The sequence below is a fragment of the Mycobacterium europaeum genome (genome assembly GCF_002102155.1).
Classification (GTDB): Bacteria; Actinomycetota; Actinomycetes; order Mycobacteriales; family Mycobacteriaceae; genus Mycobacterium; species Mycobacterium europaeum.
On the sequence record NZ_LQOU01000020.1, the window covers coordinates 1 to 57,671 of the forward strand.

The 57,671-nt window shown below is 68.8% G+C and carries 45 protein-coding genes and 2 pseudogenes (1 of these 47 running past the window's edge); 12 read left to right on the forward strand and 35 right to left on the reverse strand.

The features are described from left to right. The 5 genes and pseudogenes from AWC03_RS10075 to pruA all read right to left on the reverse strand — a co-directional run. A pseudogene (locus tag AWC03_RS10075) lies at positions 1–1,143 on the reverse strand (HNH endonuclease signature motif containing protein); the annotation flags it as partial. A gap of 354 nt (positions 1,144–1,497) precedes the next feature. Beyond that, positions 1,498–2,193 (reverse strand): MAE_28990/MAE_18760 family HEPN-like nuclease, encoded by a 696-nt coding sequence (locus AWC03_RS26855; RefSeq protein WP_142278366.1) that lies wholly within the window; start codon positions 2,191–2,193, stop codon positions 1,498–1,500. A 3-nt stretch (positions 2,194–2,196) separates the two neighbouring features. Then, positions 2,197–3,291 carry a DUF262 domain-containing protein gene (locus AWC03_RS10080; protein WP_085240358.1) on the reverse strand — a complete coding sequence of 365 codons (1,095 nt, stop codon included), beginning with the start codon at positions 3,289–3,291 and terminating at the stop codon, positions 2,197–2,199. Between the two features lie 192 nt (positions 3,292–3,483). After that, positions 3,484–4,446, reverse strand: a complete 963-nt coding sequence (locus AWC03_RS10085) for a proline dehydrogenase family protein (protein WP_085240359.1) — start codon at positions 4,444–4,446, stop codon at positions 3,484–3,486. Beyond that, a complete protein-coding gene (gene pruA, locus AWC03_RS10090) occupies positions 4,446–6,077 on the reverse strand; it encodes an L-glutamate gamma-semialdehyde dehydrogenase (protein ID WP_085240360.1) in 1,632 nt (543 codons plus the stop codon). Before pruA ends, AWC03_RS10085 begins: the two co-directional genes overlap by 1 nt. An 81-nt stretch (positions 6,078–6,158) precedes the next feature. On the opposite strand from pruA, the gene AWC03_RS10095 reads away from it, so the two are divergent. Further along, the gene (locus tag AWC03_RS10095; protein ID WP_085240361.1) at positions 6,159–7,763 is read left to right on the forward strand and encodes a PucR family transcriptional regulator; all 1,605 of its coding nucleotides are present in this window, start codon (positions 6,159–6,161) and stop codon (positions 7,761–7,763) included. Between the two features lie 5 nt (positions 7,764–7,768). Then, complete coding sequence (gene fadD21 / locus AWC03_RS10100; protein WP_085240362.1) at positions 7,769–9,505, forward strand: fatty-acid--AMP ligase FAAL21/FadD21; 1,737 nt, start codon at positions 7,769–7,771, stop codon at positions 9,503–9,505. Positions 9,506–9,645: 140 nt separating this feature from the next. On the opposite strand, the gene AWC03_RS10105 is transcribed toward fadD21, so the two are convergent. From AWC03_RS10105 to AWC03_RS10135, 7 genes are all read right to left on the reverse strand, one after another. After that, positions 9,646–11,010 carry a cation:proton antiporter gene (locus AWC03_RS10105; RefSeq protein WP_085240363.1) on the reverse strand — a complete coding sequence of 455 codons (1,365 nt, stop codon included), beginning with the start codon at positions 11,008–11,010 and terminating at the stop codon, positions 9,646–9,648. Then, positions 11,011–11,952 carry a hypothetical protein gene (locus AWC03_RS10110; protein ID WP_244275214.1) on the reverse strand — a complete coding sequence of 314 codons (942 nt, stop codon included), beginning with the start codon at positions 11,950–11,952 and terminating at the stop codon, positions 11,011–11,013. 122 nt (positions 11,953–12,074) lie between these two features. Continuing rightward, on the reverse strand, positions 12,075–13,013 hold the full coding sequence (locus AWC03_RS10115) for a sulfotransferase domain-containing protein (RefSeq protein ID WP_244275216.1): 939 nt from the start codon (positions 13,011–13,013) through the stop codon (positions 12,075–12,077). 624 nt (positions 13,014–13,637) lie between these two features. Then, complete coding sequence (locus AWC03_RS10120; RefSeq protein ID WP_085240366.1) at positions 13,638–13,955, reverse strand: DUF6955 family protein; 318 nt, start codon at positions 13,953–13,955, stop codon at positions 13,638–13,640. After that, a complete protein-coding gene (gene sat / locus AWC03_RS10125; protein ID WP_085240367.1) occupies positions 13,952–15,211 on the reverse strand; it encodes a sulfate adenylyltransferase in 1,260 nt (419 codons plus the stop codon). The genes AWC03_RS10120 and sat overlap by 4 nt, the downstream gene beginning before the upstream one ends. A 145-nt stretch (positions 15,212–15,356) precedes the next feature. Further along, on the reverse strand, positions 15,357–16,049 hold the full coding sequence (cysC, locus tag AWC03_RS10130) for an adenylyl-sulfate kinase (protein ID WP_085240368.1): 693 nt from the start codon (positions 16,047–16,049) through the stop codon (positions 15,357–15,359). Between the two features lie 95 nt (positions 16,050–16,144). Then, a complete protein-coding gene (locus AWC03_RS10135) occupies positions 16,145–17,569 on the reverse strand; it encodes an MFS transporter (protein WP_085240369.1) in 1,425 nt (474 codons plus the stop codon). Between the two features lie 1,115 nt (positions 17,570–18,684). Between AWC03_RS10135 and AWC03_RS10140 the strand changes: the two genes are divergently transcribed. After that, positions 18,685–19,881 (forward strand): PPE family protein, encoded by a 1,197-nt coding sequence (locus AWC03_RS10140; RefSeq protein WP_085240462.1) that lies wholly within the window; start codon positions 18,685–18,687, stop codon positions 19,879–19,881. Between the two features lie 83 nt (positions 19,882–19,964). Then, positions 19,965–21,125 (forward strand): PPE family protein, SVP subgroup, encoded by a 1,161-nt coding sequence (locus tag AWC03_RS10145; RefSeq protein ID WP_085240370.1) that lies wholly within the window; start codon positions 19,965–19,967, stop codon positions 21,123–21,125. Between the two features lie 70 nt (positions 21,126–21,195). Here the strand turns inward: AWC03_RS10145 and pks2 are convergent, their stop codons facing one another. The 4 genes from pks2 to fdxA form a co-directional block, all read right to left on the reverse strand. Continuing rightward, a complete protein-coding gene (gene pks2, locus AWC03_RS10150) occupies positions 21,196–27,531 on the reverse strand; it encodes a sulfolipid-1 biosynthesis phthioceranic/hydroxyphthioceranic acid synthase (protein ID WP_085240371.1) in 6,336 nt (2,111 codons plus the stop codon). A 282-nt stretch (positions 27,532–27,813) separates the two neighbouring features. Further along, complete coding sequence (locus AWC03_RS10155) at positions 27,814–30,177, reverse strand: APC family permease (RefSeq protein WP_085240463.1); 2,364 nt, start codon at positions 30,175–30,177, stop codon at positions 27,814–27,816. Between the two features lie 88 nt (positions 30,178–30,265). Further along, positions 30,266–31,378, reverse strand: coding sequence for a succinyldiaminopimelate transaminase (gene dapC, locus AWC03_RS10160; protein WP_085240372.1), 1,113 nt, complete (start codon positions 31,376–31,378; stop codon positions 30,266–30,268). Positions 31,379–31,404: 26 nt separating this feature from the next. Further along, positions 31,405–31,731: a ferredoxin gene (fdxA, locus tag AWC03_RS10165; protein ID WP_068096492.1), complete on the reverse strand. Its 327-nt coding sequence runs from the start codon at positions 31,729–31,731 to the stop codon at positions 31,405–31,407. Between the two features lie 373 nt (positions 31,732–32,104). On the opposite strand from fdxA, the gene AWC03_RS10170 reads away from it, so the two are divergent. Next, positions 32,105–32,437 (forward strand): hemophore-related protein, encoded by a 333-nt coding sequence (locus AWC03_RS10170; RefSeq protein WP_085240373.1) that lies wholly within the window; start codon positions 32,105–32,107, stop codon positions 32,435–32,437. Between the two features lie 14 nt (positions 32,438–32,451). Here AWC03_RS10170 and AWC03_RS28380 read toward each other — a convergent pair. From AWC03_RS28380 to mshB, 4 genes and pseudogenes are all read right to left on the reverse strand, one after another. Then, positions 32,452–32,565: pseudogene (locus tag AWC03_RS28380) on the reverse strand (maleylpyruvate isomerase N-terminal domain-containing protein); the annotation flags it as partial. Positions 32,566–32,634: 69 nt separating this feature from the next. Further along, the gene (locus AWC03_RS10175; protein ID WP_085240374.1) at positions 32,635–35,262 is read right to left on the reverse strand and encodes a bifunctional FO biosynthesis protein CofGH; all 2,628 of its coding nucleotides are present in this window, start codon (positions 35,260–35,262) and stop codon (positions 32,635–32,637) included. Between the two features lie 108 nt (positions 35,263–35,370). Further along, positions 35,371–35,832, reverse strand: coding sequence for a hypothetical protein (locus tag AWC03_RS10180; protein WP_085240375.1), 462 nt, complete (start codon positions 35,830–35,832; stop codon positions 35,371–35,373). A gap of 93 nt (positions 35,833–35,925) precedes the next feature. Then, complete coding sequence (gene mshB, locus AWC03_RS10185) at positions 35,926–36,828, reverse strand: N-acetyl-1-D-myo-inositol-2-amino-2-deoxy-alpha-D-glucopyranoside deacetylase (protein WP_085240376.1); 903 nt, start codon at positions 36,826–36,828, stop codon at positions 35,926–35,928. A gap of 80 nt (positions 36,829–36,908) precedes the next feature. On the opposite strand from mshB, the gene AWC03_RS10190 reads away from it, so the two are divergent. Continuing rightward, the gene (locus AWC03_RS10190) at positions 36,909–37,523 is read left to right on the forward strand and encodes a TetR/AcrR family transcriptional regulator (protein WP_085240377.1); all 615 of its coding nucleotides are present in this window, start codon (positions 36,909–36,911) and stop codon (positions 37,521–37,523) included. 30 nt (positions 37,524–37,553) lie between these two features. Here the strand turns inward: AWC03_RS10190 and AWC03_RS10195 are convergent, their stop codons facing one another. The 7 genes from AWC03_RS10195 to AWC03_RS10225 form a co-directional block, all read right to left on the reverse strand. Then, positions 37,554–39,440: an ABC transporter family substrate-binding protein gene (locus tag AWC03_RS10195; protein ID WP_420845661.1), complete on the reverse strand. Its 1,887-nt coding sequence runs from the start codon at positions 39,438–39,440 to the stop codon at positions 37,554–37,556. A gap of 51 nt (positions 39,441–39,491) precedes the next feature. Further along, positions 39,492–41,381, reverse strand: coding sequence for a translational GTPase TypA (gene typA / locus AWC03_RS10200; RefSeq protein WP_085240464.1), 1,890 nt, complete (start codon positions 41,379–41,381; stop codon positions 39,492–39,494). Between the two features lie 152 nt (positions 41,382–41,533). Further along, a complete protein-coding gene (gene narI, locus AWC03_RS10205) occupies positions 41,534–42,265 on the reverse strand; it encodes a respiratory nitrate reductase subunit gamma (protein ID WP_085240379.1) in 732 nt (243 codons plus the stop codon). Then, positions 42,258–42,926 (reverse strand): nitrate reductase molybdenum cofactor assembly chaperone, encoded by a 669-nt coding sequence (gene narJ, locus AWC03_RS10210; RefSeq protein WP_085240380.1) that lies wholly within the window; start codon positions 42,924–42,926, stop codon positions 42,258–42,260. The genes narI and narJ overlap by 8 nt, the downstream gene beginning before the upstream one ends. After that, on the reverse strand, positions 42,923–44,545 hold the full coding sequence (narH, locus tag AWC03_RS10215; RefSeq protein WP_085240381.1) for a nitrate reductase subunit beta: 1,623 nt from the start codon (positions 44,543–44,545) through the stop codon (positions 42,923–42,925). Before narH ends, narJ begins: the two co-directional genes overlap by 4 nt. Before the next feature lie 34 nt (positions 44,546–44,579). After that, on the reverse strand, positions 44,580–48,278 hold the full coding sequence (locus AWC03_RS10220) for a nitrate reductase subunit alpha (RefSeq protein WP_085240382.1): 3,699 nt from the start codon (positions 48,276–48,278) through the stop codon (positions 44,580–44,582). A 433-nt stretch (positions 48,279–48,711) separates the two neighbouring features. Further along, positions 48,712–49,116, reverse strand: a complete 405-nt coding sequence (locus AWC03_RS10225; RefSeq protein WP_085240383.1) for a (deoxy)nucleoside triphosphate pyrophosphohydrolase — start codon at positions 49,114–49,116, stop codon at positions 48,712–48,714. A gap of 24 nt (positions 49,117–49,140) precedes the next feature. Here AWC03_RS10225 and AWC03_RS10230 point away from each other — a divergent pair, with 24 nt between their 5' ends. Then, positions 49,141–49,425, forward strand: coding sequence for a 4a-hydroxytetrahydrobiopterin dehydratase (locus tag AWC03_RS10230; protein WP_085240384.1), 285 nt, complete (start codon positions 49,141–49,143; stop codon positions 49,423–49,425). Here AWC03_RS10230 and AWC03_RS10235 read toward each other — a convergent pair. Next, positions 49,422–50,663, reverse strand: a complete 1,242-nt coding sequence (locus tag AWC03_RS10235) for a mannosyltransferase (protein ID WP_085240465.1) — start codon at positions 50,661–50,663, stop codon at positions 49,422–49,424. The two genes, AWC03_RS10230 and AWC03_RS10235, sit on opposite strands and share 4 nt — an antisense overlap. 162 nt (positions 50,664–50,825) lie before the next feature. On the opposite strand from AWC03_RS10235, the gene AWC03_RS10240 reads away from it, so the two are divergent. Continuing rightward, positions 50,826–51,497 carry a hypothetical protein gene (locus AWC03_RS10240; protein ID WP_085240385.1) on the forward strand — a complete coding sequence of 224 codons (672 nt, stop codon included), beginning with the start codon at positions 50,826–50,828 and terminating at the stop codon, positions 51,495–51,497. Positions 51,498–51,546: 49 nt separating this feature from the next. After that, positions 51,547–52,569, forward strand: a complete 1,023-nt coding sequence (locus tag AWC03_RS10245; protein ID WP_085240386.1) for an Rv1157c family protein — start codon at positions 51,547–51,549, stop codon at positions 52,567–52,569. Positions 52,570–52,635: 66 nt separating this feature from the next. On the opposite strand, the gene AWC03_RS10250 is transcribed toward AWC03_RS10245, so the two are convergent. Both AWC03_RS10250 and AWC03_RS10255 read right to left on the reverse strand, forming a co-directional pair. Continuing rightward, complete coding sequence (locus tag AWC03_RS10250) at positions 52,636–52,782, reverse strand: DUF1059 domain-containing protein (protein WP_067325215.1); 147 nt, start codon at positions 52,780–52,782, stop codon at positions 52,636–52,638. A 29-nt stretch (positions 52,783–52,811) separates the two neighbouring features. After that, positions 52,812–53,384 carry an HhH-GPD-type base excision DNA repair protein gene (locus AWC03_RS10255; protein ID WP_085240387.1) on the reverse strand — a complete coding sequence of 191 codons (573 nt, stop codon included), beginning with the start codon at positions 53,382–53,384 and terminating at the stop codon, positions 52,812–52,814. 88 nt (positions 53,385–53,472) lie between these two features. Between AWC03_RS10255 and AWC03_RS10260 the strand changes: the two genes are divergently transcribed. Beyond that, positions 53,473–54,006, forward strand: coding sequence for a nuclear transport factor 2 family protein (locus AWC03_RS10260; protein ID WP_085240388.1), 534 nt, complete (start codon positions 53,473–53,475; stop codon positions 54,004–54,006). 49 nt (positions 54,007–54,055) lie between these two features. On the opposite strand, the gene AWC03_RS10265 is transcribed toward AWC03_RS10260, so the two are convergent. Next, entirely contained in the window at positions 54,056–54,244 is a 189-nt protein-coding gene (locus AWC03_RS10265; protein WP_085240389.1) for a DUF5302 domain-containing protein, read from the reverse strand. A gap of 37 nt (positions 54,245–54,281) precedes the next feature. Further along, complete coding sequence (locus AWC03_RS10270; RefSeq protein WP_085240390.1) at positions 54,282–54,725, reverse strand: PPOX class F420-dependent oxidoreductase; 444 nt, start codon at positions 54,723–54,725, stop codon at positions 54,282–54,284. Between the two features lie 76 nt (positions 54,726–54,801). On the opposite strand from AWC03_RS10270, the gene AWC03_RS10275 reads away from it, so the two are divergent. Then, positions 54,802–55,323 (forward strand): DUF1697 domain-containing protein, encoded by a 522-nt coding sequence (locus tag AWC03_RS10275; protein WP_085240391.1) that lies wholly within the window; start codon positions 54,802–54,804, stop codon positions 55,321–55,323. A gap of 10 nt (positions 55,324–55,333) precedes the next feature. Here AWC03_RS10275 and AWC03_RS10280 read toward each other — a convergent pair whose 3' ends face one another. After that, positions 55,334–55,699: an Rv1152 family transcriptional regulator gene (locus tag AWC03_RS10280; RefSeq protein ID WP_067277218.1), complete on the reverse strand. Its 366-nt coding sequence runs from the start codon at positions 55,697–55,699 to the stop codon at positions 55,334–55,336. Positions 55,700–55,736: 37 nt separating this feature from the next. Here AWC03_RS10280 and AWC03_RS10285 point away from each other — a divergent pair, with 37 nt between their 5' ends. After that, complete coding sequence (locus tag AWC03_RS10285; protein WP_085240392.1) at positions 55,737–56,450, forward strand: NAD-dependent deacylase; 714 nt, start codon at positions 55,737–55,739, stop codon at positions 56,448–56,450. 10 nt (positions 56,451–56,460) lie between these two features. Here AWC03_RS10285 and AWC03_RS10290 read toward each other — a convergent pair whose 3' ends face one another. Together AWC03_RS10290 and AWC03_RS10295 are read right to left on the reverse strand one after the other, a co-directional pair. Continuing rightward, the gene (locus tag AWC03_RS10290; RefSeq protein WP_085240393.1) at positions 56,461–57,090 is read right to left on the reverse strand and encodes a class I SAM-dependent methyltransferase; all 630 of its coding nucleotides are present in this window, start codon (positions 57,088–57,090) and stop codon (positions 56,461–56,463) included. A gap of 52 nt (positions 57,091–57,142) precedes the next feature. After that, positions 57,143–57,671: the end of an MMPL family transporter gene (locus tag AWC03_RS10295; protein ID WP_085240394.1), read on the reverse strand. 1,793 nt of this gene lie beyond the right edge of the window; the window shows 529 of its 2,322 coding nt (coding positions 1,794–2,322); its start codon lies off the right edge, out of view; the stop codon is at positions 57,143–57,145.

Consider the following 57,671-nt stretch of genomic DNA (forward strand, 5'->3'; position numbering starts at 1 on the left):
GGGTGGGCGGGCGAGCGAGTGATGCCGCGCTCAGTGGTCTCCCGCTGCTGTCGGCGACGGTCAGTTGGGTTGGGGGTCCGGTGATGGTGATCAGGCCGCGGTGGTGCAGCCGGTGGTGATATGGGCAGACCAGTACCAGGTTGGCCAGCTCGGTGGGGCCGCCGTCTTCCCAGTGCCGGAGGTGATGGGCGTGCAGGCCGCGGGTGGCGCCGCAGCCGGGTACCGCGCACGTGCGGTGGCGGTGCTCGAGGGCGCGGCGAAGCCGCTGGCTGATCGTCCGTGTCGCCCGGCCGGCGCCGATGACCTCGCCGTTGCGTTCGAACCAGACCTCGCAGGTGGCGTCGCAGGTCAGGTAGCGGCGTTCGGCCTCGGTGAGCAGCGGACCCAGATGCAGCGCCGCGGCGCGCCGCTCGACGTCGAGGTGTACCACCATGGTGGTGTGCTGGCCGTGGGGGCGGCGGGCCGCTTCGGCGTCCCATCCGGTCTCGACCAGGCGCAGAAACGCCTCGAGGGTGCCCGGCACCGGCGGTGCGAGCTCTGCTGGATGTCGCCGTTGCCGCGGTCGTGTTTCCACTCGGCGATCAGCGCATCCCGATGAGACGCCAGCGCGGCGTCGAACTTCGCCGCATCCACGTGCGCGAGTTTGATCCGCCAACAGCTGAACTCGTCGCTGGAGGTCTTGGTGATCGACGGCCGCGCTTCTGGCCGGCTATCCGGTTCGGGTCGTGGCTCCAGCTTGACCGCGGTGCGCAGCTGGTTGACCGTGGCGACCCGGGCCAGCTCCGCATAGTGCTCGTCGGATCCCTCACCCGCGCGCGCCGCGATGACCCCGACCTGATCCAGCGAGAGCCGACCCTCCCGGAGGCCTTGGGCGCAGCGTGGGAACGCCTCCAGCCGGCGCGCGACATCGGTGATCGTGTGGGCGTTGGCCGACGACAAGCCCAGCTTCCAGGCCACCAGCGCCGGAACCGAGCGCGCGCCCGTGGAGCCGCAGAGCTCGTCGCGCTCCAGCTCGGCGACGATCTCCACGATGCGCCCGTCAATCGCATTGCGCTGGCCGGCCAACTCCGCCAACTCCTCGAACAACACGTCAAGACGCTCGGCAGGACTCATCGCCGGGGCGCACGATGCGATCGAGGACATGACTCCATCATTGCAGCGGGGTATGACAAAATCTGGCCGCGCGATCGGCGCACGGCGGTGGCCGTCGTCAGCCACCAAGCCGGACAACCCGATTGGTCCCCGCACGCCCCACCGCGGTTACGCTCAACGCCATTGCCTCGAGTGTGCACCCCAGGGCTCTCACTGTGCGTCCAGGGCGGTGATCGTCGGGGTCGTGTCGCCGCCCTGACGGCACACCCCAAGCCACGAGTGCACCCGGTGACCGGCCTCACGGCCTTCGCAGGTGAACTTCCGGACGGGATCGCGTCAAACCACGAGCTGATCGCGTAGTCTCATATGCGTCGCCCAGTTTGTTTGCTCTATATCTGTGTGCAGTTACGGCGATTGTGCAATCTCCGACCCCGCAGATGCAACGGCGTTTCCGCTTTTGTATGCGCCCGTACGCGCCGCTCCGACAATCACATCACGAAGATACTCCATCATTCCTAGCACTTCAGCGTGGAGTTCAGAAAATTCGCCGACCCCAGGACAGGTTTCTCGGCCGTGAGCAACAGAGTTCCGCGTATCACACAATCTTCTATCGATGAGGTTTTCGCGCAATTCAATATTAATCGAATCTAGTCCGAAATCCTGCATCATTCCGATAAGTACATGAGCGCGCAGATTCCCTTGCGTGTTTACCATTTGCGACTTCGGAAGCGGCAGGCGAAGATCACCTCTTCGCCTAATCATTTCAATGATGCCTGCTTTCGCTGCGTCATCTCCGGAATCTGCACGACGCAGCGTATGCATCAAGCATAGGCGTAAGAAATCGTCGTTAAGCTCTGATAAGCGGAGGCGCCGACGACTAACAAAATCGACATATGATTGCAAGCATTCCTTCCCATAGCCCTCCCAATGCGCGTACAACATGGCTAGCCCGGCTCTGCGTAAGCTTCGACTGACAGGTGGGCTATTCGGTAATGACTCATTCTTCTCGATCAGACCCTTGAGAGCACTCAATTCGACACGACGCCATGCGAGCGCTTCGTCAAGGCGGTCCTGTAACTCGTCGACAGTACGCGCTGCCATGAATCAATCTCCGGCGAAATAGGAACGAGCCCGCACAATGAGCCGAGGCACCCGCCGCCTGGGGCTGATGCCCGTGCCAGAATTGTCACGGAAGTCGGGAGCAACCCAAATAGATCGTATCTTCGCCGCTAGAGTATCCGGGCGTTCTTTCCATGCGTCAAAGTTGGCGGCAACCCCGGACGTAATGAATTCATAGCCTGAGATTGAGAACGGACCGAGATGCCTATTGCCGTCGTAACGCCGGAAAGCATCTTCTCCCAAAGCGCGATCAATTAGATCGAAACATTCACGGAAAGCAATTGGGTCAATTGCTTCTGGCCCATCACTTGAAGCGGTCTTTCGAAGCCAATCCGTCAAGTACTCCCCGTACTCTGAGCGCAATTCGGCTTCCCCTCCGTCGTACGCCCGCTGAGAAAAAAATCTTAACACGAGCTCCTGTCTATATGCTTGGCTTTCCTTTTGATCCGATAGTGGCACGGTGCTCGTAAAGGGGCCGTAGGTTGATAATTGGTCAAGCATAGAATATAAATTGGGGTTTAGCATCACAAGTAAACAGTTGCGCGCTTCCTGCGGCGACAATTGAGAGCCAGAGTTCAGGCGTTGGAACAAGTCGTACTTGGCATTTTTATCTGACTCTTTTCGTATTATGCGAAACTCTATTTTCGATCGTTTGAAATCGCGTTGCATAGCGGAAGTGAATGCCCGATCGCCCTCTTCTTCGCTCTGCCAACGGTAACCCTCGAGATCGGGAAGATATTCCGTTGCTAGCAGAGGCTCTGCAGCCACCAGCTTGTTTTTATGATCACGATAGACACCTACGAACTGCAGTATTGTCGAAAGCCGCTGTACCCCATCAATAACATCCCACACGCCATCATCCCGCTGTGATACGAAAATTGGGGGTATCGGAATGCCTAACAACACCGACTCGATAAGCCTTGATTTCTGACCCATGTCCCATCGAAAGATTCGCTGGAATTCCGGATGAATGTCGAGGTCACCATCTCTATACATGGATATAACTTCGCCGATCGACATGCCGTATCCGTCGGTATGAATCTCTTTTGCGCGGCTGCTGATCTGCTCCTGCAAACCCATTAGGACCCACCCTTAATTAACCTCGTCTTGCGCCGCCGATATCAGAGCAATCGGATGCGCGTCCGGCGCTAAGCGTATGAAGTGTAGCCGGGGCCCGTGGATCGGTGAGCCGATCGCTGTGTACACAGCAAGATCTGTAAATGCGCTAGGCGCAGGGACGGGCTGAACTCACCAGCGGCCGTCGGTGCACATTCAGTGACCGCGCTGGGCCAGCGCCCGCAGGAAGAACGTCAGGTTCGCGGGCCGCTCGGCCAGGCGGCGCATGAAATAGCCGTACCACTGGGTGCCGAACGGCACGTAGACGCGGACCCGGTTGCCGGAGTCGGCCAGCCGTCGCTGCTCGCCGTCGCGGATGCCATACAGCATCTGGTACTCGAAATCGGTTGCGCCCCGGCCTGCTTCGCGGGCCAGCGCGGGCACCGCCTCGATGATCGCCGGGTCGTGCGAAGCCACCATGGGGTAGCCCGAACCGGTCATCAACACCCGCAGGCAACGCAGGTAGGAATCGGTCACCGCGGCCGGGTCGCGATAGGCCACCGCCGCCGGTTCGTCGTAGGCGCCCTTACAGAGCCGGACCCGCGCCCCGGCGGCGGCCAACTCTGCGCAATCGGCCGGCGTGCGCCGCAGGTAGGCCTGCAACGCCACGCCCAGCCATCCGAAGTCGTGCCGCAGATCGCGCACGATCGCCAGCGTGGAGTCCGTCGTCGTGTGGTCTTCGGCGTCCACCGTCACCCACACGCCGGCCCGCTGCGCCGCTGCGCAGATCGCGAAGGCGTTCTCCCGGGCGATCTTCTCCCCGTCGCCACCCAGCGCCTGCCCCAGGGCCGACAGCTTCAGCGACACCTCGAGCGGCCGGCCGGCGGAGCGATCGTCGAACCGCGCCAGGCGGTCGATCAGGTCGAGATACACCGTCACCGCCGCGGTGGCGGCGCCGGCGTCGGTCACGTCTTCGCCGAGGTAGTCGAGGCTGACGCACCGGCCCGAAGCGCGAAGCGCCGCAACGCTGCCCAGCGCGCTGTCGATCGTCTCACCGGGAACGAAGCGGTGCACCACCCGACGGGTGATCGGCAGGCCTTCGGCGGCCCGGCGCAGTCCGGGTCGCCGGCTGGCGGCCATGATGGCCGGGCGCAGCGTGCTGGCGAACACGCCGGTCATCAGTCGGCGCCCATGTGCGGGTACGTGTGGTGGGTCGCCGGGACGAACGTCTCCTTGATGGTGCGGGCCGACGTCCAGCGCAACAGGTTCAGCACCGACCCGGCCTTGTCATTGGTGCCCGAGCCACGCGAGCCCCCGAACGGCTGGCGCCCGACGACCGCGCCGGTGGGTTTGTCGTTGACGTAGAAGTTGCCGGCGGCGAAGCGCAAGCGCTCCTGGGCTGTCAGCACCGCCTCGCGGTCGTCGGCGATCACCGCGCCGGTCAGCGCGTACCGCGAGCCGCCGTCGATCACACCGAGGATTCGCCCGTAATCCTCGTCGGGGTAGACATGTACCGACAGCAGCGGGCCGAAGTACTCGGTGGCGAACGACTCGTCGGCCGGATCGTCGGACAGCAGCACGGTGGGGCGCACGAAATAGCCGACGCTGTCGTCGTATTCGCCGCCCACCGCGATGGTGACGTGGGCGGCGCTCTTCGCCCGCTCGATGGCTTTGACGTTCTTGGCGAACGCCCGCTCGTCGATCAGCGCCCCGCCGTAGTTGGTCAGGTCGGTGACATCGCCGTAGCGCAGCGCGGCGGTCTGGCCCAGGAAGTCGTCGCCGATGCGCCGCCACACCGAGTGCGGGATGAACGCCCGCGACGCCGCCGAGCATTTCTGGCCCTGGTAGTCGAACGCGCCGCGAATCAGCGCGGTGCGCAGCACATCCGGCCGCGCCGACGCGTGCGCCAGCACGAAGTCCTTGCCGCCGGTCTCGCCCACCAGCCGCGGATAGCTGTGGTAGCGGCCGATATTGGCGCCCACCTGCTGCCAGAGGCGCTGGAAGGTGGCCGTGGACCCGGTGAAGTGGATGCCGGCCAGCCGCGGGTCGGCCAGCGCCACGTCGGACACCGCGAACCCGTCGCCGGTGACCAGGTTGATGACGCCGGGCGGCAGTCCCGCGGCCTCCAGCAGCCGCATGGTCAGGTAGGCCGACAGCGTCTGGGTGATCGACGGCTTCCACACCACCGTGTTGCCCATCAGCGCCGGTGCGGTCGGCAGGTTGCCGGCGATGGAGGTGAAGTTGAACGGGGTGATGGCGTAGACGAACCCGTCGAGCGGGCGGTAGTCACTGCGGTTCCACTCCCCGGGCCCGCTGATCGGCTGCTGCGCCAGGATCTGCCGCGCGAACGCCACGTTGAACCGCCAGAAGTCGATCTGCTCGCAGGGCGAGTCGATCTCGGCCTGGTAGGCGGACTTGGACTGGCCCAGCATCGTCGCGGCGGCGATCCTCTCCCGCCACGGCCCGGCCAGCAGGTCGGCGGCCCGCAGGAACACCGCCGCGCGTTCGTCGAAAGGCATTGCCGCCCAAGCGGGTTTCGCGGCCATGGCGGCGTCGATGGCCGCCGACGCGTCGGCGTGCACCGCATTGGTCAGGGTGCCCAGCGTGGCGGTGTGCCGGTGCGGCTGGACGACGTCGATGCGGTCGCCGTCGCCCATCCGGTGTCTACCGCCGATGACGTGCGGGAGGTCGATCGGCTGAGCGGCCAGCGCGGCCAATTCGGCGCGCAGCCGCTCGCGTTCCGGGGATCGCGGCGCATAGTCATGGACCGGCTCGTTGGCCGGCAGCGGCACCTGGGTTATCGCGTCCATCCTGCCAGGATCCTCGCGGCGGCGACCCGCGGAGTTAGCCAATCAGACAGGAGTGAGGCCGCAGGCTAGTACGATCGGACAATGGCCGGTGTGGGGCTGGGCCAGCTGTTGCTTGCGTTGGACGCGACCCTGGTCAGCCTGGTGGAAGCGCCGCGGGGCCTCGACCTCGCGGTGGGTTCGGCGGCGCTGATCGACAGCGACGACGTTCGGCTCGGCCTGGCGGCGGCCGCGGGCTCGGCGGACGTGTTCTTCCTGCTCGGCGTGGGCGACGACGAGGCGTTGCGGTGGATGGGCAAGCAGGCCCGCGAGCGTGTTCCGGTGGCGGTGTTCGCCAAGGAGCCGTCGAGCGCTTTGGTGAGCGCGGCGGTCGAAGCCGGCTCGGCGGTGGTCGCCGTCGAGCCGCGGGCCCGGTGGGAGCGGCTCTACCAATTGGTCAATCACGTGCTCGAGCACCACGGGGACCGCGCCGGCGAGGCCGAGGATTCGGGCACCGACCTGTTCGGCCTGGCGCAGTCGCTGGCCGACCGCATTCACGGCATGGTCAGCATCGAGAACGCCCAGTCGCACGTGCTGGCGTATTCGGCCTCCAACGACGAAGCCGACGAGCTGCGCCGCCTGTCCATCCTGGGCAGGGCGGGGCCGCCCGAACATCTCGAATGGATCGGCCAGTGGGGCATTTTCGACGCGCTGCGGGCCAGCGATCAGGTGGTGCGCGTGGCCGAGCGTCCCGAACTCGGCCTCCGGCCGCGACTGGCCGTCGGCATCTATCAACCCGACTCGCGGCGAGCACCGGCGTTCGCCGGCACCATCTGGGTGCAACAGGGCACGTCACCGCTCGCCGAAGACGCCGAACAGATGTTGCGCGGTGCGGCGGTGCTGGCCGCGCGCATCATGGCGCGATTGGCGGCCCGGCCGTCCACGCACGCCCGGCGGGTGCAGCAGTTGCTGGGCCTGGGCGACGGCGAACCCGACGTCGCCGCCGTCGCCCGCGAACTCGGCCTCACCGCCGACGGCGAGGCGGCGCTGATCGGCTGGGACACCGCGGAGACCGCCGGCAACCCGCCCCGCCAGGCCCGATTGGCCGATGTGATGGCGCTGAGCGCCAGCGCCTTTCGGCGCGACGCCCAGGTGGGGACGCGTGGATCGCGGATCTACGTGCTGCTGCCCCAGACACAGCCCCGCTCGGTCGCGTCGTGGGTGCGCGGCACCGTCGCGGCGATGCGGGCCGAGCTGGGGGTGCAGCTGAGAGCCGCCATCGCGGCTCCCGTCGCCGGCCTCGCCGGGATCGCCGCGGCGCGCACCGAGCTGGACCGCGTGCTGGACAGCGCTGCGCGGCATCCCGTTTCGATTCCACAGGTGACGACGCTGGCCGAGGCACGCACCACGGTCCTGCTCGACGAGATCCTCACCCTGGTCGCCCGCGAAGACCGACTGGTCGATCCGCGCATCGTCGAACTGCGCGCCCGGGAGCCGGTGCTGGCCGAGACCCTGCGGGTGTATCTGGACGGCTTCGGCGACGTCGCGGCCGCCGCTCGGTCGCTGCACGTGCACCCCAACACGGTTCGCTACCGCGTGCGGCGCATCGAACGGTTGTTGTCGACGTCACTGGCCGATCCCGAGGTGCGGCTGCTGTTTTCGCTCGGCCTCCGGCTGCCGGGTGGCCTCCCGCGGGAGGCGGTAACCTAACGCGCATGTCGAACTCGTCCGTGGTCGCCCTGGTGCGCGAACGCGCCGGCCTGCAGCCCGACGACGTGGCGTTCCGCTATACCGACTACGAACAGGATTGGGCCGGCGTCACCGAGGCGTTGACGTGGGCGCAGCTGTACCGGCGGACGCTGAACGTCGCGCACGAGGTCAGGCGGCACGGTGCCGTGGGAGACCGGGCCGTGATCCTCGCTCCGCAGGGGCTGGCCTACATCGTGGCGTTCCTGGGCGCGATGCAGGCCGGCTTGATCGCGGTGCCGCTGTCGGTGCCCGCGCCCGGCTCGCACGACGAACGGGTGAGCGCCGTCCTGGCGGACACCACGCCCACCGTCGTCCTCACAACGTCCGCGGTGGCGGCAACCGTCACCGACTACCTGCGGCAACCGGGCTCCGCCACCGCCGCCGTCATCGAGGTCGACGCGCTGGATTTGGACGCCGCAGGCGCACCGGGTATCCGGGCCGGCGCCGCCCCCGACACGGCGTACCTGCAGTACACCTCCGGCTCAACGCGGCTGCCCGCCGGGGTGATGATCTCGCACCGCAACCTGCAGGTGAACTTCCGGCAACTGATGTCCGACTATTTCGTCGAGGCCAACGGCGTGCCGCCGCGCGACACGGCCGTGGTGTCGTGGCTGCCCTTCTATCACGACATGGGTCTCGTGCTCGGCGTGATCGCGCCCATTCTCGGCGGCTACCGCGGTGACCTGACGAGCCCGGTCGCCTTCCTGCAGCGCCCCGCGCGGTGGATCCACGCGTTGGCCAACGCCGGACCGGTGATGTCGGCGGCACCCAACTTCGCCTTCGAGCTGGCCACCCGCAGGACGTCGGATGCCGACCTGGAAGGCGTCGATCTGGGCAACGTCCTGGGCATCGTCAGCGGGGCCGAGCGCATCCATCCCGCCACCCTGGACCGGTTCTGTAAACGGTTCGCGCCGTACAACTTCCGGGCAGACATGATGCGTCCCTCCTACGGCCTGGCCGAGGCGACCGTCTACGTCGCCAGCCGCACCAAGGGCGGCGTCCCGGAGGTCGCGCACTTCGAACCCGAGCAGCTGTCGGAGGGCACCGCGCAGCGGTGTTCGGCGCAGAACGGCTCGCCGCTGGTGAGCTACGGCATGCCGGCGTCGCCGACCGTGCGGATCGTCAACGCGGACACCGCCAGGCAATGCCCGCCGGGAACGGTCGGCGAGATCTGGGTCCACGGCGAGAACGTGGCCGGCGGCTACTGGCGAAAGCCGGAGGAGACCGAGCGGACCTTCGGCGGGATCGTGGCCGACCCGTCACCGGGCACGCCCGCGGGGCCGTGGCTGCGCACCGGCGATCTCGGCTTCGTCTCCGAGGGCGAGATGTTCATCGTGGGCCGGATGAAGGACCTGCTGATCGTCTACGGGCGCAACCACTATCCCGAGGACATCGAGTCGACGGTGCAAGGGATCACCGGCGGCCGGGTCGCGGCGATCTCCGTCCCGGTGGACGAGTCCGAAAAGCTGGTGACCATCATCGAATTGAAGAAGGGCAACGATTCCGACGAGGAAGCGTTGCGCCGGCTTGACGCCGTCAAAAACGATGTCACCGCGGCGATTTCGAGCTCGCACGGACTCAATGTCGCTGATCTGGTCCTGGTCCCGCCGGGGTCCATCCCCACCACGACGAGCGGCAAGATCCGGCGGGCCGCCTGCGTCGAGCAATACCGCCGCCAGCAGTTCGCCCGGTTGGACGCCTGAGCGCCCGGCGCCCCAACCGGTCTGTGAGCCGAACAGCGCGCTGCCACAAGCCCGTTCACACACACCCGGATCGCGACGCTGCGATCGGCTGTGTGCGGAGATGAAGTCCGATCCAACGACGAGCTGAGGGGCGGCGCCCCCTACGATCCCGGGGCGTGCTGGCCCTCCAACCCGCTGGAGACGACATCCGTTTCGTCATGCACGACGTCCGGCCCGGCCGCCTGATCGCTCGGGGTGGTGACGTCCCCCGCTTCCGCGGCCACATCCGATTTGAGCAGCGGCCAGCCCTTGCGCAGGACGTAGTCCAGCCAGGCGCCGGCGAGCTGCGAGGTGAGCACCGCGGCGACGACCAGCGTGGTGTAGAACTTCGAGCTGATGATGCCGGCGTCGAACGCGACGCTGGCCAGCACGATGCCCGGGCCACCGCGAGCGTTGGTGGTGATCCCGAGGTTGACCAAATCCAGGCCCCGAAAGCCGGCGAGCCGTCCGGCGAGCCCCACCGACAGCATCTTCACCACGCAGGTGCCGACGATGAAGATGGCCATCATGGGCAGCGAGACGCCGCGGATGAGGTCCAGCTTCAGCCCGACGATGGCGAAGTAGACCGGGATGAAGAAGGCGAAGGAGACCTTGCTGATGGCGTCCAGGGAATCATCGAAGATCCGGTGGCTTTGGTCCACCAGGGCGAAACCAGCGAGGAACGCGGCGAACACCAGGTTGACGTCGAGCGCGCCGGCCACCGCGCAGTAGGCCAGCAGGACCGCGATGGCGTAGCCGGTGGGCGAGTGCTGCGCGAGCACGTTCCAGCGGGACTTGTTCATCAGCTTGATGGCGCGCGGGACCACCGTGAGCCCGAGGGCGAAGTAGGCCACCGTCACCAGCAGGTGCAAACCCATCTGCCACGGGTGCAGGTGGGACTTGGCGGCGATCGAGGTCGCGATCGCGAGCGCCAGCCACAACACGATGTCCTCGAGCACGGCAACGCCCAGGATGAGCCGCGCGAACCGCGTGTCCAGGATCTTGAGGTCGGCGAAGATCTTCGACACCACCGGCACCGAGGTGACGGCGACGCCGACCGCGAGAATGATGATGAGCGAAATGCGGTTGCCGTGCGGACCGGCCAGGCTGGGACGAATCAGGTGCGGACCGAAAACGAGCCCCAGCGCGAACGGGATGCCGGTGCCGACGATGACCAGCCAACTCACGGTGCGCCGCTCGCCCTTGCCGAACAGCTGTTGCACCTCGGCGCCGGAGACGAACATCAGCAGCAACAGACCCAGCCAGTAGATGAAGCTCAGGATGTGGTTGTTGTGCCGGGCCGTGCCCATCAGGTGCTCGAAGAACGGTAGCCGGCCGAGTAGCGCCGGGCCCAGCACGATGCCGGCCAAGATTTCGCCGACCACTTTCGGTTGGCCAAGCTTCATGAATATGTAGCCCAGGCATTGAGCCAGCCCCACCAATAAGAGCAGGACGACGATGACGGCAGTCAATTGCGCGTTCGACACTTATGCACTCCTCATCATTTTGGGGACACGCCGGCCAGCGCGGCCTTGGCCGGTGACCCAACGTCGGTAGAGCAGAAAGGTGAGCGTCAGTACGGTGGTCCCGATTGCCACGGAAATCGGGTATTTGATGTTGGGCGCATGAATCACCAACGGCAGCAGTCCGAGTGCCAGCGCGGGCGGCATGTGCAGGTGCAGTAGGCGAAGCGTGATGATGCCGAACACCATCGCGCATCCGGCGGCGAGCGCGGCGCTGCCCAGCAGGTTGGCGGCGACCAGGCCGGCGCCCGACGTCACAACGCAGGCGGCGGGCAGGGCCACGGGCCGACGGGCCCAGGGGCATGTCGCGGGGTGGGCGAACATCTCGTAGGCGATGACTATGAGCGGGGGAAACAGAATGAGCCGCAGGCCCGATGCCGACGCGCAGCAGGCCATGACCGTCACGAACGCAAAGAATGGCAAAACCCACGTGGTCGCGTTCGGCAGCGATTCGAGGACGTCGTCGGTGTCCGCCGGGGCGACGCGGTGGTCGAAATATTTTCTGCGGCAGTACTTTTGCCACGGCAGCAAGATGGCCACCAGGACAAGCAGGCTCACCGCCACCGAGACGGGATAAAGCCAGCTTTTGACGCCCAGAAACAGCGGCAGGACGCCGGCCGCGATCGCGGGAGCGATATTCGATTTCAGCGCCGCGAGAAGAAGCACGCACGGCGTCACGACGAGCAGGATGGCGAGCACCCCGTAAGGCAATGTGCGGGTCACCACCGTTCCGATCGCCGCCCCCGCGACCGGCGTGATGACGAGCCGCCCCGGCTGGGCCGCCCACTTTCCCATCGGTCGAGTGAGCACGTCATGGGAAAGCGCGGCCAGTCCGGGGAAGAACAGGTAGTGCCAGCCGTGCGCCTGCGCGGCGACCACGATATAGAGCACGGCTACGGCCTCCATGACGAGGCGGTCCCGGAGTACGAGCCCTCGATCGGCCATAGCTGCCAAGCCCTCGTATCGCGTCGCGGGACTCCGCGCTGCGGCGAAGTCCCGCGACATGACGACGTTGTTCTCGAACTGACTCAGTTGCTGCCCGCGAGCCCCTCGCCCGTCTCCAACCAGTGGGCGCACTCGGGGCCCAGCTTCTCCAGCGCGAACCGGTCGAAGCGCTCGACCTGCTCCGGCGTCAACTCGCTGCGGTGATCGCGCTTGAGGCCCTTGTGGAAGAAGGCCTTGGCGCTGGACATGTGCGCGCCACCGAACGGCGCCATCTTCTCCGCCCGCTCGCTCATGTAGTCGAAGGAGCAGTGCTCGACGATGACGTCCATTTGCAGCGACGCGGGATCGATCGAGAAGAATTTCGCGAGCCGCGCGATCTGGCCCGGCAGATCCTTCTTCAGCTCCCCGTAGTGGAGCAGCAGCACATTCGGCTCGTCCTTGAGCCGCCACCACGACTTCATGACGTCGAGCAGGTCACAGCACTGGTAGCCGTCGGTGTCCAGCCAGAGGTCGAAGAACTGCTGCATGTCCTCCGGGATCACCAACGGAGCCGGGTCTCCCGACCACTCGGCGTGGATCTGGTTGATCGTCTCCATGGTCGCCGGGGAGAAGTTGTAGAGGTAGTTGTGGAAGCTGATCCCGAGGTCTTTGCCGTTCCGCCCGACGAACACGTAGCGGGCCTCGGGCCCGATCGGCAAGGCATCCGCGGGCAGATGCGATTTCATCACGCGGCGCATCCCGGCCTCGCGCTGCTCCTTCAGCACCTTGAGCATTCCGGCGTGATCGCCCCAGCTGGAATCCAGCCACGGCGACGTGTCGGAAAGGCCACCCTCCGGCTCCTCACCGTTGTGCAGAATCTGCTGGACGATCCTTTGCGTCCACGTGGTTCCCGCCTTGAACGGGTCGGCGACCACGATGTCTCCCTCGACGAAACCGCCTTGGGCCAGAAAGTCCTCCCAGACCCTGGAGTCCGAGAGGTAGTCCCGCAGAATACGGGTGGGCGCGATCAATTGCTTTTCCACAGCAGAAATGCCTTTCATCAAGAATGGTTCGCAGCAACGAGGCTCACACGCTCTGGGCAGCAACACACCTGATGAGTTGGTTCGGTAGGGGCACGGCGCGATCACCGGCCTTCCCGCCCCACAAGTCCGGCAGGGAGCGTTGCTATCCAGTTGGTCAAACGGGCCACGACTCGTCCTCCGCGGTGGAGGGCGCTCTGACCTCGAGTCTCAGGTCACATGCGGCCATGCGGTCACCCCGCAGGCAGTACGCGCCGAGTTAAACTCGTGATGATCAAAAGTATGGGCCGGTCGGCTGTCAATTTCCTGTGTCGTGGTTGGCACATTGCTGTCTATTCGTGAGCAAACGGCACCTGACGGTCGCCGGCGAGCGTCGCCCCGTTGCCGGTCGGGGCCGGCCCGCTGCCACGCCCGGCAACCGCATCCGGCAACAGGATTCCCCGACCCCGCGACACCCCCCGCAGACCAGCGCGGACGAGCACCTCATCCGCCGGCCGCCGCGACCGGGTCCGCCGGCAAATCAGATGCCTCGCACACGAAAGCGCCGACCGGCGAGTGGGGTTGTTCCCATCGCCGATCGGCACCAGCTAACGTCGGATACCTTCAGCCGGTCCCGGGGCTATGCCGTCAGGGCTGCGCTTCCTCGAGGAAGCGACCCATCACATCGGGGCCGGTGGAGTGCATGCTGATTGACAGCTCAAGGAGCCTGTCCTTCGCCTTCTTTGGCAGCAACTCGATGGATTTCGTGGTGGCCGAATCGTACTTGGCCCCTGGAAAGCGCTCGAGCACGACATTCTTCTGCTCTTCGGTCGTATAGATCTCCAGCAGCTTCATGCCGGCGAAAGCTTCCTTCGCCGCATCGGCCATCCCGGCTTGCTGCAGCGCGTCGAGCCGCTCCTCGTTGATCCAGACATTGACCTTGATTTTGTTCTCGCTACCGCTCACGAATCCTCCAATTGCTTCAACGTAAAGACCGGGCGCCTGGTCTTTAAGTATTCCTCGGTCACGAAGGGTGAGCCTGAGCCGTACTTATCGGCGCAATCCATCACCACTTCGAACACCTCGTGCCGCATCACTTTCTGCGTCGGCTTGACCTCGTCGGTCAGGATGCTGCGAATCAGGCTGCCGCTGAAGCTCTGCGATTGGTCGTCGTGACCACACAGCGCCGAGTTGGTGACTTCCAGGCACTCCGGGCAGTACCAGTTCTCCCGCAGGAACACCGGTTTGATGCCCAACTCGCTTCGATGTTGCTTGAGCAGGTTCTGCGCATCGTACGGATCGTAAAAGTCACCGACACCGGCGTGGTCCCGGCCGAACATGTGGTGCGTGCACCCGAGGTTCGTCCGCAGGATGGCGTGGAAGATCGCCTCGCGGGGGCCCGCATAGCGCATGTCCCACAGGGTGAAGGACACCTTGTGCACGTCCTCGCGGAAATAGCCGCTGTTACCCAGCTCGTTCTGGGCCAGCAGGATCGCCTCGTCGATGTAGTCGCCAACCCGCTTCTGGCCGATGATGGCGTTGACCAGCACGCCGGTGTTCAGGTTGTTGACCGGCATGTCCTCGTTCGCCGCGAACCAGGCCTGCTTCATCAGGGCTTCGTGGCCGGTGTGCGGAACGTTCCTGGTCTGATGCGCGACGACGTGCTTCCAGTCCTTGGCCGCCAGCGCTTCCTTGTGCTGCTTGGGGGTGAGCCAGAAGCTCTTGAACGGCTCGTTGAAGACCGGCTCGTTGATGAGCGTGATGTCACCGCCGATGAACCGGTTTTGGTAGGCCAGCGTCTTCTTCACCCCCGGATGGCGCGGGTCGCTGGTGCCGTACGTCTTCTCGGCCATGCGCTCGAGGTCGTACTCGTAGATCTCGGAGATCTCGAAGATGGCCATCGGCGCGTCGAGATATTCCAGAACGACGCTGTCACCCTCTTTGAGCCCCAGCTTGGCGATATCGTCGGCGGACATGTCGAAGACGATCGGGATGCTCCACAACGTCCCGTCCGGGAGCTGCATCTTGTCCAGGGTTCCGTCGACTTCGTGGCGGCCCATGAATCCCGTCAACGGGGTGAAAAAGCCATAGGACAGGCTGATCACCTCGTGCGCGGTGGCCTTCGATATCTGGATGCGCGGCATCCCCTTTATCTGAGCGGCCGCGTTCTCGGTGGCCACCCGTTCCACAATCGGTTTCCCGTTGTGTCCCGTGTAGTTCATGTCATGACCTCATTTCCGGATATGTAATCAACAACCGCATCCTCAAACGACCGGCCTCCTCAGCGGTGTCAGCGCGCCGAAACTCGAAGTGCCGCGGCCCTTTTCGTCGTATGCGTCGATGCGTTCAACGGCCTCGGATCTGGTTCTAGACTTCAACCATCCCTTCGCGAGTGTCTTGGCATCGGTCGGCGGCGGGAATCACGCCCGCGTTCTCGAGATGAGAAATCACTTCCTCGGCCAGTGTGTCCGCATCTTTGTTGCCGCCGTCGAGGTGCAATTCCGGCTGCACGGGAGCTTCGTAGGGATCGTCGATTCCGGTGAACCCCTTGATTTCTCCGGCCCTGACCTTCTTGTACAGCCCCTTGGGGTCGCGCTGCTCACAGATCTCGATGGGGGTGTCGACAAAGATCTCCATGAAATCGCCCTCATCGAGGGTGGCGCGGATCGCGTCGCGGTCGCGGCGATACGGGCTGATGAACGCGGTCAACGCGATCATGCCGGCCTCGCAGAACAATTTGGAGACCGCGCCGATACGGCGGATGTTCTCCTCGCGATCCTCCGCGGAGAATCCGAGACCGAACCGGTTGGCGAACTCGGCCCCGTGACGCTCCTTGAGCGTATCGGGGGCGGCGTTGAGCCCGAAGCGGACGTTGTCGCCGTCCAGCAGGTAGCTGCGCACGCCCCGCTGGTACAGCTTCTGCTCAACCAGGTTGGCGACCGTGCTCTTGCCGCTCGCGCTCAGGCCGGTGAACCAGATGACACATCCTTTGTGCCCGTTCAGCTTTTCGCGTTCGGCGCGACTGATCTTGTGTTCGTGCCAGGTGATGTTGTTAGACATTCGAGCTCCTCATACATTTCCCCGTGAATGGAAAGCCGGCGGTTAGAAAACAGTTGAGTAGTCGGCGGATCCGATCGTGGCGGCCGCGCGACGGTTTACGTCGTGGCCGTCCCCTCCGCAGTCGGTTGCCGCGGCGGCGGCGTCGTCGCCTGCCCGCCGCGCGGCCGCACGTAGCGGGCCCAGACCAGCAGTGCGGCGGCGACATAACACGCCAGGAACGTCCAGAAGGCCGGGGTCTCGGTGCCGGCGCTGACATAGGACTGCCGCAGCACCAGGTCGATGCCCACGCCACCCAGCGCACCGCACGCACCGGCGAAGCCGATGAGCGCACCCGATCTCACGCGGGCCCAGTGGTGCCGCTCCTCGCCGGTCAGGCCGAGCGCACGGCCGCGTTCCTCGAAGACCGAGGGAATCATCTTGTAGACCGCCCCTTTGGCCGCACCGCAGAAGATGAACAGCGCGATGAATCCGGCGATGTAGCCCTCCATCGTCATCGCGGTCACGGGCCCGCCGCGCCCGCGGGTGAAATCGTCGTGGGCGCTGACGCCGACCAGGAATCCGCCGGCCACGATCGCGGCGCCGAAGACGGCGAGCACGACGTGGCCGCCGCCGAAGCGGTCGCTCACCTTGCCACCGGCGATCCGCGCGAACGACCCGAGCAGCGGCCCGATGAACGCGACCTCGGCGGCGTGCAGCGCCGCCTGCCCGTGGCTTTGGCCGCCGGCCACGAAATTGTGCTGCAGCACCTGGCCGAAGGCGAACGCGAAGCCGAGGAAGGTGCCCGAGGCGCACATGTAGAAGAACGAGATCATCCAGGTGTCGGGCACGGTGAGAATGGACCGCAGGTTGGCCACCGAAAGACCGGTGCGGTGCGCGGCGATGTTGTCCATGAACAGCGCCGCACCGACTCCGCCGACGGCCAGCAGCACCAGATAGATGGCACACACCCAGTACGGCGCCTGGTGGCCCGCGGTGGCGAGCACCAGGAGCCCGACCACCTGGATGCCCGCCGAGCCCAGGTTGGCCATCCCGCCGATGACGCCCAGGGTCAGGCCCTTGAGCCGATGCGGGAACAGCCCGTCGACCTTGGCCAGCGAGGACGAGTAATTGCCGCCACCCAGACCGGTCAACGCGGCGCAGACCAGGTACGGCCACAGCGGCAGACCGGGATGGGCCAGGAGCACGATCGCCCCGACGGTGGGAACCAGCAGCACCGCCGCCGAAAACATCGTCCAGTTGCGGCCCCCGAACCAGTTGGCGGCAACCGCATACGGGATGCGTACCAATCCGCCGACCAGGGATGCGGTGGCACCTATCAGCAACTTGTCGCCGGTCGAAAAGCCGTAGACCGACTGCGGCATGAACAGCACCATGACCGACCACAGGTACCAAATCGAGAATGCGACATGAACGTTGACGACCTGCCAGAACAAGTTCCGGCGAGCGATGGCGCGATTACCGTTGCGCCAGGCCTCGACGTCTTCGGGGTCCCACACCGTGATGCGATGAGAACGCGCCACGCGATATCTACCTTTCTCAGACGATGTTGGCGTGGCCGTTGCGCCGCCCTGACCGCCTACCGGGCCGGGCTCTGTGGGACCCGTCAACAATGCAGTACCCGCCGATCGAACGAGCCGGCCGTGGGCGGGGCCGCCGTCGACGCATACGGTCGCGGTCGCGCCGGATCGAGCATGTGCAAACCTCCGCCTCACCTACCGCCGCAGCAACGGCCATTCGACTGCCGCATCCATACCGAAACCGCCCACCGTCGGCGGTGACGCGCAGCCACGTCGGGCATCACCACCACGGTGCGTGGACAACTGCGGTGCGCCCCATCGGCGACGCCCCTTGACCACATTGCCTGCCAGTCAAGCCGGATTCTCGCTCATGAGCAAGTTAAGATGGTCAACTTACAGGAGATTTCCAGAAAGCTTTGCCGCCACCTCCAGCCGGCGGCGATCTGAGCGACCTCGCAACCTCGCATCGGCCGGTCGGAACTCGTAGCGCCAGCAAAGACGACGGAGGAGCGATCCGGGGTTCGCCGGCGGGGCCCTTTAGGGCAAAACGCACACCATGGTGCGAGTTTCGCTAGCCGTGAATCAAATGCCGGACCCCACCCCGGGGTCGTGGCGACCATTTGCCATTGCGGCGCCCCAACCTGGCCCTACCCGGTGTTGAGGCCCGGAACCGGGGGCGATGCGCATAACTGAAGATCACTATGCCGTTAGCTGGATATCTTCTGTATATCGGCTATCCAGGTTGATGAAGCCATCTAATTCGGTTTGACTATGAAACAGATCGTGAAGTCGCGTTGCCGAGATGGCGCCGTCCTGGCAACGCGAGATGGCGGCGGGGCTCGCCATCACCGGCCGTCACAGTCGACGGCCCAACGGTCCCCCTCGAACGTGTCAGCACCCGGCTGGCCGACGCGGCATCAGCCGAGGACGCGGAGGACCACATGGGCATTCGGTCTCGGCCATACCGGGGACCCGGCCGCCCGCACGCGGGTGCACCCACGCGTCCATGCCCCGATCGGCAGCTGACAAAGCAGTCGCTGCCCGCTGCCGGCCATGCGCGGCAGCGCGACTGTACCGAGGATTCATCCACGGTGAACCCGGCTGACGAAGGGATGCGGATGCTGGATTACGGGGCGCTACCACCCGAGATCAACTCGGCCAGAATGTATGCCGGTGCCGGCTCCGGACCGATGATAGCGGCCGCCGCGGCGTGGGACGTGCTGGCCGCCGGACTGGAGGCGGCCGCGCGCAACTACTCCTCGGTGATCGCTCGGCTACAAGGCGAGGGCTGGTCCGGCGGTGCGTCCGACGCGATGGCCGGCGCGGTCGCCCCGTATGTCGCCTGGGTGATGGGCGCCGGAGCGCAGGCCGAGGAGGCCGCCGGCCAGGCTCGGGCGGCCGCGGCCGCCTACGAGTCCGCCTTCGCCGCCACGGTGCCGCCACCGGTGGTGGCGGCCAACCGCACCCAGTTGACGCAGCTGGTCGCGACCAACGTCTTCGGGCAGAACACCGCGATGATCGGCGCCACCGAGGCCGACTACCAGGAGATGTGGGCCCAGGACGCCGCCGCGATGTATGGCTACGCCACATCGTCGTCCGCCGCGACCAGGCTGACGCAGTTCAACCAGCCGCCACAGACCACCAACGCCGCCGGCTCCTCCACCCAGGCCGCCGCGGTGGCCCAGGCCACGGGTGCCTCAACCGCCGGGAATTCTCAAACCACCCTGTCCCAGGTGATGTCCGCGGTGCCCCGACAACTGCAGAGCCTCGCCTCAAGCGGATCGTCGGGCTCGTCGACAACGTCGGCGTCATCGGCAATCCTCAACGGATTCAGCAACTTCAACACGGTGACCGGGCCGGTGAGCCTCGGTGGCGGCATCAGCCGGACCATCACCTCGGGCGGAAGCTTCGGCACCGGGCTTTTCCGGTCGAACCTCCAGTCGGCCGCCGACGTCGCCAAGGGGGCCGCGGGCGCGGCGGCCAAGGCGGCGAGCAGCACGACGAGCGTGGGTGTTCCGGGTCCGGTGCTCGCCAGCGCGGGTAACGCGACCGCGGTGGGGAAACTGACGGTCCCGCCGAGCTGGGCGACGGCGAATCCGGCCGTCAGCCTGGCCGCCGAACAGCACTGGCTGTCGGACACCGAGCTCGACGGTCCGTCCTGGCATGAGGGCCCACCGACGAACATGTTCAACGGCGTGCCGGCCGGAGCAGCCGCCGGCACATCGTCGGGGCTGTTGTCGCGCCCCTCGGTCAACAACGTGCTGCGCGTGACGCCGCGTCAATTCAGGATGCCCCGCCCCTCCGCCGGCGGATAGTCCGCCCTACCGCAAATTCCACGATGCAGAACCGCCCTGACCGACAGGGCGGCGGTTGACAGACGCTTGAGAAAGGAAGGCCGATGCTCGATTTCGGGGCGCTACCGCCCGAGATCAACTCGGCCAGAATGTATGCCGGCCCCGGGTCGGCGCCGATGATGGCGGCCGCATCGGCCTGGGATGCGCTTGCCGCACAACTGGAGATGTACGCGGCCGGATATTCCTCGACGCTCACCGCGCTGCAGGGCCAATGGTCCGGCGGGTCGTCGATGGCGATGGCCGCGGCGGCCGCGCCGTATGTGGCCTGGGCGACCGCGACCGCCGCGCAGGCCGAGCAGGCGGCCACCCAGGCGCGCGCGGCGGCCGCCGCCTACGAAGCCGCCTTCGCCGCCACCGTGCCACCGACGGTGGTGGCGGCCAACCGCCTTGAGCTCGCGATCCTGGTCGCCACCAACTTCTTCGGGCAGAACACGCCGGCGATCGCCGCCAACGAAGCCGAATACGCCGCGATGTGGGCCCAGGACGCCGCCGCCATGTATGGCTACGCGGCGGCCTCCTCGGCCGCCGGCGCCCTTACCCCGTTCGCCGAACCGCCCCGCACCACGAACTCCGGCGGACAATCCGCCCAGGCGGGCGCGGCGGCCCAAGCCGCGGGCACCTCCGCGGGCGAGACCCAGGCAACCATGTCGCAGCTGATGACGGTGCTGCCGCAACAGCTGCAAACGCTCGCCGCGGGGGCACCGACGCCCGCGGCCGGCCCTCCCGCGGGAACGGCGTCAATAGTCAACGCCTTCAGCATCTTCAACACCCTGGTCACCAACCCGGCGCAACCGTTCTGGTCGACCACCTACGCGGTGTTCTCGGCCGGCCACTACGGCACGGGGAACTTCTTGCTGAACCACCAGCTGGCCAAGATCGCCGCGAAGGCCGCCGCCAACGCAGATGTGGTGTCCCCAGCCGCCGTTCGCGGCCCGGTGCTCGCGAGCGTGGGCAAGGCGGCGCCGGTGGGAAAGCTGTCGGTCCCGCAGAGCTGGGTGGCCGCCAACCCGGTGGCCGACCCCGGCGGCGGCCCAATTCCGTTGGCGGGAGCCGACGCGCGGGTCGTCCCGGCGGCCGAGACGACCGCACCGGGCAACACGTTGGGGGGGCTGCCGACGGGCCGCGCGGCCCAGCGGACCGGAGTCCCGGTGCTGCGCAATGGACGTCGCACCTTCACGATGCCCCGTCCCCTCTACGGCGGATGACCGACGACCGCACACAGCGATGCGGTCAGGATCGGCAGCACGACCGGGGAGCGGTATCCGGGCCCCGCGATCAGGATGCCGGCGCGGCCTCCAGGTCGGCCAACTCGTCGCACAAGTGGTCCGCGAGGCCCCGAACCGTGGTGATCTTCGTCGGGCTGATGCGCACCCCGGTTTCGGTTTCGATGCGGGTGCGCAGCTCCAGATTGCCCAGCGAGTCCAACCCGTAGTCGGACAACGGCCGATCCGGGTCGATCGTGCGCCGCAACAGCAGGCTGAGTTGACCGGATACCAGCCGGCGAATGGCGCCGGGCCATTCCTCCCGCGGCAACGACCGCAGCTCGGCCAGGAACTTGCCGCTGTCCGGTTTGCCTTGCCCCATCGACTGGAACGCCTCGGCGAACCGGCTGCGCTGAGCGAACGACGTCAACCACGGCGTTCCCGTGATCGGCGCGTAGCCCGAATACGGGCGGTCATAACGCAGCAACGTCTGGAACGCACGAGAACCCTCGGCCGGAGTGATCGCGATGCCGGCGTCTTCGGCCAGCGCGGTGGCGCGGCCGACTTCCGACCAGGCGCCCCACGCGATCGCGGTGCCCGGCAGCCCCTGGGCACGACGCCAGTGGGCGAACGCATCCATCCAGCTGTTAGCGGCGGCGTAGGCGCCCTGGCCCGGGGAACCGACCAGCGCGGCCGCCGAGGAGAAGCAGCAGAACCAATCCAGCGGCTGCCCCTGCAATGCTCGATGCAGGTTCCACGCGCCGTAGACCTTCGGGGCCCAGCACCGGTCGATCAGCTCCTCGCCGACATTGGCCAGCGTGGCGTCCTCCACGACCGCCGCCGCGTGCAGCACACCCCGTACCGGAAGTCCCGACGCGGTCGCGCACGCCAGCAGGCGCTCGGCCGTGCTCGGCTCGGCGATGTCGCCGCACTCCACGGCGATGTCGGCCCCGCCGGCGCGCAGACGCTCGATGGCCTGGCGCGCTTGCTCGTTGGGTGCCGAGCGGGAACTGAGCACGATGCGCCCGGCGCCTTGGGCGGACATCTCGCCGGCCAGGAACAGCCCGAGGCCGCCGAGGCCACCGGTGACGATGTAGGCGCCGTCGGCGCGGAATGGCCGCACCTGCTCCGGGGGGACCGCCGCCACGGTGCGTCCCGCGCGCGGCACGTCGAGCACGACTTTGCCGGTGTGCCCGGCGGCGGCGACCAGCCGGACCGCGGCGGCCGCGTCGTGGATCGGGTAGTGCGTGGTCCGCGGCATGGGCAGCTCACCGTCGGCCGTGCGCTGGTACACGGTGGTCAGCAGGCGACGGGCCGTCTCGGGATGGCTGAACGTCAGCAACGCCAGATCAACCGCGAACAGCGACAGGTTGCGGCGGAACGGAAACAGCCCCAGGCGGGTGTCGCCGTAGATGTCGCGCTTGCCCAACTCGACGAACCGCCCGCCGAAGGCCAGCAGCTCGATGCCTGCGCGCTGCGCGGCGCCGGGCAGCGAGTTGAGCACCACGTCGACGCCGTACCCGCCGGTGTCCCGGCGGATCTCGTCGGCGAACGCCGTGCTGCGCGAGTCGTAGACGTGCTCGATCCCCATGTCGCGCAGCAGTTGCCGGCGCTGCGGGCTGCCCGCCGTCGCGAATACCTCGCAGCCCGCGGCCCTGGCGATGGCGATCGCGGCCTGCCCGACTCCCCCGGTGCCGGAGTGGATGAGCACCTTGTCGGTCGGGCCGATGCGGGCCAGGTCGTGCAGGCCGTACCACGCGGTCGCGGCCGCGGTGGGCACCGCCGCCGCGTCCTCGAGCGGCATGCCGTCCGGGAGGGTGACCGCGTGCCGCGCGTCGGCGATGACGAAGGTGCCCCAGCATCCGTTGCGGGACAGGCCGCCGACCCGGTCGCCGACCTTGTGCTCGGTGACGCCGGGCCCCACGGCGGTCACCACACCGGCGAAGTCGCCGCCCAACAGCTGCTGGTAGCCCTCGAACGTCGGGTAGCGCCCGAAGGCGACGAGCACGTCGGCGAAATTGATGGTCGACCCGGTGACCGCGACCTCGATCTCCCCCGGTCCGGGCGCCACCCGCTCGAACGCGGTGAACTCCAGCGATTCGAGGTCACCGGGCATGCGGATCTGGAGGCGCATGCCGTCACGGTCGTGTTCGACCACGGTGGTTCGCCGCTCGGCCGGGCGCAGCGGACCGGGACGCAGCCGGGCCGTGTACCACGTTCCGTCGCGCCAGGCCGTCTCGTCCTCGTCCGAGCCGCTCTTGCACTGCAGCGCAACCCGCGCGGGGTCGGTCGCCGCGTCGATATCGATCTGGGTGGCGCTCAGATGCGGGTGCTCGGAATCGATCACCCGCATCAACCCGCGCAGGCCGGCCTGCTCCAGGTTCGCCACGTCGCCGCCGGCCACGGTGGCGGCGTTTCTGGTCACCACGAACAGCCGGGGCGACGCACCGGGCAGCTCGGAAAGCTGACGGGCGATGGTCACGACGTGGGCAACGTGGTCCCACCCCCGCCCGGTGTCGCCTTCGGCGCCGGGGGCCGCCGGCGCGGTCACCACGACCACGCCGGTGAGGCCCTTCAGCGGACCATGGCCGTTGCCGGGATTGGGCCCACCGCCGGACAGCAGCGAGCGCAGCTGCGCGGTGTCCACCGGTCCGAGCGGCAGGGACACCGTCCTACATTGCGCGCCATCGGAATTCAGCGCCTCGCCGAGTTGCGCCGTGAGCGGGTCCGCCGCCTGGCACGCGCTGAGCAGTAGCCAGGACCCCGGCTCGCCCTGCGTCAACTCCGGCAGTGCCCGGGGTTCCCATTCGATGGTCAACAACCGTTCGTTGAGCAGCCGGTGGGCCTGTTCGTGCTCGGAAGCCCCGCCGGCCAGTCGCAGCCCCTCGACGGCCAGCAACACCACTCCGGACTCGTCCAGCACCTGGAGATCGGCCTCGCATTCGCCGCGCCCCGACGAGGTGACCCGGGCCAGGCAGTAGCGCGCGTTGCGCGTCGAGGAATAGCTGCGCAGCCTGCGCACGCCGACCGGCAACAGCAGGCCGCCCGCGCCGGCCTCCTGCACCTGGGGAAGGACGACGACCGACTGGAAGCACGCGTCCAGCAGGGCAGGGTGGACGGTGTAGCTCGACTGCTGCGAGCGGATGGCACCGGGAAGCGCCACCTCGGCCAGCACCGTGCCGGCGTCCGCGTCGCCCACCAGCGCCGCGGCCAAACCCGAGAATGCCGTACCGTATTGAATCCCGATGGCGTCGAAGGCTTTTCGCAATTCGGCGCCGTCCATGCCCGTCGGGTGGTTGGCGATCAGGGTGGCCATGTCATGGGCGGGCGGGTGCCCCGCCTCGGCCCCGTCCGCTCCCTCGAGGGCGTGCAGCACCGCGCCGGCCCGGCGCACGCGTTCACCCTCGTCGTGGGTGCCCACCGTGAACTCGAGGACGCCGGGCGCGACGACCGTGGCCGCCGAGGATGCCCGCGTCCGGTCGTCCAGCAGCAGCGTCTGCTCGAAGGTGATGTCGCGGACCTCGGAGCGCTCGCCGAGCGCCGCGTGCGCGGCGGCCAGCGCCATCTCGCAGTAGGCGGCGCCGGGCAGCGCGGCCACGTGGTGGATTTGGTGGTCGCCGAGCCAGGGGTGCGCCTCGGTGCCGATGTCCCCCTGCCAGACGTGACGCTCGGGTTCCTCCTGCAGGTGCACGTGCGCGCCGAGCAGCGGGTGGACGGCCTGCACCGAGGTGCCGTGCGCCTGGTCCTTGGTTTCTCGGGTGAGCATCAGCCGGTGATGCGTCCACGTCGGGAGCGGAGCGTCCAGCAAGCGCCCGGTCGGGTACTGCACCGAGAAATCGACCGCGGCACCGGCGCTGTGCACGTCGGCGACGAAGCCGCGCAAGCCGGCGGGCAGCTCCTGCTCGCGGCGCATGGCGGCGAGCGCCGCGATGGGCATGTCCAGGCTGCCGGCGTTCTGCTCGACGGCGTGGGTGAGCAGCGGATGCGGCGCCAGTTCCCCGAAGACGCGGTAACCGTCCTTGAGGGCGGCCTGCACCGCCGCCGCGAATCGCACGGTGTAGCGCAGGTTTTCGGCCCAGTAGTCGCCGGTGAACGACGGCCGTTCGCGGGGGTTCCACAGCGTCGCGGAGTAGTAGGGGACTTGCGGTTCGGCGGGCTCCAGGCCGGCGAGCGCCTCGAGGAGTTCGTCGAGGATCGGTTCCACCTGCGGCGAGTGCGAGGCCACGTCGACCGCCACCTCGCGCGCCAGCACGTCCTGCTCCTGCCAGGCCGCGACCAGGTCGCGGATTTCCTGCGCGTCGCCGCCGACGACCGTCGACGTCGGCGAGGCGACCACGGAGAGGACGACGTCGGAAACTCCGCGGATGGACAGTTCCGACAACACCTGTTGGCCGGGCAGTTCCACCGATGCCATGGCGCCGCTGCCCGCGATCCGCGCCATCAGTTTCGAGCGGCGGCAGATGACGCGCACCCCGTCGTGCAGCGTCAGCCCGCCGGCGACGACCGCCGCCGCCGATTCACCGAGCGAATGGCCGATGACGGCGCCGGGGCGCACCCCGTACGACTTCATCGTCTCAGCCAGCGCGACCTGCATCGCGAAGATCGTGGGCTGCACCCGGTCGATGCCGCTCACCACCTCCGGCGCCGACATGGCCCGGGTGACCGAGAACCCCGATTCCGCGGCGATCAACGGCTCCAGCTCGGCGATGGTCGCCGCGAACACCGGCTCCCGGGCGAGCAGTTCGGCGCCCATCGCCGGCCACTGCGATCCCTGCCCGGAGAACACCCAGACCGGCCCGAGGTCGTCCTGCCCGACGGCGGGCTCGTAGGGGATGTCACTGCCGGCGACGTCGCGCAGGGCCGCGCTCAGCTCGCCGAAGCTGCCGGCCGAGACCACCGTCCGCACCGGCCGGTGCGCGCGGCGGCGCGCCAGCGTGTAGCCCAGATCCCACAGCCCCGCGGTGTCGGCCGCACCGGCGTGCTCGTCCACCCACTCCGCGAGCCGGGCGGCCGTCACCCGGAGTTGCTCCGCGGACGTGGCCGACACCGGGAACAACAGCGCCCCGTCCGGGTCCGGCGCCGTCGTGGGCGGCCCGGGGGCCCGTTCTGGCGCCTGCGCCGGTGCTTCTTCCAAGACGGCGTGCACGTTGGTGCCCGACATCCCGTAGGACGACACCGCGGCGCGGCGCGGGTGCCGGCCGTTGGTGGGCCAGGGCGTGTTGTCCTGCGGCACGAACAGTTCGGTCTCGACCTGTGCCATCTCGGCGGTCAGGCGGGTGAAGTGCAGGTTGCGCGGGACCGTGCCGTGCTGCAGCGCGAGAATCGCCTTCATCAGGCCCAACGGCCCGGAGGTCGACTGGAGGTGGCCGAAGTTGGTCTTCACCGAACCCAGCGCGCACGGCCCCCCGGTGCCGTAGACGGCGGCCAGGCTCGAGTACTCGATCGGATCCCCGACCGGGGTGCCGGTCCCGTGCGCCTCGACGAAGCCGACGGTCGTGGCGTCGACCCCGGCGGTCTCCAGGGCCTTCCGGTAGACGGCCACCTGGGCGGTTTCCGAGGGCGCGGCGATGTTCACGGTGCGGCCGTCCTGGTTGGCGGCCGTGCCGCGCACCACCGCCAGGACGCGATCGCCGTCGCGTTGCGCGTCGTCGAGCCGCTTGAGCAGCAGCATGACGCAGCCCTCGCCGGACACGAATCCGTCCGCCTTGGCGTCGAAGGCGTGGCAGCGGCCGGTGGGCGACAGCATCCCCTGCAACGAGCCCGAGACGGATTTCCGCGGCTCCAGCGTCACGACGACACCGCCGGCCAGGGCGAAGTCGCTCTCACCGTTGTTGAGGCTGCCGCAGGCCTGGTGGACGGCCATCAGGCCCGACGAGCACGCGGTGTCCACGGTGACGGCCGGGCCGTGCAGACCCAGCGTGTAGGCGACGCGTCCGGACGCGAAGCTGTTGCTGGTGCCGGTGAACCCGTACGGCCCCTCGGCGGCTCCGCAGTCGGCCGACAGCAGCTCGTAGTCGCCGTGCGTCAGCCCGACGAAGACCCCGGTCTGCGAGTGGGACAACCGCGCGGGGTCGAGGCCCGCATGCTCGATGGCGTCCCAGGACGTCTCCAACAGCAGGCGGTGTTGCGGGTCGATCGCGGTGGCTTCGCGCTCGGTCATGCCGAAGAAATCGCAGTCGAAGCCCCCGACGTCGTGCAGGAAGGCCCCCCACCGCGTCACCGAGCGGCCGGGCACGCCCGGTTCGGGGTCGTAGTACAGGTCGGCGTCCCACCGGTCGGCGGGGATCTCGCCCACGAAATCGTCGCCGCGCAACAGCGCGTCCCACAGCTGTTGTGGAGAGTCGATCCCACCCGGAAGCCGGCAGGCCATACCGATGACGGCTACGGGCGCGGTGGTTGTAGCACGCAATGTGCAGTCCCCTGTTCTCCCCCAACGGCGTCGCGCAGTCGGGCGGCTGACAGCTTACCGACCCCGGCTTCGTCGACACTCGGCTCATCACATGATGCCCGATTTCCAGCGCGCCGCTCGCGCGGCCCGGCCGTTCGCCCCGGTCTCCGGCCCCACCCGGAAGGGACGAAATCGCTTGGACGCCAAGGGGATTAGCGAGGCACCGCCGATTCGCCCAGCCGGCACGGCGACGGTATCGTGAACATTTGCCCACGCCCGGGTGAATCCGTTGTTTCGCGCGATTTACGTTTTGCTGCTCGCTCCGGATTCGTCGGAGTCGGCGGCGTTCGCGGGGTCCTCGATCACGCAATACACCGGATCGACCATCGAGATGGGCCGGTTACCGGTCTGGCGGGCTTTCCCGGTGAGACGCAATAGCTGGCCGGGCTGAATGTCGGCGCCCCCATGGCCGGGGCGGAAAGTCACCGTCATTTCCCCGCTGTTGTCCCCGATGACGACCTGCCGAAGGGTCCGGCCGCGGTCGGCGACGTCTTCGACCTGGTTGACCCGCCCTTCGACGGTGGCCCGCTGCCCCGAGATCAGCCCGGCCACCAGGATCACCGATGCCGGCCGGGCGGGGTGCTCGTAGGAGTCCACCTTGTCGTCCTCCGCCTTGGACACCCAGGCCTCGAGCTTGTCGATCTCCTGAGCGATCCGCTGCTCGAAGGTGTCCGGGTAGGCCTCCCTGATCCGCGACTCCACGTCATAGGGCACGATCGTCGCCGCCGCATCCGGGACCAGGCTCACCGCGCGGGCGATCCTGTCGGCGGTCCGGTCGTGCAGCAGCCGGCCCAGCAGCGGCGCGAACGTGCGGCGCGGCAGCAGCACCGTCACGTTGGTGTCCGGCTGTTCGTCGCGCGCCTTGGCGACCAGCAGCTGCGCGGCCCGGCTGACGCGCCGGTCCGGGCAGTCCACCACCCGCAGCGGAGTCTCCAGCCCGAAGTGGTCCCAGCGCTTGCGCAGTTGGGCGGCGTGGGCCGGGTCGACCATGAAGTGCACCGCGGTCAGCTCGTCGGCCCGCAATCCCCTGCCGTACCGCAACGCCTCGATCACCGCCAGATCGACCGAGTCGACGAGGACGAACACCCGGTGCCGCGCGTACTTCACCATCTCCGGACGGTCGGTGCGGAACATCTCGAGAATGGCGGCCTCCGCGCGGTATTCGCGGTTGAGCCGCATCAGCATGAACACCAGCAGCGGGAAGACGACGACCACCAGCCACGCGCCCTCGGTGAATTTCGCCACCGCGAAGATGCCCACCACGATCGTCGACAGGACCGCCGCGGACAGGTTGATCGCCAGGCGGCGCCGCCATCCCGGTTCGCGGTGCGTCAGATGGTGCTTGGTCATCCCGTAGCCGGCCATCGAGAAGCCCGTGAACACGCCGATCGCATAGAAGGGCACCAGCGCGTTCACCGAGCCGCCGGTCACCACCAGCAACAGCACCGACAGCGCCGTCAGGGTGATGATCCCGTTCGAGAAGACCAGCCGGTGACCGCGTTTGGTGAGCTGGCGCGGCAGGAAGCGGTCCTCGGCAACGAAACTGGCCAGCGCCGGGAACCCGTTGAAACTGGTGTTCGCACCGGTGAACAGGATCGCGGCGGTCGAAGCCTGAACCAGGATGTAGAAGACGTCGCCCATGATGCCGTTGCCGAAGACAGCGCGGCCGATCTGCGACAGCACCGACGGGTACTCGGTGAGATACGGCGTGGCGTGCGTGACGTGAGCCAGGTAGGCGACACCGGCCAGCAGCAGCCCGAGGATGACGGCCATGGCGGTGAGGACGCGGCGCGCATTGCGGCCCTGGGGCTTTCGGAAGTAGTCGACCGTGTTGGAGATGGCCTCGACACCCGTCAGCGACGAACCGCCGTTGGCGAACGCGCGCAGCAACACCAGAATCGTGGCGCCCAGCACCAACCCGTTGCCCTGGTGGACCGGCACGGTCCCGGCCATCCGGGCGGGATCGTAGATCGGTAGGTTCCCGGCGGCCGCGCGAATCACGCCGACCACGATGGTCAGGCCGACCATGGCGATGAAGGAGTAGGTCGCCACCGCGAACGGCAGGCCCGCCTCCTTCAACCCGCGCAGGTTCGCGTAGCAGATGACGAGCACCACACCGACGGTGAGTTCGAGGCTGTAGGGCCCCAGCGCGGGGATCGCCGACACCACCGCGACCGTCCCGGCCGCCGATTGGACCGCGACGGTGACCACGTAGTCGATCAGCAGCGCCGCGGCGGCGATCTGCGCCACCCGGGGTCCGAAGTTGTCGCGCGCGACGATGTAGGAGCCGCCCGCGCGGGTGTAGGCCATCACCACCTGCCGGTACGAGGCGGCCACCAGCACCAGGATGACCAGGATGACCCCGGTGATGGGAAGCAGCAGCAGGAACGCGGCCAGCCCGGCGTGCGGCAACAGCTCGATCAGGATCTGCTCCGGACCGTAGGCGACCGACGACACCGCGTCCGGCGAAAGCGCGCCCAGGGCAACCGGGTTCGACAACTTCTCGGAAGCGATGTCCTCGGTGATCAGGGGCTTGCCCAAAAACACGCGCTTGACGATGTCCCCGACCGAAAGGGGGATGCGCAGCTTGCCGGCCGAAGTCGTCACGACCACCGTCCTTAACCTGAGCGGGCGAAACACCTCCGCTGCATTGTGCACGTTCGCGGCCGCCGCGGCGGCAACCGGTGGGGGCCGGCTAGGCGAGCCGCTGCACAGCGGCGGCGATCCGCTCGTCGGTGGCGGTCAACGCCACCCGCACGTGCTGCGCCCCGCGCGGGCCGTAGAAGTGACCGGGCGCCACCAGGATGCCGCGGTCGGCCAGCCACGCGACGCTGTCCCCACAGGGCTCGCCGCGGGTGGCCCACAGATACAGGCCGGCTTCCGAGTGGTCCACGGTGAATCCGGCCGAGCGCAGCGCCGGCAGCAGGGCCGCCCGCCGCCGCTCGTACCGCTCCCGCTGCGCCCGCTCGTGGGCGTCGTCGTCCAGCGCGGCGACCATCGCCGCCTGCACCGGCGTCGGCACCATCATCCCGGCGTGTTTGCGCACCGCCAGCAGCTCGCCCACCAGCTCGTGGTCGCCCGCCACGAATCCGGCCCGGTAACCGGCCAACGACGAGCTCTTCGACAGCGAGTGGATCGCGAGCAGACCGGTGTGGTCACCGTCGCAGACCGAGGGATGCAGGATCGACAGCGGTTGGGCCTCCCAGCCCAGGCCCAGGTAGCACTCGTCGGAGGCCACCACGCTGCCCCGGTCACGCGCCCAGCCGACGACTTTGCGCAGGTGGTCGACGCCCAGCACCCGCCCGGTCGGGTTGCTCGGGGAGTTCAGGTAGATCAGCGCCGGCGATCGCGGGCCCACCTGCGTCAGCGAATCCGCGCGCAGCACCGGCGCGCCGGCCAGCCGGGCCCCGACGTCGTAGGTGGGATACGCCAGCTCGGGCACCACGATCAGGTCGGCGGGCCCCAACCCCAGCAGGGTCGGCAGCCAGGCGATGAGCTCCTTGCTGCCGATCACCGGCAGCACGCCGGCATCGCTCAGCCCGGTGATGCCGAAGCGGCGGGCCAGCGCGGCCACCATCGATTCGCGCAGGCGTGGGGTGCCGGCGGTGGCCGGATACCCGGACGCGGACCCGGCGGCGGCGAGCGCGTCGGAGATCACCGGGGCGACCGGGTCCACCGGGGTGCCGACCGACAGGTCGACGATGCCGTCGGGATGGGCGCCGGCCCGCGCCTTCGCGTCGGCCAGGGTGTCCCAGGGGAACTCGGGCAGGGACGCCGAGACTCGCCCGCGTGGGGCGCGCGGCCTCACCCCGGGCTCATGCAGCCCCGGCCCGATCAGTCGCCCTCGCCCTGCGGCGGCAGGTCCTTGACTGCCTGCGGGTCGTTCTCGGTCATGCCGACCTTGGCCGCCCCGCCCGGCGATCCCAGCTCGGTGAAGAAGTCGGCGTTGATCTGCGTGTACTGGCTCCACTGCTCGGGCACGTCGTCTTCGTAGTAGATCGCTTCGACGGGACAGACGGGCTCACACGCCCCGCAGTCGACGCACTCGTCGGGGTGGATGTACAGCATCCGCGCGCCCTCGTAGATGCAATCGACCGGGCACTCCTCGATACACGCCTTGTCTTTGATGTCGACACAGGGCTCGGCGATCGTGTAGGTCACAGACGTCTCCTCCATGTACTGCTTTTAGTGTGGGCTGCTTTTCGGCTCGCGCCCGGTGCCTCCGGCCGCTTCAGGCAGAGCTTTCGGTTACTGATACTAGACGTTGCACATACACGTCAACCACTTGGCACGCCCGTTGATTCGACGATTCGAGACTGCCGGTCTCGGGCGCCGCGGCGGGGGGCCGTTTCGCCGACGGCGAACGGCCTCGGCGGCCCGGTGACCTGCAAAAAGTCGCACTCCGGCGAGTCCCGCCGATAGTCATTTGGATGGAAGCATCTTCGAGGTGCCTGGTAACCTCGACGTCAGGCGGCAGCCGCTGGCAAATGTCGTCGCCTATAGCGGGTGCATTAATCGGGGAAGGTGTACACACATGAGGCTGTCGTTGACGAAATTGACCGTCGCCGTCGGTAGTGCGGCGGTCGCGTTGACCGCCGGCGCGGGGATCGCTTCGGCGGATCCGGCGGACGCGATCATCAACACCACGTGCAACTACGGGCAGGTGATCGCGGCGCTCAACGCCACCGATCCGGCGGCCGCGGCGCAGTTGAACAGCTCGCCGATGGCGCAGTCCTACATCCGCAGCTTCCTGGCCTCGCCGCCGCCGAAGCGTCAGCAGATGGCCCAGCAGATCCAGGCGATGCCGTCGGCGATGAAGTACTACGACGACATCAACCAGGTCGCGGTCACCTGTAACAACTTCTGAGTCGACGCGGTCGTTCAGTAACCGCTGAGCAGGCCGCGCACGCGGCCTAGCGTCTCCGGTCCGACGCGACTGCAAACCCGGGAGGGGTCCGCGGGCCTGCGCCCCCAGAGCAGCAGGCGGGCGGTTGCCACTGAAGGGAACCGGTCGCGGTCGATCCGTCGGTTCACGGCAGCGGGTATACCCGCCGCCTCTGGCCGCTAAGCCGCCCGCGGGGCGTACGTGGTGGTGCGCTGGCGCGCCGGGCGCCCGATCCCCTCGGCGATCGCGGTCAGCTCCTCGACGGTCTTGGCCGACCCGTGCTCGGAACCGGCCATCCGCGAGATGGTCTCCTCCATCAGCGTGCCGCCCAGATCGTTGGCGCCGCCGTTGAGCATCACCTGGGTGCGCTCGACACCCAGCTTGACCCAGCTGGTCTGAATCTGGGATATGCGGCCGTGCAGCATGATTCGCGCCAACGCATGCACGGCTCGGTTGTCGCGATGCGTCGGCCCGGGGCGGGCCGCGCCGGCCAGATACAACGGGGAACTCTGGTGCACGAACGGCAGCGGCACGAACTCGGTGAACCCGCCGGTGCGGTCCTGGATCCCGCGCAGCACATTGAGGTGGCCGACCCAGTGCCGTGGGCTGTCCACGTGGCCGTACATCATCGTCGACGACGACCGCAGCCCCACCTCGTGCGCGGTGGTCACGATGTCGATCCATTCCGAGGTCGGCAGCTTGCCCTTGGTCAGCACCCAGCGCACGTCGTCGTCCAGGATCTCGGCGGCGGTGCCCGGGATCGTGTCCAGCCCGGCCTCGCGCAAGCTGATCAGCCACTCGCGCACGCTCAACCCGCTCTTGGTCACACCGTTGGCGATCTCCATCGGCGAGAAGGCGTGCACGTGCATCGACGGCACCCGCGCCTTGACCGCGCGGACCAGGTCGGCGTAGCCGGTGACGGGCAACTCCGGGTCGATCCCGCCCTGCATGCACACCTCGGTGGCGCCTTCGACGTGCGCCTCCCAGGCGCGGTCGGCCACCTCTTCGGTCGACAACGAATATGCGTCGGCGTCGCCCTTGCGTTGCGCGAACGCGCAGAACCGGCACCCGGTGTAGCAGATGTTGGTGAAGTTGATGTTGCGGTTGACGACGAACGTCACATCGTCACCCACCGTGTCGCGACGCAGCGAATCCGCCAGCGCGGCAAGGGCTTCCAATGCGGGCCCGTCCGCGGTCGCCAGCGCCAGGTACTCGGCGTCGGTGCAGCCGGCGGGATCGCGTTCGGCGGCCCGCAGCGCGGCGAGCACGTCGGTGTCTAGGCGTTCTGGCGCTTTGGCGCCTTGGGCGGCCAGCTCGTGCACGTGCGCGCGGATCGATTCCCAGTCGCCGAAGGCGCTGTCCAGATCGCTGCGGGCTTCGGTGGCGCGGCCCTCGGTGTCGATCGCCGCGTTGAGGTCGACCCGCCCGGCGGACGCGACGTCGTCGGGCTCCTGCCAGGGCAGCCCCACCGGATTGACGTCGCGGGCCAGGCCGGTCGCCGGGTCGGCCAGCGCCAGCACGTGTCCGCGCACCCGCGGGTCGATCCATGCCGCCCCCGCCTGCACGTACCTGGGCTGGGCGGTGAGCCGTTGAACCAGTTCGTATCCGGCCTCTTCGGTGATGCCGGCCAGGTCGTCCAGCGCGGGCCACGGCCGCTCCGGGTTGACGTGATCGGGCGTCAGCGGCGAGACCCCGCCCCAGTCGTCCACCCCGGCGGCCACCAGCGCCAGGCACTCGTCACGCGACACCAGGTTGGGGGGCACCTGAATGCGCATGCCGGGGCCGAGCACCAACCGCGCGACCGCCACGGTCGCGACGTAGTCGTCGATCCCCGCGTCGGGAATGTCGGCCATCGCGGTGTGCTGCTTGGCCCGGAAGTTCTGCACGATCACTTCTTGGACGTGCCCGAACTCTTTGTGCGACTTGCGGATCGCGTGCAGTGTCTCGGCCCGCTCGGTCAGCGTCTCGCCGATCCCGACCAGCAGGCCGGTGGTGAACGGAATGGACAACCGCCCCGCGTCGGTGAGCGTGCGCAGCCGCACCGCCGGATCTTTGTCCGGGCTGCCGTAGTGCGCAAGACCTTTCGTTTCGAACAGCCGCCGCGACGTCGTCTCGAGCATCATCCCCATCGACGGCGCCACCGGTTTCAGCCGGGCCATCTCCGACCAACTCATCACGCCGGGGTTCAGGTGCGGCAGCAGCCCGGTTTCTTCGAGCACGCGGATGGCCATGGCCCGCACGTAGGACAGCGTGGAGTCGTATCCCCGTTCGCCGAGCCACTCCCCAGCCTCCGGCCACCGGTCCTCGGGCCGGTCGCCGAGTGTGAAAAGGGCTTCCTTGCAACCGAGTTCGGCTCCGCGGCGGGCAATGTCGAGGATCTCGTCCGGCTCGAGATACATTCCGGAGCCCTGCGCCCGCAACTTGCCCGGCACGGTGACGAAGGTGCAGTAATGACACGTGTCGCGGCACAAGTGGGTGACGGGGATGAACACCTTGCGCGAATAGGTGATCGGCAACCCGCCGCCGGGGCCGCGCCGGCCCGCCGACGCCAGCCCGGCGTCGCGCACCCGCGCGGCGCTGACGCACAGATCGGCGAGGTCCTCACCCCGCGCGGTCATCGCGACCGCCGCCTCATCGACATTGAGCGCGACACCGTCTCGAGCGCGGCGCAACACCCGCCGAAGCGCCGAGGCGCTGGTCTTTGGGGGAACCACAGGATCAGGAAGAGCGGTAGGCTCCTCGCCCGGAGTCAGCGGCACCTTCGTGTAACTTCCCCACGATCGAATTTCATCCGCGTGTCCCAACATGTGAAATTTTCTTCCGACCCGTCCGGGCCCCGTCTGCGCAACAGTCAACAGTAGCGGCAGGGCCACGCCGCCCGGCGGGGACATCCCGGCCCACGTACCGCACGGACGTCAGCGCCGGTGGCCGCGCCGCCACAACACCCAGAACGGCGGCCCCACACCGAGCACGATCAGCAGCAGGGCCCCATAGGCCAGCACGCCCTGACCCCCCAGGATGACGTCGTCGCCCGGGCCGCCCATGCTGATCACCGCCACCGTGAACAGCCACGTCCACAACGGCAGCGCGGCCACCCGCGCCGACGTGGTCCACCGCCCGGCCGCCCACACCAGCGCGGCGTTCACCAGGCCGGAAATCAGGCCGCTGATGGGAAACGGAACCGCACCGACGTAGGAAGGCAGCAGCATCGCCCCGGCCAGTGCGGAGAGGACCCCGTCGACGGCGAGCAGCGCCAAGACAACGAACCGGATCGCGGGGTCGGTCGCGCCGCCGTCTTCCAGCGACGCGGCGCGGGGCTCGGTTGCGGTCAGGTCGGAACGCTGTCGATGTTGGAGAGAATCGAGCCGATAACCCACTGCAGGCTGTCGAGCCGGTCCTGCCAATGCTGCTGATTAGGGTCCAGGTCGGGGTCCATGCGAAATCCTTCCGTGGCTGCCTGATTGGCAAGCCTACCGCGCACCGGCCGCGCTGAAACCAAGCCCCGCAAGCAGATCTGTTTCCCAGCCGCGCTCGTCGCGCTCCCCCGCGGCGCCCGCGGCCAGCACGTAGTGTTCCTCCGCCAGGATCGGCAGCGCCACGTTGTTCGACAGGGCGCAGGCCCGGCCGGTGGGCCCGACGACCACCTGGGTGGCGTGCGCCGCGAGCGCCGCCCTCTTCGCCGCCCACGCCTCCGGCGCGGGTTCGACGACGGCGTCGATGTCGGCGTCGGCATACCCGAAGCCGAACTCTTCCTCCGGCGCGATGTTCCACTCCGGCAGCAGATCCTCGGCGCTGAGGGCGTGCAGGCCCGCCATGAAGGCGCTCGTCGCGAACACCGACCAGTAGAACTTCGGCACGGTCCACGGCTCGCCGGGGAAGTCGCCGGAGCCGGCGGCCGCCACGGCGGCGGTGGTGACGGTGTGGGTATGGACGTGATCGGGGTGGCCGTAGCCGCCACCGGGGTCGTAGGTCACCACGACGTGCGGCCGTTGCTCGCGAATGACGGCCACCAGCGCGCCGACGGCCTCCCGCTCGTCGGCGTCGATGAACCGCCCGCGCCGCCGCCCGGGCGTGCCCGCCATGCCCGAGTCCCGCCAGCGCCCCGCGCCGCCGAGGTAGTGGGGCGCACCGACGCCCAGCGCGCGCAGCGCCGCGGTGAGCTCGCCAATGCGGTAGCCGCCCAACTGATCCGCGCGATCGACGGCCAGTTCGGCCCAGCGATCGCCGATGACCTCGCCCTCCTCGCCCAGGGTGCACGTGACGACGCGTACGTCCGCTCCGCGGGCGGTGTAGTGGGCGATGGTGGCCCCGTTGCTGAGGCTCTCGTCGTCGGGGTGCGCGTGGACGAACAGCAGCCGGGGAGTCTCAGGCATGGACGCACATTACCCCGCAGTGCCGGCCGGCCGGCGGTCTCGTCGCAGCCGATAGGAACGCATACGGCTACTATCGAGGGATGCCGCAGCTCACCCAGACCGCCCCGGCCGGCGGCCGGAGCCGCCGACGGGGCGAGGTCCTCGAACGGGCGCTCTACGAGGCCACCCTGGCCGAATTGGCCGAGGTCGGCTACGGCGGGCTGACGATGGAGGGGATCGCGGCGCGCGCCCAGACCGGCAAGGCGGCCCTGTACCGGCGCTGGACCACCAAGTGCGAGCTGGTGCACGCCGCGCTGGCCCACACCCTGCCACCCCTGCCCGAGGCCCGCGCCGGTCGTTCGGCCCGGGAAAATCTGCTGTCGGTGTTCACCGCCCACCGCGACGTGTGCGCCGGCAAGACGGCGTTCCCCGGTATGGCCACCGTGAACCAGCTCCTGCACGAGCCGGAGATGCGCGCCATCTTCGCCGACGCCGTGGTGGCACCCCGCCTGCGGATCGTCGAATCGATCCTGCAGGCCGCCGTCGCCGAAGGTGACCTCGATCCGGAGATGCTCACCCCGCTGACCGCGCGCATCGGCCCGGCGCTGATCAATCAGCACTTCCTGCTGACCGGGTCGCCGCCGAACCGCCGCGAGCTGGCGCTCATCGTCGACGCCGTGATACCGCCGCGAGGGGCGCGGGAGACCTGCGACTAGAGCGCGACCAGGCCCACCGGTGACACCCGATCAGGGCCCGGTCTTGACCCACTGGCCGGCGTCGCCGACGATGCCGACCGGCACCGCACCCGACAGGCTGACGTTCTGCACGCTCGGGCCGGCCGCCACGATCGTGGTGTCCTGCAGGATCGGCAACACGGTGGACATGTTCCACAGCCGGGGCTCGACCGCGGTGATCACGTCGTTGATGTTCTTGGTGCCGTTGAGCGCGGCATCGATGTTCGACTGCACGCTGCGATCGCAGATCCCGGTGAGGTTGGACGGCGCCTGCACCAGCGCGTTGGGGTCCACCGGACGGCTGGGCGGGGTCGACGTCGGCGTGGTGGCCGAGGTGCCCGGCCCGGTGGTCGACGGCGGGCCCGGCCCAGGAGGAGAGGTGGTTGGCGGCCCCGTGGACGTCGGCACCTGAGTCGACTCCAGCGCGGGGCAGCCGTACCGCGACGCCAACCGCGTCGCCAGGTTCCCGCCCGCCTGGTGCCAGCCGACGATCGCGTCCACCTGGCTCTTGTTCAGCGCGTCGCGGTACAGCGTCACCGGGTCCAGCGCCAGCACGCTGGCGGCGATCCCGACGTTGCGCAACTGGTCGGCCGCGGTGTTGGCCACCGCCACGGACGTCGGGTCGTTGGCCGCCACCCCGATGACCAACGACAGCTGCTGGCCGTCCCTGCTGATCCGGCCGCGGATGACCTCCGGCGGCCCGGTGTTCGCCGGCGTGGGCGCCGGCGACCCCGACGAGTTGCCCTCGACCTTGTAGCCGGCTCCCTCCAGCAACCCCAGCGCCGCCGGCGTCGTCATCGCGGGGGGTGCGGTCGGCTCGTAACCGGGGTCGCTGGGCGCCCGGACCTGGGCCTGGTCCAGTGTGACGGTGTTGTCGCTGCCCGCGCCCACCGCCGCCAGCAGGTCGACGTCGAGCAGCCCGAGGATCGCCTTGCGGACCTGCGCGTCGGCCAGCTTGGGCTCGTTGGCGCGCAACGTCAGCTGCATGACCCGGGGTGTGACGATGCGGGCGGTGCGCACGTCGGGGATGGCGGACAGCTGCGCGAAGGCCGCGGACCCGCCGTGCACCTGGGCCACCTGGGTGTCGCCGTTGCGGACCGAATCGGCCAGCGCCGCGGGCGCGCCGGCCCGCCGGAACAGGATCAGCGCGGGCTTGGCCGGTGCTCCCCAGTACCGGTCGTTGCGGGCCACCAGGATCTCGTCGCGCTGCGGATCGATGCTCTCCACCCGGAACTGGCCGCCGGTGACCGGCAGCGACCGGGCCAGGCCCGCCGCGAACCCGCCCGGCACGTCCTTGACGATGTGCGCGGGAAGGATGTTGCTGAACAGCTCCTTCCACGACGGATACGGCTGGGCGAAGGTGACCACCGCCTGCTTGCCGCCCTCGAGCGACTGCACGCCGGTGATGAGGTCATAGCCGGCCGGGTCGACGACGCCGGGCTGGCTGACCATCTGCCGCCACAGGTACCAGAAGTCGTCGGCGGCGATGGGCGCGTTGTCGGTCCACTGCGCCTCGGGCCGGATCTTGTAGGTCACCGTGAACGGGTTCTGGCTGGTGACCTCGGCGGACTCCAGCAGGGTCGGGTCCATCTCCCAGCGCGAGCCGGTCGGCGTGCCCGGGTCGGGCACCGGCCGGAACGCGCTGGGCAGCACGAGCGCGCTGATCGCCGCGTTCACCGGCGACAGGTCGGACAGCAGGTGCGGGTTGAAGCCGGCGCCGATCGAGTCGATGCCCATGATGATCTGGGTGGGCCGCGGCGGCGGCGGTGGCGAGTTGTGCGGGGTGTCGGTGCTCTGCGGCGCCGGCGGGGGGTTGACCGTGCACGCCGCGAGCGCCAACCCGGCCAGCGAGACGACCACGCCGACCGTCACGAAGAAGCGGCGCACCCGTCTCGGCATGGCGATCAGGGTAACGAGCAGCCCGCCAGCGGCCCGCCCGAGCACGCGCGGCTAACCCCGCGCCTTGGCCCGCGACCGGCTGCGCGCCCGGGTCGTGGCGTCCAGCTCGACCTTGCGCACCCGGACGATCTCCGGGGTCACCTCGACGCATTCGTCCTGCGCGCAGAACTCCATCGCCTGTTCCAGGTCCAGCTCGAGCGGCTTGGCCAGTGTCTCGATCACGTCCGCGGTCGACGACCGCATGTTGGTGAGCTTCTTTTCCCGGGTGACGTTGATGTCGAGATCCTCGGCGCGCGGGTTGATCCCGACGACCATGCCCTCGTACGTGTCCTGGCCGGGTTCGACGAAGAACTGGCCCCGGTCGGCGAGCTGGATCAGCGCGAACGGCGTGATGGTTCCGGCGCGGTCGGACACCAGCGACCCGGTGTGGCGGGCCCGGATCTCGCCGGCCCACGGCCGGTAGCCGTCGAACACCGCGTTGGCGATGCCGGTGCCGCGCGTGAGGGTGAGGAAGTCGGTGCGGAACCCGATCAGGCCGCGGCTGGGCACGATGAAGTCCATCCGGACCCAGCCGGCCGCGTGGTTGGCCATCTCTTCCATGCGCCCCTTGCGGGCGGCCATCAGCTGGGTGATCGCGCCCACGAACTCCTCGGGGCAGTCGATCGTCATCGCCTCGAACGGCTCGTGCAGCTGACCGTCGATCGTGCGGGTCACCACCTGCGGCTTGCCGACCGTGAGCTCGAAGCCCTCCCGGCGCATCGTCTCCACCAGCACCGCCAGGGCGAGCTCACCACGGCCCTGCACCTCCCACGCGTCGGGCCGGCCGATGTCCACGACCCGGATCGACACGTTGCCCACCAGCTCCTGGTCGAGCCGGCCGCGGACCATGCGCGCGGTCAGCTTGTGGCCCGACACCTTGCCCGCCAGCGGAGAGGTGTTGGTGCCGATCGTCACCGAGATCGCCGGCTCGTCGACGGTGATCCGCGGCAGCGCGTGGGCGTGGTCGGGGTCGGCCAGCGTGTCGCCGATCATGATCTCCGGCAGGCCGGCGACCGCGACGATGTCGCCGGCGACCGCCTCGTCGGTGGCGCTGCGCTCGACGCCCTCGGTCGCCAGCAGCTCGGTGATCTTGGCGCTGGTGATGACGGGCAGCCCGTCGACCTCCCGCATCCAGGCGACCTGCTGGCCCTTGCGCAGCTTGCCGTTGTAGATCCGGATCAGCGCGAGCCGGCCGAGGAACGCCGACGCGTCGAGGTTGGTAACCAGCGCCTGCAGCGGCGCCTCGGGGTCGCCGGACGGCGCCGGGATGTGCTCCATCAACACGTCGAACAGCGGGTCGAGATTGTCGCCCGCGGGCACCTCGCCGTCGGCCGGCGCTTCGGTGCTCGCGATGCCCGCGCGCCCCGACGCGTAGAGCGTGGGCAGGCCCAGCGCGTGTTCGGCCGCGGCGGCCGCCTCGTCGTCGAGGTCCGACGCGACGTCGAGCAGCAGGTCGTGGCTGGCTTCGACCACCTCGGCGATGCGCGCGTCGGGCCGGTCGGTCTTGTTGACGACGAGGATCACCGGCAGGTGCGCGGCCAGCGCCTTGCGCAGCACGAACCGGGTCTGGGGCAACGGTCCCTCGGACGCGTCGACCAGCAGCAGCACCCCGTCCACCATGGACAGACCGCGCTCGACCTCGCCGCCGAAGTCGGCGTGCCCGGGCGTGTCGATCACGTTGATGACCGTCACCGTTCCGTCCGGGTTGTGGCGATGCACGGCGGTGTTCTTGGCCAGGATGGTGATGCCCTTTTCCTTCTCCAGGTCACCGCTGTCCAAGATGCGTTCTTGGGTGTCGTCGCCGCGGTGGTGCAGGGCCCCCGACTGCCGCAGCATCGCGTCCACGAGGGTCGTTTTGCCGTGGTCGACGTGGGCGACGATGGCGACGTTACGGAAAGGCACGTCGGTGATTGTGGCAGCGGTGGGCATGACAAAGCGAACCGGCAGGCGGCCGAGCGTGCCGTCCGGGGTGCGTACGGGGCGGGCCGCTACGGCGTGTCGCGGCCGTGGGCGCACGCCGGAAGCCCGGGGCGCACACCCGGCAGCCGGCCGGTCTACCAGCCCCTTCGGCGGGGCGCGGTGCCGACCAATTCGCCCTTGTGGGCCTCGTCGCGGCTGCGGTAGACGATGTAGGGCCGGAACAGGTAGGCGACCGGCGCGCTCAGGACGTGCACCAGCCGGGTGAACGGCAGCAGCGTGAACAGCACCATGCCGATCAGGGCGTGCAGCTGGTAGTCCAGCGGCGCGTTGATCATCACCTCGCCGTGGGGCTGCAGGATCCAGATCCGGCGGAACCACAGGCCGACCGTGTAGCGGTAGTGGAACTCGCCGCTGTCCAGGCCGGTGCCGATCAGGTCGCAGTACAGACCCACCACGATGGCCAGCACCAGCACCACGTACATCACCTTGTCGCTGCGGGTGGTGGCCATCGACACCGCGGGTCGGGTGAACCGCCGGTAGATCAGCAACCCGATGCCGGCCAGGGTCGCAAAGCCCGCCACCGATCCGGCGATGACGGCCTGCAAGTGGTAGAGGTGGTCGCTCACGTTCAGCATGTGCGTCACCCGCGGCGGGATGAACAGGCCCATGACGTGCCCGGCGAAGACCGCCAGGATGCCGAAGTGAAACATCGGGCTGGCGATGCTCAGCAGCCGCGACTCGTAGATCTGCGAGGAGCGGGAGGTCCAGCCGAACTTGTCGTAGCGGTAGCGCCACCAGGTGCCGACGATCAACACCGTCAGGGTGACGTACGGCGCGATGTCCCAGAACAGTACGTTGCTAAACACTGCGCGCTCCTCCTTCGCGTCGCGGCGGCACCGTCAAGTCGAATGGTTGCAGCCCAACGGCTTCCGCGGGTGGGCCGGCCTTGGCGAGGCGTTCCGCGCGGCGCACGTCCTGGTCGGTCGCGGCGGGCAGCGTCGCGCACACGGCGGCCACGGTGGGTTCGTAGGGCGACTCCGCGTCGGCCAGGGCCCCGCGCAGCACGTCGATGGGGATACGGTGCGCGGTCAGCAGCCCCCGCCCGACCTCAGGATCGACGGTGGCGGCGAATTCGAGCACGACGGGCAGGTGATCGGGCGCCTCGGCGCGTGGCGGCGCCACCCCCGCTCGCCGGTAGGCGGTGGCGAACTCCAGCATCTCGCGGCCGCGGTTGCGGGTGTCCCCGGCGGTCCAGTAGGTCAGGTACATCGTGCAGTGGCGCCGCATGTCGAACGTGGCGACATAGTCCATCGCGGCGGCCATCGGCTCGCGGGCACGCAGTGCGGTCACGGTCTGTGCGAGCGGCCCCGCCGCGCCCCCACCGAGGTGGCTGAGCAGTTCCTCGACGGTGTCCAGCCGAGCCGGCAGCTCGTCGTCCGGGTAGGCCAGCAGCAATGACGCCGCCTGCCACACCAGTCGGTCCTGCAGGGTGTCGCCGCGCGCCCGGCGGCCGGTGAGCAGCTTCACCTCTGCTGCTCTTCGGGGAACATCCCGGCGGGCACCTGGCGGCCGTCCCAGTTGAGCAGGTTCACCCGGGGCCGGCCGCTGCCGTCGGCGGCCGCGTCGCCGCCGGGTCGCTTGAGCGCGTGGAAGGTCTCGACGGAGACGGGCACCGGTTCGCCCGATTCGTACATGCCCGGGCCGCCGTCGCCCGTCAACGAGCAGCCCATGTCCTCGAGGTCACGGGCCTGCGGGGCGAATGCGGTCGGAATGACGTATCGCTCTTCGTATTTCGCGATGGCCAGCAGCCGGTACATCTCGTACATCTGCTCCTCGGTCATCCCGACGGAATGCGGTATGTGCGGCTGGGTATCGCGCCCGAGATTGATGTCGCGCATGTAGGAGCGCATCGCCGCCAGCCGCCGCAGCACGCCCTCCACCACGGCGGTGTCACCGGCGGTGAACAGTTCGGCCAGGTACTGCATGGGAATGCGCAGCGCGTCCAGCGCGCCGAACAGGTTGCCCAGGTCTTCCCCGTCGTGACCGTCACGGCTCACCGCGTCGACCACCGGCGACAGCGGCGGGATGTACCAGACCATCGGCATGGTGCGGTATTCCGGGTGCAGGGGTAACGCCACCTTGTAGTGGTTGATCAGCGCGTACACCGGCGAGCGCTGGGCGGCCTCGATCCACTCGTCGGAGATGCCCTCTGCCCGCGCGGCGGTGATCACCTCGGGGTCGTTAGGGTCCAACAGGATTCGGCACTGCGCTTCGTAGAGGTCGGTCTCCTTCTCCACCGAGGCCGCCTCCAGCACCCGGTCGACGTCGTAGAGCACCAGGCCCAGGTACCGCAGCCGCCCCACGCAGGTCTCCGAGCAGATGGTCGGCAGCCCGACCTCCATCCGCGGGTAGCACAGCGTGCACTTCTCGGCTTTGCCGGTTTTATGGTTGAAATAGACCTTCTTGTAAGGGCATCCGGAGACGCAGAAGCGCCAGCCGCGGCAGCGGTCCTGGTCGACGAGCACGATGCCGTCCTCGCTGCGCTTGTACATCGCGCCCGACGGGCACGACGCCACGCAGGAGGGGTTGAGGCAGTGCTCGCAGATCCGGGGCAGGTAGAACATGAAGGTCTCTTCGAGGGCGAGTTTGACCTCCTCGCTGACCTTCTTCAGGATCGGGTCGCCGGCCAGGATCTCCGGTGAGCCGGCCAGGTTGTCGTCCCAGTTCGGCCCCCAGGAGATCTTCATGGGTTTGCCGCTGATCTGGCTCTTCGGCGCGGCCGTGGGGAACGTGTCGCCCGCGGGGGCGGTGGTCAGGTTCTCGTAGTCGTAGGTCCACGGCTCGTAGTAGTCGTCGATGATCGGCAGCCGGGGGTTGGCGAAGATCCGCAACAACTTCTGGATGCGGCCGCCGTCGCGCAGCCGCAGCCGGCCCTTCTTGTCGCGTATCCAGCCGCCGCGCCACCGCTCCTGGTCCTCGTAGGTGCGTGGATAGCCTTGGCCCGGCCGGGTTTCGACGTTGTTGAACCACACGTACTCGGTGCCCGACCGGTTGGTCCAGGCCTGCTTGCAGGTGACCGAGCAGGTGTGGCAGCCGATGCACTTGTCGAGGTTCATCACCATCGCCAATTGCGCCATGACTTTCATGAGGGCCTCGCTTCGCGGGCTTGGCTCGTGGGCATCAGTAGGTCACATCCTGACCGCGACGGCGCACCACGGTCACCTCGTCGCGCTGGTTGCCGGTGGGTCCCATGTAGTTGAAGGCGAACGCGTGCTGGCCGTAGCCCCCGGCGAGGTGGCTGGGCTTGATGCGGACGCGGGTCAGTGCGTTGTGGTTGCCGCCGCGCTTGTTGTTGGTCTCGGTGCGGGGGGTGTCGACCGTGCGTTCCTGTACGTGGTAGACGAAGACCACGCCGTCGGGCATGCGGTGGCTGACGATGGCCCGGCACACGTAGATGCCGTTGGCGTTCACCGCCTCCACCCAATCGTTGTCGCGCACTTGGATTTTGGCCGCGTCGCCGGGGCTCATCCACATCGTCGGCCCGCCCCGGGAGAGCGACAGCATGTAGAGGTTGTCCTGGTAGGTGGAGTGGAACGACCACTTCGAGTGCGGCGTCAGATACCGCACGGTGAGGCCGATCCCGTCTTCGGTGGGGCCGAGCCCGGGCTGGCCGAAGAGCCGCGTCATGTCCAGCGGCGGGCGGAACACCGGCAGGTGCTCACCGAGCTCCTCGACCCAGTCGTGGGCCAGATAGAAATGCATCCGGCCGGTGAGCGTGTGGAACGGCTTGAGGTTCTCGATGTTGATGGTGAACGGCGCGTAGCGGCGCCCGCCGGTTTCGCTGCCCGACCACTCGGGGCTGGTGATCACCGGGACCGGACGCGCCTGGGTGTCGGCATAGCTGATGCGCCGTTCTTCACTGCCCTCGGCCAGGTGCGCCAGCCGCTGGCCCGTGCGCTTCTCCAGCTCGCGGAAGCCCTCGACCGCGAGCCGGCCGTTGGTGGTTCCGGACAGCAGCAACAACACGTCGGCCATCCGCGCGGCCGTGGTGATGGCCGGACGGCCCGCTGCCGCACCGGAATTCATCACGCCGAACTTTGCCGCCAGCTCCTCGACCTCCCGGAAGGGATGCACCGTGACGCCCTTGGTGGTCACCCCGAACGTGTCGACCAACGGGCCCAGGGTCTGCCACTTGTCGTAGACGGCGCCGTAATCGCGCTCCACCACGGTGAGTTTGGGCATGCTGCGCCCGGGCACCGGCGTCGCGCCGGTATGCAACCAGTCTTGCTCCGTGCCGTCGGGATAGGCCATCGCGTCCGGCGTGTCGTGCTGCAGCGCGGTGAGGACCACGTCGCTGCGCGTGCCCAGGTGCCTCTTGGCCAAAGCGCTGAACGCACGCGCGATAGCACCGAAAGCCTCGAAATCCGAGCGGGTTTCCCAGGGCGGATCGGTCGCGGCGCTGAACGCGTGCACGTACGGGTGCATGTCGGTGCTGGAGATGTCGGCCTTCTCGTACCAGGTCGCCGCCGGCAGCACGATATCCGACACCAGGGTCGTGGAGGTCATCCGGAAGTCGATCGACATCATCAGGTCGAGCTTGCCCTCGGGGATGTCCCCCTCGCACACCACGTCGACGGGCGCTATCCCGTCGGCCGGCGGCTCGGCCTGGACGTTGGAGTCGGTCCCGAGCAGGTGGCGCAGGAAGTACTCGCCGCCCTTGCCCGACGATCCGATCAGGTTGGCCCGCCACACCGTGAGGACCCGCGGCCAGTTGACCGGATTGTCGGGGTCGGTGACGGAGAGCTTGAGTTTGCGGTCGCGGAGCTGCTCGGCGACGTAGTCGGCGACGTCGCGCCCGGCGGCGTGCGCCTCGTCGGCGACGTCCAGGCTGGACCGGTCGAACTGCGGATAGAACGGGCTCCAGCCCATGGCCGTCGCCGAGGCCAGCAGGTCCATGGTGTGCTTGCCCGCGAACCGGCCCCGGCCCAGGGGGCTGGCCAACTTGTCGGCCGCGTAGCCGTCGTAGCGCCACTGGTCGGTGTGCGCGTACCAGTAGGAGGCGCCCGGTACCTGCCGCGGCGGGCGTACCCAGTCCGTGGCCATCGCCATCGTCTGAAACCCGGTGAGCGGGCGCACCTTTTCCTGGCCGACGTAGTGGGCCCATCCGCCGCCGTTGCGTCCCATCGAGCCGGTCAGCATCAGCAGCGCGAGCACCGCCCGGTAGATCGCGTCGCCGTGGAACCACTGACAGATTCCGCTGCCCATGATGATCATCGACCGCCCGCCGGATTCCTCTGCGCTGCGCGCGAATTCGCGGGCGACGCGGATGGCCTGCGCGGCCGACACGCCGGTGATCGCCTCCTGCCACGCCGGGGTGTTCTGCCGGGTCGCGTCGTCGTAGCCCGTGGGCCAGTCACCGGGCAGCCCCGGGCGCGCCACCCCGTATTGGGCGAGCATCAGGTCGAACACGGTGCACACCTGGTGCTTGCCGACGCGGCGCACCGGCACGCCGCGGGCGATGGTGGCGCCCTCCCCGTTGACCGTGTCGAAGCTCGCCAGGTGCACCAGCGCGGTGGCGCCGTCGCCGTTGGTGCCGGGTGCGCCTCGCACGCTCAGCGCAGGCACGAGGCCGCCGAGGTCGAGGTTCCACTTCCCGACGCCGTCCTCGCCGTAGCGGAAGCCCAGCGAACCGTGGGGCACCGCAACGGAATTCGTCGCCTCGTCGAGCACCGCCGGCTTGAGCGCCGCGTTCTCGACCGCCTCTCCCAGGTCCGCCGCGGTGAGGTTCTTGCCCGGCACCAGCATGTCGCCGCGCTCTTCGAGCTTGATCAAAAACGGTAGGTCGGTGTAGCGGCGAGCGAAGTCGGCGAAGAACGGAACCTCTTTTTGCACATAGCATTCCGAGAGGATGACGTGGCCCATCGCCATGGCCAGCGCCCCATCGGTGCCGGCCGCGCAGGGCATCCACTCGTCGGCGAATTTGGTGTTGTCGGCGTAGTCGGGGCTGACGGTCACCACCTTGGTGCCGCGGTAGCGCGCTTCGGCCATCCAGTGCGCGTCGGGGGTCCGGGTGATCGGCACGTTGGAGCCCCACATCATCAGATACGCCGCGTCCCACCAGTCACCGGACTCGGGAACGTCGGTCTGATCACCGAACACCTGCGGCGAGGCCACCGGCAGGTCGGCGTACCAGTCGTAGAACGACGTCATGGGGGCGCCGATCAGCTCGAAGAACCGCGACCCGGCGGCGTAGGACACCATGGACATCGCCGGGATGGGCGAAAAGCCCGCCACCCGGTCGGGGCCGTAGGTCTTGATGGTGTGCACGTGGGCGGCGGCGATCAGCTCGGTGGCCTCGGCCCAGGTGATCCGGACCAGCCCGCCCTTGCCGCGGGCGCGCTGATAGCGACGGCGACGCTCGGGGTCGGCCTGGATGTCGGCCCAGGCGAGCACCGGATCCCCGAGCCGCGCCTTGGCCTCCCGGAACATCTCGACCAACACGCCCCGGGCATATGGGTAGCGCACCCGCGTGGGCGAGTAGCTGTACCAGGAGAACGACGCCCCGCGGGGGCACCCCCGCGGCTCGTATTCCGGGCGGTCCGGGCCCACCGAGGGATAGTCGGTCTGCTGGGTCTCCCAGGTGATGATCCCGTCCTTGACGTAGATCTTCCAGGAGCAGGAACCGGTGCAGTTCACCCCGTGGGTCGAGCGCACCACCTTGTCGTGGCTCCACCTGTCACGGTAGAAGACGTCGGCCTCCCGGCCGCCCCGACGCGTCACCGTGCGCAGGTCGGCCGAGAACTCGCCGGGCGTGAAGAACCGCCCGCTGCGCTCCAGCAACTCCTCGAGCGGTCCACCGACGTGTGATGTGACAGCCAACAGGTACCCCTTCTACTTCGTCGCGCCGCGCGTCGTGGCCGGGCCGTTGCATCGACCCCAGATCCGCGCCGTGGTGCCGCGCCGCACAACGGTCTGCCGGTTCCTCCGCCCGCACCGGCCCGGAACGGCCGGGCCATGGTGGTCGGCGGGCCGCGGGCCGGGGAGCGATCGGGCACCGGCACGAGGCGCGGTGGGCCCGCCAATCACCTTCTCCGCGCACGGCCTGTTAGCACAATTTGGTCTGTTCAGCATGGGTTTTATAGACCTAGGGGCGCCCGGCGGGGACGCCGTGACCACGCCGCCGAGACGACGGATCGCTGCCGCCGCGGGTTTCTAGGTCAATCGTTATTACAAGCTACGTTGTTATATCTCAAGTTCACCTTCGCGACCTTCTACGGCGCTGGACGTCAGCTGCGGAAAGCCTGTGGAATTGTTATGAGGCCGACGCCGCCAGCGTCCGGGCCAGGTCAGCGACCCAGCCGCGGTCGGCGGGCACCCAGTCGACATCGGGCAACTCGTCCGCCGTCACCCAGCGCACCGCCCGGTGATCGCGGGCGTGCGGTTCACCACTGACCAGTTGCACGCGGTAGGCGCGCAGCGTGATGCCGTCCAGGGCGATGTCCTCCCCCAGGCGATCGCCCACCGCGACGTCGCCGAGGGCCAAGCCCAGCTCCTCGCCGAGCTCGCGTGCCAGCGCGTCCCGCTCCGTCTCACCCGGGGCGACCTTGCCACCCGGCAGCTCCCAGCGGCCGGCCAACTCGGGCGGGCGGACGCGCTGCGCGACCAGGACCGTGGCGCGGCGGATGACCGCACCGGCGACGACGATCTGGGTCGGCATGGCCAGACGGTATACGGTCGGGGCATGGCTGTGTTAACGGACGAGCAGGTGGACGCCGCACTGCCCGATCTCAACGGATGGGAGCGTGCCGACGGCGCGTTGCGCCGGTCGATCAAGTTCCCGAGTTTCCTCGCCGGCATCGATGCGGTGCGCCGGGTGGCCGAGCACGCGGAGAGCAAGGACCACCACCCGGACATCGACATTCGTTGGCGGACGGTGACTTTCGCTCTGGTCACGCATTCCGAGGGTGGCATCACCGACAAGGACGTGGCGATGGCGCACGACATCGACGAGATCGTCGGGAGCTAGTCGCCGGATCCGGCGCGCCGGCCGGTGGCGGCGACCCAGACCAGCGTGGCCACGGCCGCCACGATGTAGGCCAGGCCGGCCCAGGCCAGATACCACGGCCGGCTGATCTGCCAGATGGTCGGCTGAGCGAAGAGCAGCAGCCACGGCACGCCGACGATGGTGAGCGCGAGCCAGCCCCAGCCCACGATCCGCGCGCCGGGTCGCTCGCGCGGCGGCCCGTGGATCGCCCAGATCATCAGCGGCACCAGCCACACCCAGTGGTGGCTCCAGGAGATCGGGGACAGCAGCAGCCCGAACAGCTCGACCACCAGCAACTTGCCCAGCCGATCGGATGGCTCCAGGGCCCGCCAGGCCAGCACGGCCAGCGCCGCCGTGACCGCGATGGCGGTCAGGACCGGCGGCCCGAAGCCGGCGTCGTGGCCCAGGATCCGGGAGATGCCGCCGCGCCAGGATTGGTTGATCGACGTGGCGATGGGCCCCACGCGGTGCGCGTCGCCCAGCAGCTTCGTGAAGTAGTAGCGGGCCTGATCGCCGACGACCAGGACGGACACGCCGACGGTGCCGAGGAATACCAGGAAGGAGAAGGCCGCGGCGGCCCAGCGCCGCATGCCGGCCAGATAGACACCGGCGATCGCGGGGGTCAGCTTGATGCCGGCCGCCACGCCGACCAGTAGCCCCGACAGCCACCAGCGCGCGGTCAGGGCCGCGCCCAGCACCGCGAGCATCAGCAGCACGTTGACCTGCCCGTAGTCGAACGTGCTGCGCAGCGGCTCGATCCAGATCGTGACCGCCGTCCACACCATGGCCAGGCGGCGGCCGTCGGCGCCGGGCGCCACGCCGATCAACCGCTGGCTGATCCGGATCGCCGCGTACAGCGCGGCCATCATCGCGAGCTGCCACGCGAAGGCGACCACGCCGAACGGCAGCAGGGTCAGCGGATAGAAGACGACCGCCGCGAAGGGCGGGTAGGTGAACGGCAGCGGGAAGTCCGGCGTCTGGTCGGCGTAGACGTAGCGGTACAGGGTGCCGGGATGGTTGATGGTTGCGGCGCCGCCCAGGTAGACGTGCAGGTCGACGAAGTTCGCGCCGTGTGGCGTCAGATAGGTCCAGCCGAGCCGCGCGGCGACGCTGGCGACCAGCAGGGCGGGCGCCGCCGCTCGCAGGAGACTCGCGATCCGCCGGCGCGGGGGGACCGCCGCGGTGGCCGAGGTGGTGTCTATCCGCCCGACTTTAGCGATGGCCGCGGCCCCAGCGGCATCGGCAGGCCTGGCCGCGGGCGGTCGATCACCGCCGTCACTCGAAGCAATAACGATCAAATAAATGCCACACGTGTCACTTGAGTCCCATCAGTATCAACGTAACTTCGGCGGCGGACCCGTTTTCCACAACCAGGGAGAGTCATGCCAACCATCTGGACTTACATGCGTGCAGCGGCCGTCGTCGTCGGTTCGTCCGCAGCCCTACTCACGGGCGGTATCGCCCACGCCGACCCCGTGCCGGCTCCGCCCATGCCGAACATTCCGCAGCAACTGATCAGTTCGGCGGCCAACGCGCCGCAGATCCTGCAGAACCTCGCCACCGCGCTGGGTGCGACCCCGCCGGCCGCCCCGGCAGCCCCGGGTATCACCTTCCCGGGGGTTCCGTCCGCGGCCGCGACGTCGCCGGCGTCGCCGGCCGCCGTGCCCTCGATTCCCGGGTTGCCGCAGGCGGCGACCCCGTCCGCGCCTGCGACGACGCAGGGCCTGCAGGGCCTGATTCCGGGCCTGACGCAGTCGGCACCCGCGGCACCCGCCGCCCCGGCCTCGTCCTCGATTCCCGGACTGCCGGCCATCCCGGGGCTGTCGACGCCGACCGCCCCCGCCACGCCGCCGGCCCCGCAGATCCCGCAGGCCAAGGTCGACATGCCGGCGTTCCTGCCCAACCTGCCGGTCAACATGCCCGCGCAGATGACCCTGCCGCAGGACCTGCCGGCACTGGCCGGGGCGCCCGTCGCACCGGCCGCGCCGGCAGCGCCGGCCGCACCGGCAACCGGGGCCAACCCGGTCGCCCCGCTGCTCGCCGCCCTGCCCTGACAAGTCGCCAGACAGCCAACGCCACCACCTAACGACCGGAGGACACACCGTGGCAACCACTTGGAATCTGTCCAAAGGTTTGGCCGCTGTCGTGACGGCATCGGCTGCCGCGTTCGGGTTCTGCCCGAGCGCGGCAGCCGATCCGGCGGCACCGCAACCGAACTCGACTCAAGAACTTCCGGGCCTGCCGGCCCTCTCCCAGCTCAGCCCGATCATTCAGCAGGCGGCCGGCAATCCGGCGCAGGCGACTCAGCTGCTCATGGCCGCCGCGCAAGCTTTCAGTCACAACCAGGGCGCGCCCACCGAGTCCCGCAACGTGGCCGCGTCGGTGAACCAGTTCCTGGCCGAGCCCGGCGTGGCCCTGCCGGACGGCTCACCGGTGCCGCACGTGCCGGCGGCGGGCGCCGAACCGGGAACCCAGTCCCACCTGCCGACCGGCATCGACCCGGCACACGCCGCCGGCCCGGGACCGGTCGCGGCGCCGGCCGCCGCACCATCGGAGGTCGCGCCGCCCGCTTCCGCACCGGCGCCGGGGACCGTCGCACCCGTCGCCGCACCCGCACCGGTACCGCCGGCGCCGGCCGAAGCCGCACCGGCCGCCGCTCCCGCACCGGCTCCCGCGCCCGCCGCGGCTCCGGCGGCGACGCCGGGATTCGGCCCCGACGCTCCGCCCACGCAGGACTTCATGTATCCCTCGATCGGCACCAATTGCCTTGCGGACGGCACCGGTTCGATCGCCACCGCGCTGTCGGTGGCGGGACCGGCGAAGATTCCGACCCCCGGACCGGGCCCCGGGCAGACCGCCTACGTGTTCACCGCCGTCGGCACTCCCGGCCCCGCCGAGGTGCAGAAGCTGCCGTTGAACGTCACCTGGGTGAATCTGACGACGGGCAAGTCGGGAACGGTCGCGCTCAAGCCGCGCACCGACATCAACCCCGAGGGGCCGACGACGCTCACCGCGATCGCCGACACCGGGTCGGGCAGCGTCATGTCGACCATCTTCGGGCAGGTCACCACCAAGGAAAAGCAGTGCCAGTTCATGCCCACGATCGGCTCCACGGTGGTGCCGTAGGCCGCACCGTCTATCGCCTTGGGCGCGCGTGTCCCCGCCGGGGCACGCGCGCTCACTGCGTCGGCGCTAGTACGCCATGAACAGGATCGCGTCCCGGTCGTACTCGAGGCCCGGATGATCTTTGGCGAGATGAGCCTGGGTCAGCTCGACCAGCTCGTCCTCATCCTTGCCGACGATGGCTTCCCCGCACGGACACGTCAGGTGTGTCTTCACGTCGCCGCCCTTCCCTTCTGGTCACCGAACTACTTGGCCGCCTTGGCTGCTGCCTTCATCTGCTTCTTGTAGGAACGCACCTTGCCCATCGACTGGGCGTCGACGATGTCGGCGACGGAGATGTGGGTGCCGTCCTTGCCGAACTGCCCGGCCGCGGCGCGCCACCCTTCGGCGTCGACGCCGTACTGCTTGCCCAGGAGAGCCAGGAAGATCTGCGCCTTGACCTCGCCGAACCCCGGCAGCCCCTTGATGCGGCGCAGCAGCTCCTCGCCGTCCGGGTCGCCGGAGGTCCACAGCGCCGCCGCGTCACCGTCGTAGCGGTCCACGATGATCTGGGCCAGGGCCTGGATCCGCTTGGCCATCGAGCCGGGAAAGCGGTGTATCGCAGGCTTTTCCGCACACAGGGCGGCGAACTTGTCCGGGTCGTACTCGGCGATTTCATGGGCATTCAAGCTGCCCATCCGGTCCGCGATCTTCTTGGGTCCCGAAAACGCCGTCTCGAAGGGCACCTGCTGGTCGAGAACCATCCCGATGAGCAGGGCCAGCGGGTTCTCGTCCAGCAGCGCGTCGGCCTCGGGTTCTTGAGCGAGCCACAGTTTCACCGTCAACGACCTCCCTTTCCGGTGAACACCCTAAGACCGAAGAGCTGTTGTTGGGAGACTACTCACCCCATCCCCGCGTTATCGTGGCGTGGTGGTGGACGAGGCCCGATTGGCGCTGATGCTGGCCCGCGACGAACTGCACGAGCTCGTCACTGCCTATTGCCGCGCCGTCGACCGCGCCGACTATGCCACGCTCCGCGGCCTGTACCACCCGGACGCGATCGACTCGCACGGCTCGTTCTCCGCCGGCGGCGTCGAAGAATTCATCGCGCAACTGCGGGCGGCCGAACCGTATGTGCGTGTCTCCCAACACAACATCACCACGACGAACTTCGTGGTCGAGGGCGACACCGCCCGCGGCGAGATCTACTGCCTGGTGTTTCACACCTTCGCCGGTCCCGAGCACGACTCTGACGTCGTCATCGGCGGCCGGTACCTGGACTCCTACGCCAGACACGACGGCCGCTGGAAGTTCGCCCAGCGCACCATCGTGGCCGACTGGGCCTACCAGAACGACCCGTCGCAGGTGAACTTCGGGCACCCCAGCACCCGGGGCAGCCTGCGCGGCCGGCCGGGCCGGGCCGACCCGTCGGTCGGCCTATTCGCCCCGCCGAGGGGCTGAACCGGCTCCGCGCCGAACTAGCTGCGACGCAATGCTTTCCGTCCGCTACTCACCCGCTCTTGCGGCGGAATTCACGCCGGTTCTCCACCGGTCCGTGTGCGCGTGACTGCTTGCCGCCGCCGCTCTTGTGGTCCGACCCGCCCGACGACTTGGCCATCTTGCGGTCGAGGGCTTCGCGGAACTTGCGCTTGGTGTCGTCGTCCGATTCCGGCGCCTCGGAAGACTTGGGTTCAGCCATACCGGCAGCCTAGCCCCGGAGTGCCGAAATCGGGCGGCTACCGCACCCCGGGCGGCATGCCGTACACGTGCGAGATCGGCAGGGTCAGCAGCACCCGCCGATCGGTGACCATCGCCTCGCGGTATTCGTCCCAGTCCGGATGTTCGCCGGCGATGTTGCGGTACAAGGCAATCAACGCCTCGACGGTGTCGTCGCCGGGATCGGCCGCCGGCGGCGTCAGGATCGCCGTGCCCTCGGCCACCGCGTAGGACCACCCGTCGTCGGCGTCGACCAGGATGGACGCCCGCGGGTCGCGGCGCAGGTTACGGGTCTTGGCGCGCGGCTCGGTGATCGACACCCGCACCGCCAGGTCGCGCGGGTCGAAGTGGTAGCTCACGTTCGACAGCTGCGGGCGCCCGTCGCGTTTGATGGTGGCCAGCACTCCGAGCGAGTTTCCACTGATCACGGCCAGCAACTTGTCGTCGAAGACTTGGCGCCCCATGGGGAAAGCCTACGTCGCCGGTCCAGCAACCGGTCCCGGATCAGCCCAGCACGGGCCGCCCTGGTGGAATCGGATCATGACCGAGTACGCGGCCTTCCTGCGCGGTGTCAACGTCGGCGGCGTCAACCTCAAGATGGCCGAGGTGGCGCGCGCGTTGACCGACGCCGGCTTCACCGGCGTGCGCACCATCCTGGCCAGCGGCAACGTCGTGCTTGAGTCACCCGCCGGTGCCGCGGCGGTGCGCAAGAAGGCCGAGGCCGCGCTGCGCGAGAGGTTCGGCTACGACGCCTGGGTGCTCGTTTATGACCTGGCGACGGTGCGGGCCGTCGTCGAGGCCTACCCGTTCGAGCCCGAGGTGGACGGGTATCAGTCCTACGTCACGTTCGTCGCCGACCAAGCGGCGCTCGACGAACTCGCCGCGCTGGGCGAGGCCGCGGGCCCGCACGAGAGGATCGGGGCCGGCGCGGGCGTCATCTATTGGCAGGTGCCCAAGGGCGGCACCCTGGACAGCACCATCGGCAAGACGATGGGCAAGCCCCGCTACAAGTCCTCGACCACGACCCGCAACCTGCGCACGCTGGCGAAGGTGTTGCGTTGAGGGGATGCGCTCAGTCGTCCGGCACATTCGTGAGGTAGCGCATCGCGTCGGACTTGGTCAGCCCCAGCGCCCGGGCCACCTCGACGTACTCCTTGGCGGCGGCGGCCATCGCGGCGTCCGTCGGGTCGAAGCGGGAGATGAAAGTGCCGAAGCGGCCTCGCGTTTCGACGATCGCCGCCGACTCCAGCTCGCGGTAGGCACGGGCCACGGTGTTCGCCGCCACGCCGAGCTGCCCGGCCAGGTCACGCACCGTCGGGAGCCGCGTGCCCGGGGGCAGCGCGCCCGCCCGAACGCCGTCGATGACCTGGGTCCTGAGCTGGTCGAACAGCGGTTTGCCCGCCTTCACGTCGACCTTCAGCAAATCCCGCAGCTCCACGTCCTCAGTATGTCCCAAGCACGGCTATCTTTGTGGGATGCGAGTGACGGTGCTGAGCGGCGCGGGGATCTCCGCGGAGAGCGGGGTGCCGACCTTCCGCGACGACAAGAACGGATTGTGGGCCCGCTTCGATCCCTACGAGCTGTCCAGCACCCAGGGCTGGCGCGACAACCCCGAGCGGGTCTGGGGATGGTACTTGTGGCGTCACTACCTGGTGGCCGACGTCGCGCCCAACACCGGGCACCGCGCCATCGCCGCCTGGCAGGACGGCGCCGAGGTCAGCGTCATCACCCAGAACGTCGACGACCTGCACGAGCGCGCGGGCAGCATGCCGGTCCACCACCTGCACGGCAGCCTGTTCGAATTCCGTTGCGACCGTTGCGGTATGCCTTACAGCGGCGCGTTGCCCAAGATGCCCGAACCGATGCTGGAGGTCGAACCGCCGGTCTGCCACTGCGGTGGCCTGATCCGGCCCGACATCGTGTGGTTCGGTGAGCCGTTGCCCGACGCGCCATGGCAGCGCGCGGTCGAGGCGACCGAGGCGGCCGACGTGATGGTGGTGGTCGGGACGTCGGCGATCGTCTACCCGGCGGCCGGGCTGGCCGAGCTCGCGCTGTCCCGCGGCACGGCCGTCATCGAGGTCAATCCCGAGGTCACACCGCTGTCGCGGAACGCGACGATCAGCATCCGCGAGACGGCGAGCCAGGCGTTGCCCGGCTTGCTGCAGCGGCTGCCCGCCCTGCTCAAGTAGCCGGCGCGGACTACGGCCTGCGGGCGCGGCCCAAGAGCAGCTCCGACACCGGCATCGGCGCCCACGCCGGCAGCGTGAATTCGCGCCGGGACGCGTCCACTTCGAATCCGGCGTCCACGATCGCACGCTCGGTGTCCCGGTGGGTGTGGCAGTTGCCGAACAACCGGGGCCACACCGTCGCGTCGGCGACCCGTTGCAGGCGCCCCCGCGCGCCGGCGCTCGCCACGTGCTCGAGGTACCGCAACTCCCCACCCGGGCGCAGCACCGAGTACAGGTGCCGCAGCACGCCGCCGGGGTCGCGCACCGAGCACAACACCAGCGAACACACCACGGCGTCGAACGGCTCACCGCCGCGGAAGTCCTCCGCCGTCTCCCCCGTCACGACCACCCGGGCGGGCACCACGTCCGCGGCGGCGCGCGCCTGGGCCGCCAGCCGCGGCTCGGGCTCCACCGCGACCACCTCGTGGACCGACTCCGGGTAGTGGGGAAAGTTCGTCCCGATGCCCGCGCCGACCTCCAGCACGCGCCCCGACAACCCGGCCAGGTTCTCCCGGCGCAGGGCCCGGATGGACTCGGTTTCGTGGGCGGCCACGACGGGCCAGATGCGCGCGAAGAACGGGTTGTCCACCGCCGTTGTCATACAGGTCAACCTTCCGATCGGATCGGCCTCAGGATAAGGGTCGCGCCGGTGCCTAGCCGATGTTGGGCACGGGTTCCCCCAACGGGCCACCGTCAAGCGGGATCGGCTCGGCGTATCCGGTCTCCCGCGCCCCGCCCTCGCTGATGCCGAACCGATCGTGCAGCCAGGCCAGGGGCCTGGGCGCCCACCAGTTCCACCGGCCCATCACGTGCATGAAGGCGGGCACGACGACCATCCGCACCAGGGTGGCGTCGGCGAAGACGGCGAGCGTCAGGCCGAGCCCGAACATCCGCATGAACGACACGTGGGCGGCGATCAGCGCGGCGAACGACATCGACATCACCAGCGCCGCCGCGGTGATCACCCGGCCGGTGCGCGCCACGCCGAGCGCCACGCTCTCGTCGTTGGCGGCGTCGGCCTGCTGCGGGCTCGGCTTCGCCGGTCGAGCCGCCCCGGACGCGAGCCAGTACTCACGAATGCGCGAGAGCAGGAACACCTCGTAGTCCATCGACAGCCCGAAGGCGATGCAGAACAGCAGCACCGGCATGTTGGCGACCAGCGTCCCGCTCGGCGTCGTGCCC

Bases quoted from the DNA above. Each gene is read 5' to 3' on its own strand.
- AWC03_RS26855 (WP_142278366.1), bottom strand. From the start codon at position 2,193: ATGGCAGCGCGTACTGTCGACGAGTTACAGGACCGCCTTGACGAAGCG.
- AWC03_RS10080 (WP_085240358.1), bottom strand. From the start codon at position 3,291: ATGGGTTTGCAGGAGCAGATCAGCAGCCGCGCAAAAGAGATTCATACC.
- AWC03_RS10085 (WP_085240359.1), bottom strand. From the start codon at position 4,446: ATGACCGGCGTGTTCGCCAGCACGCTGCGCCCGGCCATCATGGCCGCC.
- pruA (WP_085240360.1), bottom strand. From the start codon at position 6,077: ATGGACGCGATAACCCAGGTGCCGCTGCCGGCCAACGAGCCGGTCCAT.
- AWC03_RS10095 (WP_085240361.1), top strand. From the start codon at position 6,159: ATGGCCGGTGTGGGGCTGGGCCAGCTGTTGCTTGCGTTGGACGCGACC.
- fadD21 (WP_085240362.1), top strand. From the start codon at position 7,769: ATGTCGAACTCGTCCGTGGTCGCCCTGGTGCGCGAACGCGCCGGCCTG.
- AWC03_RS10110 (WP_244275214.1), bottom strand. From the start codon at position 11,952: ATGGAGGCCGTAGCCGTGCTCTATATCGTGGTCGCCGCGCAGGCGCAC.
- sat (WP_085240367.1), bottom strand. From the start codon at position 15,211: ATGAACTACACGGGACACAACGGGAAACCGATTGTGGAACGGGTGGCC.
- cysC (WP_085240368.1), bottom strand. From the start codon at position 16,049: ATGTCTAACAACATCACCTGGCACGAACACAAGATCAGTCGCGCCGAA.
- AWC03_RS10140 (WP_085240462.1), top strand. From the start codon at position 18,685: ATGCTGGATTACGGGGCGCTACCACCCGAGATCAACTCGGCCAGAATG.
- AWC03_RS10145 (WP_085240370.1), top strand. From the start codon at position 19,965: ATGCTCGATTTCGGGGCGCTACCGCCCGAGATCAACTCGGCCAGAATG.
- AWC03_RS10170 (WP_085240373.1), top strand. From the start codon at position 32,105: ATGAGGCTGTCGTTGACGAAATTGACCGTCGCCGTCGGTAGTGCGGCG.
- AWC03_RS10175 (WP_085240374.1), bottom strand. From the start codon at position 35,262: ATGTTGGGACACGCGGATGAAATTCGATCGTGGGGAAGTTACACGAAG.
- mshB (WP_085240376.1), bottom strand. From the start codon at position 36,828: ATGCCTGAGACTCCCCGGCTGCTGTTCGTCCACGCGCACCCCGACGAC.
- AWC03_RS10190 (WP_085240377.1), top strand. From the start codon at position 36,909: ATGCCGCAGCTCACCCAGACCGCCCCGGCCGGCGGCCGGAGCCGCCGA.
- AWC03_RS10195 (WP_420845661.1), bottom strand. From the start codon at position 39,440: ATGCCGAGACGGGTGCGCCGCTTCTTCGTGACGGTCGGCGTGGTCGTC.
- narH (WP_085240381.1), bottom strand. From the start codon at position 44,545: ATGAAAGTCATGGCGCAATTGGCGATGGTGATGAACCTCGACAAGTGC.
- AWC03_RS10225 (WP_085240383.1), bottom strand. From the start codon at position 49,116: ATGCCGACCCAGATCGTCGTCGCCGGTGCGGTCATCCGCCGCGCCACG.
- AWC03_RS10230 (WP_085240384.1), top strand. From the start codon at position 49,141: ATGGCTGTGTTAACGGACGAGCAGGTGGACGCCGCACTGCCCGATCTC.
- AWC03_RS10240 (WP_085240385.1), top strand. From the start codon at position 50,826: ATGCCAACCATCTGGACTTACATGCGTGCAGCGGCCGTCGTCGTCGGT.
- AWC03_RS10265 (WP_085240389.1), bottom strand. From the start codon at position 54,244: ATGGCTGAACCCAAGTCTTCCGAGGCGCCGGAATCGGACGACGACACC.
- AWC03_RS10270 (WP_085240390.1), bottom strand. From the start codon at position 54,725: ATGGGGCGCCAAGTCTTCGACGACAAGTTGCTGGCCGTGATCAGTGGA.
- AWC03_RS10275 (WP_085240391.1), top strand. From the start codon at position 54,802: ATGACCGAGTACGCGGCCTTCCTGCGCGGTGTCAACGTCGGCGGCGTC.
- AWC03_RS10285 (WP_085240392.1), top strand. From the start codon at position 55,737: ATGCGAGTGACGGTGCTGAGCGGCGCGGGGATCTCCGCGGAGAGCGGG.
- AWC03_RS10290 (WP_085240393.1), bottom strand. From the start codon at position 57,090: ATGACAACGGCGGTGGACAACCCGTTCTTCGCGCGCATCTGGCCCGTC.